The organism is Nocardia sp. 852002-20019_SCH5090214 (assembly GCF_001665865.1).
GTDB classification, from domain to species: Bacteria; Actinomycetota; Actinomycetes; order Mycobacteriales; family Mycobacteriaceae; genus Nocardia; species Nocardia nova.
Map to the genome: position 1 here is coordinate 1 of NZ_LZMK01000409.1, position 57,671 is coordinate 57,671.

General features: G+C 67.1%; 49 protein-coding genes and 1 pseudogene (1 of these 50 running past the window's edge). 35 read left to right on the forward strand and 15 right to left on the reverse strand.

Features of this window, described 5'->3' with window-relative positions:
* On the forward strand, positions 1-771 hold a 771-nt coding region (locus tag A5780_RS34225), incomplete at its 5' end, for a TetR/AcrR family transcriptional regulator (RefSeq protein WP_231983184.1).
* A gap of 55 nt (positions 772-826) precedes the next feature.
* Here A5780_RS34225 and A5780_RS34230 read toward each other — a convergent pair.
* Positions 827-1,486, reverse strand: a complete 660-nt coding sequence (locus A5780_RS34230) for a TetR/AcrR family transcriptional regulator (protein ID WP_181064120.1) — start codon at positions 1,484-1,486, stop codon at positions 827-829.
* A gap of 80 nt (positions 1,487-1,566) precedes the next feature.
* On the opposite strand from A5780_RS34230, the gene A5780_RS34235 reads away from it, so the two are divergent.
* The 10 genes from A5780_RS34235 to A5780_RS34280 all read left to right on the forward strand — a co-directional run bounded on the left by A5780_RS34235 (position 1,567) and on the right by A5780_RS34280 (position 14,581).
* Entirely contained in the window at positions 1,567-2,367 is an 801-nt protein-coding gene (locus A5780_RS34235; protein ID WP_064911110.1) for a TIGR03084 family metal-binding protein, read from the forward strand.
* 85 nt (positions 2,368-2,452) lie between these two features.
* Positions 2,453-4,054, forward strand: a complete 1,602-nt coding sequence (locus A5780_RS34240; protein WP_064911111.1) for an acyl-CoA carboxylase subunit beta — start codon at positions 2,453-2,455, stop codon at positions 4,052-4,054.
* Positions 4,055-4,064: 10 nt separating this feature from the next.
* On the forward strand, positions 4,065-6,032 hold the full coding sequence (locus tag A5780_RS34245; protein WP_064911112.1) for a biotin carboxylase N-terminal domain-containing protein: 1,968 nt from the start codon (positions 4,065-4,067) through the stop codon (positions 6,030-6,032).
* On the forward strand, positions 6,029-6,793 hold the full coding sequence (locus A5780_RS34250) for an enoyl-CoA hydratase-related protein (protein ID WP_064911113.1): 765 nt from the start codon (positions 6,029-6,031) through the stop codon (positions 6,791-6,793). The genes A5780_RS34245 and A5780_RS34250 overlap by 4 nt, the downstream gene beginning before the upstream one ends.
* 22 nt (positions 6,794-6,815) lie before the next feature.
* Positions 6,816-7,829, forward strand: coding sequence for an LLM class F420-dependent oxidoreductase (locus A5780_RS34255; RefSeq protein ID WP_064911114.1), 1,014 nt, complete (start codon positions 6,816-6,818; stop codon positions 7,827-7,829).
* A gap of 73 nt (positions 7,830-7,902) precedes the next feature.
* A complete protein-coding gene (locus A5780_RS34260) occupies positions 7,903-9,744 on the forward strand; it encodes an acyclic terpene utilization AtuA family protein (protein ID WP_064911115.1) in 1,842 nt (613 codons plus the stop codon).
* Between the two features lie 44 nt (positions 9,745-9,788).
* Positions 9,789-10,931, forward strand: a complete 1,143-nt coding sequence (locus A5780_RS34265; RefSeq protein ID WP_064911146.1) for an acyl-CoA dehydrogenase family protein — start codon at positions 9,789-9,791, stop codon at positions 10,929-10,931.
* 47 nt (positions 10,932-10,978) lie between these two features.
* Positions 10,979-11,161 (forward strand): rubredoxin, encoded by a 183-nt coding sequence (locus A5780_RS34270; protein ID WP_064911116.1) that lies wholly within the window; start codon positions 10,979-10,981, stop codon positions 11,159-11,161.
* Between the two features lie 37 nt (positions 11,162-11,198).
* Positions 11,199-13,685: a 2Fe-2S iron-sulfur cluster-binding protein gene (locus tag A5780_RS34275; RefSeq protein ID WP_082976885.1), complete on the forward strand. Its 2,487-nt coding sequence runs from the start codon at positions 11,199-11,201 to the stop codon at positions 13,683-13,685.
* A gap of 140 nt (positions 13,686-13,825) precedes the next feature.
* Entirely contained in the window at positions 13,826-14,581 is a 756-nt protein-coding gene (locus tag A5780_RS34280) for a nuclear transport factor 2 family protein (protein WP_064911118.1), read from the forward strand.
* Between the two features lie 65 nt (positions 14,582-14,646).
* Here the strand turns inward: A5780_RS34280 and A5780_RS34285 are convergent, their stop codons facing one another.
* Genes A5780_RS34285 through A5780_RS34295 form a run of 3 tightly spaced genes read right to left on the reverse strand, consistent with a single transcriptional unit; the run spans position 14,647 to position 17,154 of the window.
* Positions 14,647-15,549, reverse strand: a complete 903-nt coding sequence (locus A5780_RS34285; protein WP_082976886.1) for a short-chain dehydrogenase/reductase — start codon at positions 15,547-15,549, stop codon at positions 14,647-14,649.
* Positions 15,550-15,590: 41 nt separating this feature from the next.
* Positions 15,591-15,773 carry a rubredoxin gene (locus tag A5780_RS34290; RefSeq protein WP_064911120.1) on the reverse strand — a complete coding sequence of 61 codons (183 nt, stop codon included), beginning with the start codon at positions 15,771-15,773 and terminating at the stop codon, positions 15,591-15,593.
* A 46-nt stretch (positions 15,774-15,819) separates the two neighbouring features.
* Positions 15,820-17,154: an FAD-dependent oxidoreductase gene (locus A5780_RS34295; RefSeq protein WP_064911121.1), complete on the reverse strand. Its 1,335-nt coding sequence runs from the start codon at positions 17,152-17,154 to the stop codon at positions 15,820-15,822.
* Between the two features lie 176 nt (positions 17,155-17,330).
* On the opposite strand from A5780_RS34295, the pseudogene A5780_RS43315 reads away from it, so the two are divergent.
* From A5780_RS43315 to A5780_RS34310, 4 genes and pseudogenes are all read left to right on the forward strand, one after another.
* Positions 17,331-17,810, forward strand: a pseudogene (locus A5780_RS43315) (cytochrome P450); the annotation flags it as partial.
* A 133-nt stretch (positions 17,811-17,943) separates the two neighbouring features.
* The gene (locus A5780_RS39605; RefSeq protein WP_197521946.1) at positions 17,944-18,771 is read left to right on the forward strand and encodes a cytochrome P450; all 828 of its coding nucleotides are present in this window, start codon (positions 17,944-17,946) and stop codon (positions 18,769-18,771) included.
* 71 nt (positions 18,772-18,842) lie between these two features.
* Positions 18,843-19,631, forward strand: a complete 789-nt coding sequence (locus A5780_RS34305) for a nuclear transport factor 2 family protein (RefSeq protein ID WP_064911122.1) — start codon at positions 18,843-18,845, stop codon at positions 19,629-19,631.
* Positions 19,632-19,823: 192 nt separating this feature from the next.
* Positions 19,824-20,630: a hypothetical protein gene (locus A5780_RS34310; protein WP_064911123.1), complete on the forward strand. Its 807-nt coding sequence runs from the start codon at positions 19,824-19,826 to the stop codon at positions 20,628-20,630.
* Positions 20,631-20,780: 150 nt separating this feature from the next.
* Here A5780_RS34310 and A5780_RS34315 read toward each other — a convergent pair whose 3' ends face one another.
* On the reverse strand, positions 20,781-21,425 hold the full coding sequence (locus A5780_RS34315; protein ID WP_064911124.1) for a TetR/AcrR family transcriptional regulator: 645 nt from the start codon (positions 21,423-21,425) through the stop codon (positions 20,781-20,783).
* A gap of 402 nt (positions 21,426-21,827) precedes the next feature.
* Between A5780_RS34315 and A5780_RS34320 the strand changes: the two genes are divergently transcribed.
* From A5780_RS34320 to A5780_RS34345, 6 genes are all read left to right on the forward strand, one after another.
* The gene (locus tag A5780_RS34320; protein ID WP_082976889.1) at positions 21,828-22,727 is read left to right on the forward strand and encodes an alpha/beta hydrolase; all 900 of its coding nucleotides are present in this window, start codon (positions 21,828-21,830) and stop codon (positions 22,725-22,727) included.
* A gap of 76 nt (positions 22,728-22,803) precedes the next feature.
* Positions 22,804-24,333 (forward strand): NAD(P)/FAD-dependent oxidoreductase, encoded by a 1,530-nt coding sequence (locus A5780_RS34325; protein ID WP_064911125.1) that lies wholly within the window; start codon positions 22,804-22,806, stop codon positions 24,331-24,333.
* 31 nt (positions 24,334-24,364) lie between these two features.
* A complete protein-coding gene (locus tag A5780_RS34330; RefSeq protein WP_064911126.1) occupies positions 24,365-25,225 on the forward strand; it encodes a short-chain dehydrogenase/reductase in 861 nt (286 codons plus the stop codon).
* A gap of 72 nt (positions 25,226-25,297) precedes the next feature.
* Complete coding sequence (locus tag A5780_RS34335; protein WP_064911127.1) at positions 25,298-26,944, forward strand: AMP-binding protein; 1,647 nt, start codon at positions 25,298-25,300, stop codon at positions 26,942-26,944.
* A 29-nt stretch (positions 26,945-26,973) separates the two neighbouring features.
* Complete coding sequence (locus tag A5780_RS34340) at positions 26,974-28,485, forward strand: aldehyde dehydrogenase family protein (RefSeq protein ID WP_231983186.1); 1,512 nt, start codon at positions 26,974-26,976, stop codon at positions 28,483-28,485.
* Entirely contained in the window at positions 28,482-31,499 is a 3,018-nt protein-coding gene (locus A5780_RS34345; protein WP_082976896.1) for an MMPL family transporter, read from the forward strand. Before A5780_RS34340 ends, A5780_RS34345 begins: the two co-directional genes overlap by 4 nt.
* A gap of 22 nt (positions 31,500-31,521) precedes the next feature.
* Here A5780_RS34345 and A5780_RS34350 read toward each other — a convergent pair whose 3' ends face one another.
* A complete protein-coding gene (locus A5780_RS34350; RefSeq protein WP_082976890.1) occupies positions 31,522-32,577 on the reverse strand; it encodes a LuxR family transcriptional regulator in 1,056 nt (351 codons plus the stop codon).
* Between A5780_RS34350 and A5780_RS42325 the strand changes: the two genes are divergently transcribed.
* Entirely contained in the window at positions 32,470-32,802 is a 333-nt protein-coding gene (locus tag A5780_RS42325; protein ID WP_231983188.1) for a hypothetical protein, read from the forward strand. The two genes, A5780_RS34350 and A5780_RS42325, sit on opposite strands and share 108 nt — an antisense overlap.
* A 212-nt stretch (positions 32,803-33,014) precedes the next feature.
* Here the strand turns inward: A5780_RS42325 and A5780_RS34360 are convergent, their stop codons facing one another.
* Positions 33,015-34,397, reverse strand: a complete 1,383-nt coding sequence (locus tag A5780_RS34360) for an NAD(P)/FAD-dependent oxidoreductase (RefSeq protein WP_064911131.1) — start codon at positions 34,395-34,397, stop codon at positions 33,015-33,017.
* Between the two features lie 138 nt (positions 34,398-34,535).
* On the opposite strand from A5780_RS34360, the gene A5780_RS34365 reads away from it, so the two are divergent.
* From A5780_RS34365 to A5780_RS34395, 7 genes are all read left to right on the forward strand, one after another.
* Positions 34,536-35,084, forward strand: a complete 549-nt coding sequence (locus A5780_RS34365; protein WP_064911132.1) for a TetR/AcrR family transcriptional regulator — start codon at positions 34,536-34,538, stop codon at positions 35,082-35,084.
* A gap of 244 nt (positions 35,085-35,328) precedes the next feature.
* Complete coding sequence (locus A5780_RS34370) at positions 35,329-35,742, forward strand: spore germination protein GerW family protein (protein WP_064911133.1); 414 nt, start codon at positions 35,329-35,331, stop codon at positions 35,740-35,742.
* Positions 35,743-36,104: 362 nt separating this feature from the next.
* Positions 36,105-37,655: a multicopper oxidase family protein gene (locus tag A5780_RS34375; RefSeq protein WP_064911134.1), complete on the forward strand. Its 1,551-nt coding sequence runs from the start codon at positions 36,105-36,107 to the stop codon at positions 37,653-37,655.
* A 202-nt stretch (positions 37,656-37,857) separates the two neighbouring features.
* A complete protein-coding gene (locus A5780_RS34380) occupies positions 37,858-40,224 on the forward strand; it encodes a heavy metal translocating P-type ATPase (RefSeq protein WP_064911135.1) in 2,367 nt (788 codons plus the stop codon).
* A 110-nt stretch (positions 40,225-40,334) separates the two neighbouring features.
* Positions 40,335-42,083 carry a GAF domain-containing sensor histidine kinase gene (locus A5780_RS34385; protein WP_064903849.1) on the forward strand — a complete coding sequence of 583 codons (1,749 nt, stop codon included), beginning with the start codon at positions 40,335-40,337 and terminating at the stop codon, positions 42,081-42,083.
* 376 nt (positions 42,084-42,459) lie between these two features.
* Positions 42,460-42,879, forward strand: a complete 420-nt coding sequence (locus A5780_RS34390; protein WP_064903845.1) for a CBS domain-containing protein — start codon at positions 42,460-42,462, stop codon at positions 42,877-42,879.
* Between the two features lie 12 nt (positions 42,880-42,891).
* The gene (locus A5780_RS34395) at positions 42,892-44,694 is read left to right on the forward strand and encodes an adenosylcobalamin-dependent ribonucleoside-diphosphate reductase (RefSeq protein ID WP_064911136.1); all 1,803 of its coding nucleotides are present in this window, start codon (positions 42,892-42,894) and stop codon (positions 44,692-44,694) included.
* A gap of 21 nt (positions 44,695-44,715) precedes the next feature.
* On the opposite strand, the gene A5780_RS34400 is transcribed toward A5780_RS34395, so the two are convergent.
* The 5 genes from A5780_RS34400 to A5780_RS34420 all read right to left on the reverse strand — a co-directional run bounded on the left by A5780_RS34400 (position 44,716) and on the right by A5780_RS34420 (position 47,939).
* Positions 44,716-45,615 carry a universal stress protein gene (locus tag A5780_RS34400; RefSeq protein WP_064911137.1) on the reverse strand — a complete coding sequence of 300 codons (900 nt, stop codon included), beginning with the start codon at positions 45,613-45,615 and terminating at the stop codon, positions 44,716-44,718.
* Positions 45,616-45,655: 40 nt separating this feature from the next.
* Positions 45,656-46,078 carry an Hsp20/alpha crystallin family protein gene (locus tag A5780_RS34405; protein ID WP_063018014.1) on the reverse strand — a complete coding sequence of 141 codons (423 nt, stop codon included), beginning with the start codon at positions 46,076-46,078 and terminating at the stop codon, positions 45,656-45,658.
* Between the two features lie 117 nt (positions 46,079-46,195).
* Entirely contained in the window at positions 46,196-47,071 is an 876-nt protein-coding gene (locus A5780_RS34410) for a slipin family protein (protein WP_082976892.1), read from the reverse strand.
* Between the two features lie 9 nt (positions 47,072-47,080).
* The gene (locus tag A5780_RS34415) at positions 47,081-47,320 is read right to left on the reverse strand and encodes an amphi-Trp domain-containing protein (RefSeq protein ID WP_064911138.1); all 240 of its coding nucleotides are present in this window, start codon (positions 47,318-47,320) and stop codon (positions 47,081-47,083) included.
* 103 nt (positions 47,321-47,423) lie between these two features.
* Complete coding sequence (locus A5780_RS34420; protein ID WP_064911139.1) at positions 47,424-47,939, reverse strand: GNAT family N-acetyltransferase; 516 nt, start codon at positions 47,937-47,939, stop codon at positions 47,424-47,426.
* A 619-nt stretch (positions 47,940-48,558) separates the two neighbouring features.
* On the opposite strand from A5780_RS34420, the gene A5780_RS34425 reads away from it, so the two are divergent.
* Together A5780_RS34425 and A5780_RS34430 are read left to right on the forward strand one after the other, a co-directional pair.
* Positions 48,559-48,861, forward strand: a complete 303-nt coding sequence (locus A5780_RS34425; protein ID WP_156769744.1) for a hypothetical protein — start codon at positions 48,559-48,561, stop codon at positions 48,859-48,861.
* A 161-nt stretch (positions 48,862-49,022) separates the two neighbouring features.
* Complete coding sequence (locus A5780_RS34430; protein ID WP_063017982.1) at positions 49,023-49,244, forward strand: hypothetical protein; 222 nt, start codon at positions 49,023-49,025, stop codon at positions 49,242-49,244.
* Positions 49,245-49,326: 82 nt separating this feature from the next.
* On the opposite strand, the gene A5780_RS34435 is transcribed toward A5780_RS34430, so the two are convergent.
* From A5780_RS34435 to A5780_RS34445, 3 genes are all read right to left on the reverse strand, one after another.
* Entirely contained in the window at positions 49,327-51,024 is a 1,698-nt protein-coding gene (locus tag A5780_RS34435; protein WP_082976894.1) for an NRAMP family divalent metal transporter, read from the reverse strand.
* On the reverse strand, positions 51,021-52,343 hold the full coding sequence (locus tag A5780_RS34440) for a magnesium transporter MgtE N-terminal domain-containing protein (protein WP_063017981.1): 1,323 nt from the start codon (positions 52,341-52,343) through the stop codon (positions 51,021-51,023). Before A5780_RS34440 ends, A5780_RS34435 begins: the two co-directional genes overlap by 4 nt.
* A 200-nt stretch (positions 52,344-52,543) precedes the next feature.
* On the reverse strand, positions 52,544-54,508 hold the full coding sequence (locus tag A5780_RS34445) for a potassium transporter Kup (protein ID WP_082976895.1): 1,965 nt from the start codon (positions 54,506-54,508) through the stop codon (positions 52,544-52,546).
* Between the two features lie 376 nt (positions 54,509-54,884).
* Between A5780_RS34445 and A5780_RS34450 the strand changes: the two genes are divergently transcribed.
* The 4 genes from A5780_RS34450 to A5780_RS34465 form a co-directional block, all read left to right on the forward strand.
* Positions 54,885-55,916: a hypothetical protein gene (locus A5780_RS34450; protein WP_063018008.1), complete on the forward strand. Its 1,032-nt coding sequence runs from the start codon at positions 54,885-54,887 to the stop codon at positions 55,914-55,916.
* A gap of 319 nt (positions 55,917-56,235) precedes the next feature.
* A complete protein-coding gene (locus A5780_RS34455) occupies positions 56,236-56,949 on the forward strand; it encodes a VIT1/CCC1 transporter family protein (RefSeq protein WP_063017979.1) in 714 nt (237 codons plus the stop codon).
* 139 nt (positions 56,950-57,088) lie between these two features.
* Positions 57,089-57,475, forward strand: coding sequence for a helix-turn-helix domain-containing protein (locus A5780_RS34460; protein WP_063017977.1), 387 nt, complete (start codon positions 57,089-57,091; stop codon positions 57,473-57,475).
* A gap of 138 nt (positions 57,476-57,613) precedes the next feature.
* Positions 57,614-57,671, forward strand: partial view of a DUF6670 family protein gene (locus tag A5780_RS34465; protein ID WP_156769745.1) — the start only. The gene runs 1,058 nt beyond the window's last position; only the first 58 of its 1,116 coding nucleotides appear in the window; it begins with the start codon at positions 57,614-57,616; its stop codon lies beyond the right edge, outside the window.

Sequence of the window (57,671 nt, forward strand, 5' to 3'; positions counted from 1 at the left end):
CGAACGACAGGGGCAAGAAGTCATACCGGGCCTGGCGACCGTAGCCCTCGATCAAGGGCTGCGAAAAAGATAACGGGGAGCACTCGCTCAGGCGCCCCCCTTTCGTGGAAAGCTGGGACCATGGTCGAATCACGGAACTTTCTCGGCGAAACGCCTGACGAGCGGCGCGAGCGCCGAAAGAAGGCGCTGATCGATGCCGCGCTGACCCTGATCTATTCCGGCGGCCTGCCTGCTGTCGGCGTTCGTAGCGTCACCGCCCAGGCGAAACTGTCCAGCCGCTACTTCTACGAGAACTTCACCAGCATCGATGAGCTGCTGATCGAGTCGTTTCGCGAGGTGGCGACCGGGCTTCTCGAAATCGGTATGACCGCGCTGCACGCGAGGCAACTGCCCGATCCCAAAGCGGCGTCGGCGGACGAGATACTCGACACCTTCCGCCAGGGGCTCGATGCGGTGTTGGGTGATCTCGTCGCCGACCCCAGGAAGGCGGCACTCATATCCGCGGTCACCGCCAGCGGTCCGCGCGTGCGTCAAGAATTGCAGCAGTTCGTCTTCATCGTCGCCACCGCGATCTCCAGCGACGTGAGTGCCGCGGAAATCGGTGTCGACCGCGCCAGTGCGCTCTACATCGCCGGAGGAGTCGTCCAGCTCGCTGTCGCTTATATCTTGGGCGACATCGAGATCGACAGGCCCGAGCTCGTCGAACGGCTGGCGCGCTTGACCTACGGCGCGGTCGCGGGTGCCGCAGCGGACACCGCATCAGCCGACTGATGAAACGAGCGCCCTGCCGGATGGCGTGCCGACGGGCGCCTGGCCTTCTCGGCCGTCAGATCCCGGGGGATTCGCCGGTCCGCGCTCTGATGAAATTCCGCATTACGTCGACCATGCGTTCGTAGTCGGCGGCGTTGGGGGTCATGACGGCAGCGCTGGTCAGGCCGCTGCACATGGTGACCAGGGCGTGGGAGAGATCTCGGCGCGAGCGCGCGTCGGGCGCGACCTCGGGTGGGGCGAGTGCGGCGATGCCGTCGAAGAACGCGCGAAAGGTACGCAGCGTCGGTTGGAGCTCGTTCGCGATCGCCTCGTCTCGACTCACCTCGACGAGCACGGTCAGCACCATCGCGGTGAGTTCGCGGTCCATCCGGTACAGGTCGGCGAACCCTTGCAGCACCAGGTCGAGCGCTTCGTCGAAGCGTTCGACCCCGGTCATCATCGACCCCAGATACGCGAGTCCGCGCGCGTACACATCCTCGGCGACCGCCACGAACAGCCCGGCCTTACTGCCGAAGCGCTGATAGATCACCGGCGCGGAAACTCCTGCGGCTTCGGCGATTTCGCTGACCGAGACGCCGGCGAAACCTTTCGTCGCGAACAGCTGTAGTCCGACCCGCAGCAGGACCTCACGAGTGTCGAGCCCCTCTGCCGCCTTGGGACGTCCAGGGGCGCGCAGGGGCGAATCCGGACGTAATCGCGCGTGCGTGGCTGCCATGGTTCTCCTGATCATGCGGGTATTGCCGAGCATATCACCCGTATGTATATTAGCGATCATTAATTTTGATCGGAGGCGGAATGGCCAATCTGACATCTGTGTTGCGCGACGTGGCGGCGGAGAGCGCCGACCTCGATCGCTTGGTCGCCGAGCTGGATGAGTCCGGGTGGCGGATGCCGACACCGGCCGAGGGCTGGACGATCGCGCACCAGATCGCACACCTGGCTTGGGCGGACGACTTCGCGGCGCTGTCCGCGACCGATCCCGACGGGTTCCGGTCGGAGCTGAGCGGCGGGTTGGCCGGTGCGGCGAGTGTCGACGAGTTCGTCGGCGCGGCCGCCGAACTCGGAGCGCAGCAGGCCCCAGCGGTGCTGCTGGACCGCTGGCGGGCCGGTCGTGAGCGTGTGGCTGCGGGGTTGGCCGGGGTAGCGCCGGAGGCGAAGCTGCCGTGGTTGGGGCCCTCGATGAGCCCCGCCTCGATGGCGACGGCCCGGTTGATGGAGACCTGGGCGCACGGCCAGGACGTCGCCGACGCGCTGGGGGTGGCGCGCACACCGACCGCGCGCCTGCGCCACGTCGCTCACATCGGCGTGCGCGCAAGGGCTTTCGCGTACGTCACCAACGACAAACAACCACCCGAAGGTGACGTGCGGGTCGAACTGAAAGGCCCCGACGGTGACATCTGGAGCTGGGGCGAGCCGGCCGCACCCGGCCGGGTGACCGGTCCGGCGCTCGATTTCTGCCTGTTGGTCACCCAGCGCCGCCACCGTGCCGACCTCGCGTTGGTCGCGGAGGGGCCGATCGCCGACGAGTGGCTGGACATCGCCCAAGCCTTCGCCGGTCCGCCCGGAGCAGGTCGCACACCGGGACAGTTCGCATGACGCCGAGACAGCACCCGGGTTTCCGGCCTCGCCGGCGAAACCACGAAATCACGACCGGCCCGCCGGCCGAACGATGGGGAATCCGATGACGGTACTGCGCAGCACCCTTGATACCAATTCCGACGACTACGCGTCCCTGCGTGCGGCGATGCTGGAGAAGATCGCCGAGATCGATGCCGAACAGGCCGAAACCATCGACGGTGGCGGCCCGAAATACGTTCAGCGCCACCGTGAGCGGGGCAAGTTGCTGCCCCGAGAGCGGATCCAGTTGCTACTGGATCCGGACACCCCGTTCCTCGAGCTCTCGCCCCTGGCCGCGTGGGGCACACGCTTCCACGTCGGCGCGAGCATGGTCACCGGCATCGGCATCGTCGAGGGCGTCGAATGCGCGATCATGTCACACGAGCCGAGTATCAAGGGCGGCACCCAGAATCCTTACACCCTGAAGAAGGGGCTCCGGCTACAACAGATCGCGGCCGAGAACGGGCTGCCGACGATCAATCTCGTCGAGTCCGGCGGCGCTGACCTTCCCACCCAGGCCGATGCTTTCACCCCGGCCGGCGCCACGTTCCGCAATATGGCGCGGGCGTCGGTCGAGCGGCGGCCGGTGATCTCACTCGTGTTCGGCAACGCCACCGCCGGCGGTGCCTATGTGCCGGGTATGAGCGACTACGTGGTGATGGTCAAGGAACGCGCGAAGGTGTTCCTGGCCGGTCCGCCGCTGGTGAAGATGGCCACGGGGGAGGAGTCCGACGACGAAACCCTGGGCGGTGCCGAACTGCACGCCCGGTATTCCGGTTTGGCCGACTACATGGCCGACGACGAAATCGATGCCATCCGGCTCGGCCGGCAGATCGTCTCGAATCTCAACTGGCACAAGGCCGGTCCGGGACCGTCACGACCGTCGGAGGAGCCGCTCTACGATGCCGACGAGTTGCTCGGACTGATCCCGACCGATCTCAAACGGCCGTTCGACCCCAAAGAGGTGATCGCGCGCATCGTCGACGGATCCCGGTTCGACGAGTTCAAACCGCTGTACGGCAGCAGTCTGGTCACCGGGTGGGCATACGTCCACGGCTATCCGGTCGGAATCCTGGCCAACGCCCGCGGCATCCTGTTCAGCGAGGAATCGCACAAGGGCACGCAGTTCATCCAGCTGTGCAACCAGACCGACACACCGCTGCTGTTCTTGCAGAACACCACCGGATTCATGGTCGGCGCCGAATACGAGCGTGGCGGCATCATCAAGCACGGCGCGATGATGATCACGGCCGTGTCCAACAGCCGGGTCCCGCACATCACCATCAATATGGGATCGTCCTACGGCGCCGGCAATTACGGCATGTGCGGGCGGGCCTACGATCCGCGCTTCCTGTTCAACTGGCCCAACGCCAAATCCGCGGTGATGGGCGGTGAACAACTCGCCGGCGTGCTGTCCATCGTGGCGCGTCAGGCCGCCGCCGCCCAAGGCCGTGAGTTCGACGAGGCCGCGGATGCGGAAATGCGCAAGAAGATCGAGGAACAGATCGAGCGCGAATCGCTCGCCCCGTTCCTGTCGTCGCGCTTGTACGACGACGGCATCATCGACCCCCGCGACACCCGCACCGTCCTCGGGCTGTGCCTGTCGGTAGCCCACAACGCCCCCGTCGCCGGCGTCAAAGACGGCTTCGGCGTGTTCCGAATGTGAGGTATTCACTATGATTCGCCGACTTCTGGTCGCCAACCGAGGCGAGATCGCCTGCCGGATCTTCCGGACCTGCCGCGACCTCGGCATCTCGACCGTCGCGGTGTTCTCCGACGCCGACGCCGGCGCGGCACATGTCGCTCGGGCCGATGCTGCCGTGCGGCTGCCCGGCAACACACCCGCCGAGACCTACCTGCGCATCGACCTTCTCATCGAAGCCGCCCGGCGCACCGGCGCCGACGCCGTCCATCCCGGATACGGATTCCTTTCCGAGAACGCCGAATTCGCCGGCGCCGTGATCGATGCCGGGCTGACCTGGGTGGGTCCGCCGCCGTCGGCGATCGAGACGATGGGCTCGAAGATCCGCTCCAAGAAACTGATGGACGACGCCGGCGTTCCGGTGCTGACCGAACTCGAGCCCGCCGCGGTCACCGATGATCAACTGCCCGTACTGGTCAAGGCTTCGGCGGGCGGCGGCGGCCGCGGTATGCGCATTGCACGTTCGCTGGCCGAACTGCCCGCCACGGTAAGCGCGGCCAGTTCCGAGGCCGCCTCCGCGTTCGGCGACCCCACGGTGTTCTGCGAGCCCTTCCTCGAGCGCGGCCGCCACATCGAGGTGCAGGTCCTCGCCGACCAGCACGGCACCACCTGGGCGCTGGGCGAACGGGAATGCTCCATCCAACGCCGCCACCAGAAAATCCTCGAGGAGACGCCGTCGCCGATGGTGGACGCCGCCATGCGCGAAAGGCTCTGCGACGCAGCGGTGTCCGCGGCCGAAGCGGTCGGCTATGTCGGGGCCGGCACGGTGGAGTTCCTGGCCACCGAAGAGGGCCGGTTCTACTTCCTCGAGATGAACACCCGCCTGCAGGTCGAGCACCCGGTCACCGAATGCGTCACCGGACTGGACCTGGTGGCCTGGCAGCTGCGAATAGCTGCCGGCGCCCCACTCCCCGAGGGCGGGCCGCCGCCGTTCGACGGCCACTCGATCGAGGCTCGACTGTACGCCGAAGACCCCGCCAATGATTGGCAGCCCACCGCGGGTCATCTGTACCGCTTCGAATTCCCGGGCCCCGACGCTCATTTCGACCTTCCGCGGCGCTACGGGCTGCGTCTGGACGCGGGGTACCGCAGCGGCGACACCGTCAGCACTCATTACGACGCCATGCTGGCCAAGGTGATCACCTGGGCACCCGGACGCGCCGAAGCCCTCGCACGACTAGCGGGCACCTTGGAAGAAGCTCACCTGCACGGTGTCACGACCAACCGGGACCTGCTGGTGCGTGTGCTGCGCCACGATGAATTCTCCTCGGGCGATTTCGACACCTCGTTCTTCGACCGCAACGGCTTGGACACACTGGCGCGTCCGCTGGCTACGCCCGAGGTGCAGCGCCACTGCGCGCTGGCCGCCGCGCTCGCCGACGCCGCGGTCAACCGCGCCAAGGTGCGCGATCTGACCGGGTTACCGCCGGCGTGGCGCAACGTGCCGGCGGTGCCGCAACGCAAGGAATACGCCGTCGGTGCGAGCACCATCGCGATCGACTATCGCTGGACGCGCGACGGACTGCGGCCCGAAGGCTTCGACAACCTACGGGTCGTCGATTTCGGCCCGGAGCTGGTCGTTCTCGAAGTAGACGGTGTGCGAACCACTTTCGCGGTGGCGACCTACCCCGATCGGGTCTGCGTCGACAGCTCGGTCGGTTCGGTGACCCTCGAGCCCGTCAACCGGTTCCCCGACCCGGCAGAACAACTCGCCGCGGGCACACTGCTCGCGCCGATGCCCGGCACGGTCACCGCCATCCACGCCGCAGACGGTGACGCCGTCGACAACGGTGCTCCGCTCATCACGCTGGAAGCGATGAAGATGCACCACACCATCGCCGCCCCCGGCGACGGAATCGCCGAGATCACAGTGCTGGTGGGTCAGCAGGTCGACGCCGGAACCATCCTTGCCATCGTCACCGATACGGAAGACCGATCATGACCGAGCTCGTCCATCTGAGTATCGAAAACGGCGTTGCCACAATAACTCTGGACTCGCCGCGCAACCGCAATGCGCTGAGCCGGCAGCTCACCGCGGAGCTGACGGCCCATCTGGCAACCGCCACCGGTAATGATGCGGTGCGGTTCGTGGTGCTCACCCATACCGGCACCGTGTTCTGCTCGGGCGCCGACCTCTCGGAATCGGCCTCCGGTGACGGCGCGGTCTCAGGACCTGATACGGCGCTGAATCTGTTTCGGCACATCGTCGAGGCGCCGCTACCGGTCATCGCTGTGCTGCGCGGACCTGTGCGTGCGGGCGGAACCGGACTGGTCGCCGCCGCCGATATCGCCCTGGTCGCCGATCACGTGGATTTCGCCTTCGCCGAGGTGGCGATCGGAGCGGCGCCGGCGATCATCTCGATTCCGTTGCTGGCCAAGCTCGATGCCCGCGCGGTCAGCCGTTATTTCCTGTCCGCCGAACGCTTCGATGCCGCCGAAGCCGCCCGCATCGGCCTCGTCACCGAGGCCGTTCCGGAAGCCGACCTCGACGCGCGGCTCGCGAAGCTGCTGGCGACCTTCCACCGCACCGCACCGGGCGCGGTAGCGGCGACCAAACGCGTGCTGACCCGCTCCCTGCGCGCCGACCTCGACGAATACGGCCCGCAGATGGTGGCGTTGTCGGCGGAGCTGTTCGCCGGTGATGAAGCACGCGCCGGCATGCACGCCTTCCTGAACAAGGTCGCACCGCCGTGGGCCTCGTGACGGAAGTGAGGACCCAGCCGTGATGAAAATCGGTTACACAATCCAGTTTCCGCTCGGTGTCACCCCGGCGGTGATCGGCGAGATCGAAGCCATGGGCGTCGATTCCGTCTGGGTGCCGGAAGCCTATGGTTTCGACTGTCTGACTCCATTGGCATGGATGGGAGCCACCTCCAGCCGGCTTCGTCTGGGCACCTCCGTCATGCAGATGGCAGCGCGCACTCCACCTGCCGCCGCCATGGCGGCGCTGACGATGGACCACCTGTCCGGCGGCCGGTTCGTGCTGGGCCTGGGCGTCTCCGGGCCGCAGGTGGTGGAGGGATGGTACGGGCAACCGTACGAGCGGCCGCTCGCGCGCACCCGCGAGTACGTCGACATCGTGCGCACGGTGATCGCACGCGAGGAGCCTCTGCAGTACCGGGGCCGGTTCTACAACCACCCGTTGCCCGGCGGCACCGGGCTGGGCAAACCGCTCAAAAGCATCGTGCACCCGTTGCGCCGCGATCTGCCGGTGCTGCTGGCGGCCGAGGGACCCAAAAACGTCGCGCTGGCCGCGGAAATTGCGGACGGGTGGATCGCCATGCTGCTCGGGCCCCGCAACGACGCCTTCTATCGAGCCGCCCTCGCCGAGGGCTTCGCCCGGCGCGCAGCTCGGCGACCCGCCGAGGACTTCGAAGTCGTCACCACCGTCCCGGTGGTGGTGGACGACGACGTCGAAGCGGCGGCGGACTCGGTGCGCGACTATCTGGCGCTCTACGTGGGAGGAATGGGCGCCGAGGACAAGAACTTCCATTTCGATGTGATGGCCCGGATGGGCTATGAAGACATCGCGCGCAAGGTCCGGTCGCTGTACCTGGACGGCCACAAGACGGAGGCCGCGGCCGTGATTCCCACGGCGATGGTCGAAGAGATCGCCCTTGTCGGCCCGCCCGCCAAGATCCGCGACGACCTGCAAGCCCGCGAGCACACCCTCACCACCACTCTCGTCGTACTCGGCGACATGCACGCCCTGCGCACCGTCGTCGGATGTGCCGCATGACTGTAGACACCGCCGCGACCGCGGTGGCGATTCGCCGATGCGACCCAGTGGGTCGGACCGAGAAGGAGCCGATATGCGCGAGCGCACAGTGACCATCGGTGGCGCGGCCGGTATGTGGGGGGATTCGTATCTGGCCACGCCGCAGTTGCTGGCCGACGGCCGTTGCGATTACCTGATTTACGAGGGGTTGGCCGAGATCACGATGGCCATCCTCACCAAGGCGCGGATGAAGGATCCCGCTCAGGGGTATACGCACGATCTGATCGCGACCATCGGCAGCAATCTGCGCCGGATGCGGGACTCCGGCGTCAAGGTCGTCACGAACGCGGGTGGCGTCAACCCGCAGGCGGCAGCCGAGCGTCTGCGCGCTCTTGCCGCCGAGGCCGGTGTCGAGGTGTGCGTCGCCGCCGTCGACGGGGATGATCTGCTTCCTCGCCTCGATCGGTTGCGTGAACTCGATATCCGCGAGATGAGCGGTGGCACGCCGATCCCGGATCGTCCGATCAGCATGAACGCGTACCTCGGGGCCCGACCGATCGCGGCGGCTCTGGGCGCCGGCGCGGATGTGGTGATCACCGGCAGGTGTGCCGACAGTGCGCTGGCGCTCGGCCCGCTGATCCACGAATTCGGCTGGGAACCAGAGGAATTCGACAAACTCTCGGCTGGGAGTCTGGCCGGGCATCTGATCGAATGCGGGCCGCAATCGACCGGTGGGCTGCTGACCGACTGGGAGGACACTCCCAGTTGGGCCAACAGCGGATTCCCGATCGTGATGGTGCGGGCCGACGGTAGTTTCGAGATCACCGCGCCCGAGGGGACCGACGCGCTCGTCGATCGACGCACCGTGACCGAGCAGATGCTCTACGAGATCGGCGATCCCGCGGCCTATCTGCTGCCCGATGTGACGTGCGATTGGACGCAGGTGGTGATCAGCGAGGTCGGGCCCAACCGGGTCGAGGTACGGGGTGCGCGCGGTGCCGCGCCGACTCCGACCTTGAAGGCGTGCGCTCAGGTGTCGGACGGCCACCGTACTCAGGTGCAGTTCTTCGTCGGTGGTCGCGACGCGGCGCGGAGGGGACGTCGTGCGGCACAGGATCTGCTTACTCGTGGCCGTAAGATGTTCGCCGACAAGGGCTTCGACGATTTCCGCGACACGCTGATCGAGATCGTCGGCGCCGAGGACACCTACGGTGCGAACGCCGGTGGCGTCGCTCCTCGCGAGGTGTGGGTGCGCCTGGCGGTGCGTCATGGCGATCCGGCCGCGCTGACCGCGTTCGTGCGTGAGTTCCCGTCGATCGGGCTGGGCGGGCCCTGCGGGATGGGGGGCGTCGGAGCAGGGCTGCCCACACCGTCGCCGGTGTTGCGGCTGGAGTCGTTCCTGGTCCCGCGTGAGCTGCTCACTGCCCGGATCGACCTCGATGGCCGACCCCTGGAGCCCTCGGCGTGGAGTGAGGTTCCGCAATCGCTGACCCGGGCCCTGCACGGCCCGCGCGGCACCGATGTCGATGTCGCGGACGAGGTTTCCGGGCCGAGCGTCGAGTTGCCGTTGATCGCGGTCGCGTTCGGCCGCAGCGGCGACAAGGGCGACAGTGTGAATATCGGGATCGCGGCGCGGCATCCCGACTTCGAGCCGATCATCCAGGCCCAGGTGACTGCCGATCGAGCCGGCGCATACCTGGCCCACCTCGGTGCCTCCCGCGTGGATCGGTTCGTCCTGCCCGGCACCCACGCGGTCAACTTCCTGCTGCACCACGCGCTGGGTGGCGGGGGTACGGCCTCGTTGCGCATCGACCCGCAGGGCAAGGCCGCCGCTCAGCAGTTGCTTGACTTGCCGGTCCGCATCCCGGCCGCGCTGCTGGCCCACCCGGCGCTGGCGGCGATTCCCGAAGTCGACGCGGCGCGGGGCCGGCAATGACCGGCACGGCCGCAGTGTATTCGCTTTCACAGCAAGGAATCCCGATGAAATTCACCGCTGAGCACGAAGCGTTTCGTGCCACCGTCCGCCGGTTCATCGACGAGCGGGTCGACCCGTACGCCGATGAGTGGGAGCGCGCGGGGATGATGCCGTTGCACGACCTGTTCCGGGAGGCGGCCGGTCTGGGCATGCTGGGTTTGGAATACGACCCGGCCTACGGCGGCCAGGGCGCCGACCACTCGTACACCGTCGTGCTCGCCGAGGAGATGGGGCGATGCTCGATCGGAGCCTTCGGCCTGGCGTTGGGCGTGCAGATCTCGATGGCCACCCCGTCGTTGCACGCGCACGGTAGCGATGAGCTGAAGGCGGCCTATCTGGCGCCGGCGATGAGCGGCGAGATGGTCGCCGCGATCGGGGTCACCGAGCCCGATGCCGGCTCCGATGTGGCCGGTATCCGCACCCGTGCGCGCCGCGATGGCGACGACTGGGTGATCGACGGCACCAAGATGTACATCACCAACGGGGTTCAGGCCGACTGGATCTGCGTGCTGGCGCGCACCTCCGACGAGGGCGGCTACCGCGGCATGAGCCAGATCATCGTGCCCACCGACACCCCCGGATTCAGCGTCGAGAAGCTCGACAAACTGGGTATGCGGGCATCCGACACCGGACTGTTGACCTTCGACAACGTGCGGGTCCCGGTCGGTAACACGATCGGCGAGATCGGCCGCGGATTTCAACAGCAGATGGTGCAGTTCGTGGTCGAGCGCACCTGGGGGGTGTACAACGTCCACGTAGCCTGTACCCAGGCCTTGGAACGCACGAAAGCCTATGCGCTGCAACGCAAGGTGTTCGGGGCGCCGCTGGCGGCGAACCAGTACCTGCAGTACACCTACGCCGAGCTCGCCGCCGAGGTCGACCTGCTGCGCGAGTACGGCTACGCGATGGTCGACGCGCACATGGCCGGGGAGAACATCACCCGCAGGGCCACCATCGCCAAACTCAGAGCGTGCCGCCTGATTCGCCAGGTCGGTGACTGGTGCCTGCAGGTGCACGGCGGCATCGGCTATATGGAGGAGACCTGGACCTCGCGGTTCGTCCGCGACCAGCGGCTGCCCAGCATCGGCGGCGGTGCCGACGAGGTGATGCTTCGGGTGCTGTCCCAAATTGACGGGTTCACCGCGTGAGCCGCGCGGCCTGACCGGTATCGAAACGATTCGGAAGGAAGACCAGGATGAACGACTACCGAGTGTACGTCTGCGTGCAGTGCGGGTTCGAGTACGACGAGGCCGAGGGCTGGCCCGACGAGGGCATCGCGCCGGGTACCCGGTGGGACGATATTCCCGACGACTGGTGCTGCCCCGACTGCGGCGCCGCCAAAGCCGACTTCGACATGGTCGAAATCGAGCGCGTCTGAGCCGTTTTCCCTCTTTCCCGCACACCTGTAGGACATCATGAGCCGGTACGGGCAACCACCTTCCGCTCGCCCCACACCACGCAACCACGCCGTCGTACTGGGGGCGAGCATGGCGGGGCTGCTCGCCGCACGGGTGCTCAGCGAGACGTTCGCCACAGTGACGATCGTCGAGCGTGACGACCTGTCTGTGCCCGGGGACAGACCGGGCGTGCCGCAGGGCCGCCACGTCCACGCCCTGCTGGCGCGCGGGCAGCAGGTGTTCGAGGAGTTGTTCCCCGGTATCACCGCTGAGTTGCTGGCCGACGGTGCGATCGAGTGCCGGTCCATGTCCGAGTTGCGGATGACCATATACGGGCACACATTGCACCGTTCCGATGCCGGTTACTCCCTGTTGCAGGCCAGCAGGCCATTGCTGGAGTGGCGTGTCCGCTCGCGCGTCCGGTCGCTGCCGAATGTCGAGCTGATCGACCGCTGCCAGGCGAGGTCGCTGCTGACCGACCGGATGGGTAACCGTGTGACGGGCGTACGCGTCGAGTCCGATTCCACTGGCGCAAGAGATATTCCGGCCGATCTGACAATCAGCTGTATGGGCCGGCACGGTCCGATCGGCGAATGGCTGGATGAGCTGGGTTACGAGCCACCTCCCGAGGAGGGGGTGCGGATCGATATGAAGTACGCCAGCCGCTACGTGCGGCTGGGCGATGGGGCGGTCCGTGGCGACAAGGAAATCGTGATCGCGAACCGGAACCCCGCACGCGGTCTGGCGTTGTTCGCGGTCGAAGACGGCCGGCATATCCTGACCTTGATCGGATATGGCGTCGACCATCCGCCGCACGACGAGGAAGGGTTCTGGCGCTTCGCGGCGTCGGTGGCGCCGCGGGATGTCTGGGCGGCGCTGGTGGACGCCGAGCCGCTGACCGAGATCGCCACATATCGTTACCTCGCCAATCAGCGCCGCCGGTACGAAAATCTGGCTCTGTTTCCGCAGGGGCTGTTGGTTTTCGGGGATGCGGTGTGCAGTTTCAGCCCGGCGTTCGGGCAGGGCATGACGATGTCGGCGCTACAAGCTGTGGAACTGCGGCGGGCACTGGCGGGCGGCGACCGGGAGCTGGCTCGGCGCTATTTCCGGGCGGCCGCGACGGCGATCGACGACGCCTGGGTCATGACCAAGGTGTTCGACCTTGCCATGCCGCACGTGCGGACCCAAGGCGGGCAGCGTATCCACGGGTTGGGCGCGCTCGCGGCAATCGCGATGGCGGTGGGCGAGCGGGACAAGGCGGTGGGACAGCAGATGTCACGTATCGCCGGACTGCTCGACCGGCCGTCCGCCGCGCTGCGTCCCGCCGTGCTCGTGCGGGCGACCTCGGCGGTGGGTCGCCTCGGGCTGCAGCGAGCGAGGGCCGCACTCGGTGAATGGCGTTCGGCCCCTGAAGATTCCATCACCGCCTTCGACCCGGTGCCGGGTACCCGGGCCCGAGACGTGCATCGCCTGCGAGTGCGTTCGGTCGAGCCGGACGCCCCGGGCAGCGTGGTGATCGAGTTCGACGTGCCCACCGCACTATTGGGCCGATATCGCTTCTCGGCGGGCCAGCACGTCATCATCCACGGGACGTGTGACGGCCAGCCGATTCGACGCAGTTACTCGCTGTGTGATGCTGCCGGGGCCGGGCGTGTGCGGATCGGCGTCGTACGCCGAGAGGGCGGGGCGTTCTCCCGCTACGCTGTCGAAGAGCTTGCGCCCGGTTCGCACCTCTACGTTTCCGAACCGGCAGGCGTGTTCACCCCGCCGGTCACCCGGACGAAGCGCAGCTATTGCGCCGTCGCCGCCGGCAGCGGCATCACACCGATCGCATCGATCATCGCGACCACGCTCGAGTCCGAACCCGCGAGCACCTTCGTGCTGCACTATGGAAGCCGCGACGACGACCACATCATGCTCGCGACCGAACTCGCCTCGCTCGCAGACCGATTCGGGGATCGGCTCCGTATCGTTCACCATCTGTCGCGGCAGTCACCCGGTCGCCGGCCGCACGGGGATGCGGTCACCGAGTATCGTCGCGGGCGGATCGTGGCGGCCGACATCGCCGAGGACGGCGCCAACCTATGGTTGCTGTGCGGTCCACGGGGGCTCGTCGCCGAGGTGTGTGAATCTCTCGTCGCACGCGGTGTCGATCGGTCTCGCATCCTGATCGAACTGTTCGAAACGCGGGAGATCAGTAGCCCACCTACCGAAACGACGGCCCGATGCCGTGTTGTGCTGACCGGGCACGGAGACCGGCTCACCTTCGAAATGCCGCAAGGCGCAGCGATTCTCGATGCCGCTCTGGAGCGACGCGAGGACCTCCCGTACTCGTGCCTCGGCGGTTCTTGCGGAACATGCCTCGCCAGGGTCGAACACGGACGCGTGGATATGGACCCGCATCCGCTCCTGGCGATCACCCCTGACGACATCGATGCCGGATATGTTCTGACGTGCCGGGCGAGGCCCGCCTCGGACGAGGTATCACTGCGGTTCGGCCGCTGATTTCGCCCAACCACTCCGCACGCAACGAACCCTCTCCGCATATTGACTACGACTGTATCCTTCATCATTATTGTGGGACACGATTGTTGTCAACATGGCGTGGGGGATCGCCTCCCGTCTGATCAAGGAGACGCGAAACAATGTCGACCACTACGCGGGATCAGTTCGAAGCCAAGTTTCAACGCGCGCTCGACCGCAAATGCCTGAAGAAGCCGATACCGCAGTTCGTGCAGGGCAACAGGTCATACGTTCAGCGCGCGATCGGCGAGGACGAATTGAACCGCTTGACGCGACAGTGGTTCGTCGAATTGGAGGATCAGACCCGCTTCTACTCGGAGACGCTCGGCCAGGACGTGATGTGGCTCAACGAGTGGTTCAAGAAGTATTGGATGGCGTGGGACCAGGGCGTCGACGAGAAAGCGCTCCCCGAGCTCTTGGCGCCGGACGTGGAGTACAAGGACCCGGTGTCGTTCGGTCGGCCGATGGTCGGGATCCAGTCGTTCATCGACTACAACCAGGCGTTCTTCGACGCGATCCCCGACTGGCGCTATGACCTGCTGCCGGGTCAGTTCTTCATCAACGTCACCCGCGAGGGTGAGGTGCGGTTGATGGGTCGCTACATCGGGACCGGCTTCTGGGAGAAGCCGCTGCGGATGTATCCATTCGACAAGTCCGCGCCGGCGATGCCCGCGACCGGCGCGTTCATGCAGGCCCCGGCCGTCGATCGCTACCACTTCAACGCCGACCGTCAGCTGGCCCGTGGCGAGACGATGTGGGACGCGTTCGAAGCGATGCAGATGTCGAATCTGCTGCCGAGCGATACGAGTCCCGTATTCCGGGCGTTGATCGCGGCAGGTAGTGCCGGGGCGGCCATGCAACGGCTGATCCGCCGGTGAGCGCTGCGACGTGACGGCCCCCGGGCGCTGCCCCGCCCGACGGGTTGCTCGATATTACGGGCGATCTACCGCGTCGCCCGGCTGCGCTGCTCGAGCGACCGCACGATGTCCTGTACGCGGGGATCGACTCGAAAGAGGCTGACGAGTGGCCGGTTCACGAGCTCACGGAACAACGAGTACGGCTCCCAGACGAGCGGCGCGATAGTGCGGGCAGACCGCTCGACGACGCCGTTCACGAGCGCTTCGGCGGCCTGCGAGGACGTGATCCGACGCCGAATCGGGGCAGGCATCAGCATGTCCACCCGGTGCCCGAGCGGGTCGTCGTCGAAGGCGTGTTTCACCAGCGCTGTGTCGACCGAGCCGAAGTACGCCACGCCTGCCGTCGCCCCTGTGCTACCGAGTTCGATCCGCAGGGCTCGGCCCAGCTGCTCCACACCGGCCTTGCTGGCCACGTAGGACGCGCCTGCGAAGACCGGGGCGAAGGCGGCCACCGACGCGACCATGACGATGTGTCCCTGATGTTCGATGACCTGCTCCAGGGCCGGCTTCACCGTGTTGACCACGCCGGTCAGGTTGATCGCGATCACCCGGTCGAAGTCGTCGAGGTCGGTGTCTCGCAGGGTGGCCGGTGGCGGCGTGATGCCGGCGTTGGCGACGACCACGTCGATCCGGCCGAATCGTCGAACGGCTTCGGCCGCCGCCTCCGCCATCGCGTCGCGGTCACGCACGTCGGCGGTCACGCCGTGCGCGACGTGTGGACCGAGAGCGGCGACGGCCTGCTCGAGTCCGTCGGTGTCGACATCCACCAGGACGACGCGAGCGCCGTGGGCCACCAAGGACTCGGCGGTGGCTCTTCCGATGCCTTGCGCTGCCCCGGTGACGAGCGCGACCCTGCCCGTCGGATCGATACGCCCACAACCGCGTCTCCAGGGCAGAAGCGGTGGAGAAAGCATGCTCAGGGGCCTCATGAGGTGGCTCGATTCGTCGTTTCGATCATCGGGAGCCTGGTTCAGGCGCGTTCGATATCGACCATGTCGAAGTCGGTTTTGGCGGCGCCGCAGTCGGGGCAGGACCAGTCGTCGGGGATGTCCTCCCAGCGGGTGCCCGGGGCGATGCCGTCCTCGGGCCAGCCCTTGGCCTCGTCGTACTCGAACCCGCACTGGGTGCATACATACACTGCGTAGTCGTTCATCGGTGATTTCCCTTGCCGGATAGTGGTTTTCGGTCGTTGGTACGGGTCAGGGGAGGGCTCGGGAGGCGGCGAGCATGTCGGCGCGTTCGACGACCTTGGTGCGCTCGCGTCCACGCTGGGCGCCGAGACTACGTTCGTGGGCGTCCAGGCGCTGCCAGCCGTCCCAGGTGGTGTAGGGGTGAGCGGCGCGGTCGAGAGTCTCGACGAGGTCGCCGCCGGGCCGGTGTGGCAGTAGCCCGGCCCGGTGGTCGGCGATCAGCGCGGCGACCACCTCGGCGGAGTCGCTGCGGGTGTGACCGATGAGCCCGACCGGCCCGCGCCGAACCCACCCGGTGACATACACCCCCGTCATCTGCTCGACCCGGCCCGCCTCGTTGGGGACTACGCCACGCCGGTGGTCGAACGGCAGCCCGGGCAGTTCATCGGACAGATAGCCGATGGCCCGGTAGACCGCCTGCACGGGCCACTCGGTGAATCGGCCCGTGCCCTTGGCGTTTCCGGTTCCGTCCAACTCGGTGCGTTCGGTACGCAACCCCACCACGGCCCCGTCCTCGCTCAGGATTTCGACCGGCTCCTCGAAGAAGTGCAGCACGAGTTTGCGGGCCCGGCCCCGGCTGCCGCGAGCGGCATACTCCTCGATGAGCCCGGCCACCTGATCGGTGATCTTCGACGCCGCGCGCGCGGCCACAGACGCCTCGTCATAAACCATGTCGCCCGGATCGACGACCACATCGATGGTCGGCGACTCGTCGAGCTCACGCAGCTCCAACGGGCTGAACTTCGCCTGGGCGGGACCACGCCGGCCGAAGACATGGATCTCGCTCGCCGCGTTGGCGGCCAACCCGTCGTAGACATGATCGGGAATCTCGGTGTGCGCCAGCTCATCAGCGGACTTGGCCAACATCCGCGCGGCATCCAACGCCACGTTACCCATCCCGATTACGGCCACCTTGTCCGCGTGCAATGGCCACGACCGCGGGCCATCAGGATGCCCGTCATACCAGGACACGAACTCCGCGCTGCTGTACGAACCCGGAAGATCACCCCCGCGCACCCGCAGCGGGCGATCCCGCACGGCCCCCGTGGCGAAGACCACCGCGTCATAGTGACGCCGCAGCATCTCCAGATCGACATCGACCCCGTACTCCACATTGCCGACCAATCGCACCTGCGGCTGCGCGAGCACTCGATGCAAAGCACCCACGATGCCCTTGATCCGCGGGTGATCCGGAGCCACCCCGTACCGAATCAACCCGAACGGGGCCGGCAGACGCTCCAGCAGATCAACCCGGACACCCGGCACATCCTTCACAAGCCGGTCGGCGGCATAAATACCGGCCGGGCCGGCCCCCACCACCGCTACACGCAGCCCCTCACCCATCACGACGCCTCGCAACCATCGGGACTCTCCTACATCTTGACTACGACTGTCTCTTACATCAATATCGGTTGTAGACACAGTCGTTGTCAACACACGTGCTACTGCGGCTCGCGCATCAATGTCGATGAAGGAGATCGGAAGTCATGGCATCACCCAATACGGCCAGTAGGCCGGACATGCCCCCGAAGGCGGCGTGTCCGGTCACGCACCAAGGCGCCCATGACGGCGGCGCGACGCCTGCCACGCACTCGCCGTCCAAGCGCTTCCCGACGCTGCGGTCGACGGCATCCGCGCTGTACAAGGGCTGGGGCTTCGAGGACGGGATCTACGCTCGCCTCGCCGGCCACGACTTCTCCCGTTTCCGGGTGGGATTGCGCCGCTACGCCGCAATCACCCGGCCCGAGTACGTCGAGCACGTCTTGTTCGAGCACCATGAGCGCTACTACAAGTCGATCGACTTCACCGCCGTGGACGGTGCGCTCGGCGTCGGCATCTTCAGCGACAACGGTGACTCGTGGAAGTACCATCGCAAGCTCCTCAACCCGATGTTCACCCGCAAGCACCTCGACAACGTGTTCGATCTCATGGCCGAACCGGTCGAGGACGCCGCGGCCGCACTGCCGCAGCGGCCTGTGGAGATCGAGTTGCACGACATAATGGTCGAGCTGACCCTCGACGTCATCGGCAACGCGGTCTTCTACCAAAACTTCAAAGAAGTACTTCCCCGACGACCTCGGATGGTGGATCACCGAGGGCCTCGCCGAGACGATGCAGCTCGCACGCTTGCTCATGGTCGCCGAACCGCCCGCCTGGCTGAACAAACTGATCTGGGGCGTGATTCACAGCAGCGTACCGGTGCCCCCGCCGCTGTCGAACCTGCAGAAGGCTACGAAGATCGTCATGGGAGGCACCGAGGCCATCCTCGCCGACCGCGCCGCCAACCGCACGGACACGCAGGACCTGCTCAACCTCATGCTGAAAGCCGTGGACGACGGCGCCATGACCCCGGAGCGGGTCCGGTCGGAGGCGGCCGTGCTCATGCTCGCCGGCCACGAGACCACGGCCACCACCATGAGCTTCCTGTGGCACCTGCTCTCGCAGAACCACTGGGCCCGCGACCGGATGCTCGAGGAGGTCGACACCGTCCTGGAGGGCCGGACGCCCACCGCGGCGGACCTGCGCAACCTGCCGTGGACCGCTGCCTGTGTCGACGAGACCATGCGGCTCTACCCGCCGGTCTGGTTCAGCCCGCGCACGGCGATCGTCGACGACGTGATCGGCGGGCACCACGTCAAGGCGGGCACGACCGTGGTCATGCCGAACTTCCTGATCGGGCGCGACCCGCGTTGGTGGCCCAACCCCGAAGTCTTCGACCCGTCGCGCTTCATGCCCGGTGCCGACGCGGGCCGCAACCGCGGCGCCTTCGTCCCGTTCAGTGGCGGCCCGCGAACCTGCATCGGCCGGAACCTCGCCCTCATGGAGACGGTGCTCATCGCCGCGAAGTTCAGCCAGACGCACACGTTCGAGACGGTGCCGGGGCACCGTATGGAACCGCAGGCAACGCCCAGCCTCCGCCCGCGGTACGGGCTGCGGGTGATCGCCAGCCCACGCCGCTGACGGTGGCTACCAAGAGCGAGGTCGTGCTCGTCCTCGCCGCCCATCGATGTCGATGAAGGAGATTCAGACCCATGGCAATCAGCAAGACGGCCGGTAAGAAGGACCAGACCGAGGCCAAGTTTCAGGCGGCCCTGACCCGCCGAACCCTCCGCAAGCCGGCGCCCACCTATATTCAGGGCAATCGGTCCGAACCCGTGCGGGTATACAACGAGGACGAACTCCAGAGCATGGGGTTGCAGTTCTTCGCTGAGGTGGAGGCGCACCTGCGGTTCTATACCGACAAACTCGGCCACGACGTCATGTGGTTCGACGACTGGCTGAAGAAGTACTGGGCGGCGTGGAGCGGCGGCATCGACGAGGCCGCCGTCCATGAACTCCTCTCGCCCGAGGTGACGTACAAGGACCCCCTGTCGTTCGGTCGTCAGATGGTGGGAATCCAAGCCTTCATCGACTACAACCAGGCGTTCTTCGACGCGGCGCCCGACCTGCGCTACGACGCGATCCCTGGTCAGGCCAGTATCTCGGTCTCGCCCAGCGGCGAATTGCTGTTCATGGCTCGTTACAGCGGGTGCGGTCACTGGGACAACCCGCTGCGGATGTACCCGTTCACACCGGGCTCGCCGGCAATCCCCGGCAATGGCAAGTTCACCCAGCTCTACCCCGTCGATCGGTACCACTTCAACGCCGAGGGCAAGATGATCCAGGGCGAGACCCTGTGGGATCCGATCGATGCGCTGCAGTTGTTGCGCGTCGTGCCGAGCGACACCAGCGCCACGTTCAAGGCGATGGCAAAGGTGGGTGGTGTCGCTTCGACCGCGGTGCGACTGAAGAACCGGTTGTCGTTCGTCGGCGAGAACTGATCGCCCGTCCGACGCCGCTGATCCTGCGCGATTGCGCTGGAAACCGCCTCTATAAGACTCAACTACGCTCAGTTCTTGACTACGAGCGTGTCTTACATCGCGATCAGTGGACCACTTGCTCTCTACACGACGTGGGCGCGCAACGTGGGCTGAACCGCGCACATCAATGTGGATGAAGGAGATCTGGGACTCATGGCAACCAGTAAGACAGCCGGCAAGCAGAACGAGGCCGAACCGGCCGACTACGAAGCAAGGTTTCAGCAGGCGCTGCGCCGATTGAGTATCGCCAAGCCGATGCCGCCCTTCGTTCAGGGCAACCGGTCGGCGCCCGTGCAGACTGTCGGCGAGCAGGAATTGCAGCGGATGACGCATCAGCTTTTCGACGACGTCGAAGCGCAGTGCGCGTTCTACACCGAGCGTCTCGGCATGGATGTGATGTGGGTGCTCGAATGGCTGAAGAAGTACTGGTCGGCGTGGAGCGGGGGCGTCAACGAGGATCTGGTGCGCGCGACCGTCGCCGAGAATTGCGAGTACAAGGACCCGCTGTCGTTCGGCCGGACGATGTATGGCGTGCAGGCGTTCATCGACTACAACCAGGCGTTCTACGACGCGGCTCCGGATCTGGCGTACTACTTGATCCCGGGCGAGGTGTCCCTGCAGGTCTCGCCCAAGGGGGAGGTCATCTTCATGGGCCGTTACGTCGGGTGCGGGCACTGGGACTATCCGTTGCGGATGTATCCGTTCACCCCGGGCTCGCCCGCGATCCCCGGGACCGGCGCATACATTCAGGGGTACCCCGTCGACCGGTACCACTTGGACCCCGTGAGCCACAAGGTGGTTCGGGGCGAAACGCTGTGGGACCCGTTCGAACTGCTGCAGATCCAGAAGCTGATGCCGAGCGACACCAGTCTGGCGTTCAAGGCGATGGTCAAGGCGGGCCGGCTCGTGACGCCCGCGATCAAGGCGGCCCGCCGGCTGCCGCTGCGCGGCGGCAACTGACCGCGGCGCCACGCGCTGTCGCTGCTGATCACACATTTCGGGAACGTTGACGACGAACCGCGAGCCGATCCGTTCCGGACCGCCTCGCGGTTCGGTTCTCTGTGCGGCCGGCGAGGCGCGGTAGGTCGCACCCGCCGAATTCCCGATCGGTCAGCCGATGCGGTCGGCCGCGGAAGCTGTCAGCGCGCCGTAGGTCAGGCGCGCCAGCCGCTCGACGAGCTCGGGCCGGCCGATCCGGAGGTCGCCGGAGATGTGGGCGATGGCCAGCTGGACGAGTCCGCCGGCGATGTACAGAGCGCTGGCGTCGTCGAATCCGATGTTCGCGGCGTTGACATCGTCGGTGATCACGGTGGCAACCAGGCGGACGAGTTGTTGCAGCTCCTGGCGGATGGGGGGCCTGCTCGCGGTGACGGCGGCTATGAGTGCTGCCCTTCGGGGGTCCTCTTCGAGGGCGCCCAATACGGCATCGAGACCTTGGCGGAAGCGCTCGAGTATCTCTTCCCCGGACGCTGCTCCCGGGTCGGGCAGCTGTGTTGCGTACAGGCCGGCCATACCGGTTTCGAGGAGTTCGGTCGCGACGTGGTGGAAGGTCTCGACCAGCAGATCATCTGTGTCGGTGAAGTTTTCGTAGAAGTAGCGACTGGACAGTTTCGACTCAGCGATCACGTTGCGGACGCCGAGGGCGGACAATCCGCCGGTATGGATGAGGGTCAACGCGGCGTCGATCAGCGCTTCCTTGCGGCGCCGGCGACGCTCGTCGGGCGTTTCGCGCAGATAATTCCGGGATTCGGCCATATCGGTGCCAACCTTCTGTGCGCGGGGTGCGGCGCTCGGATGCGTTCCCGTCGGCAGGCGCCGGGACCGGGCCGTCTTCCGATGCGCGCCGCGGAATCGGGGGTATCGCCCGCTCGGCCACCGCCGTTGCGGCTCATCCGTGTCGGCAGCGAGCCTGCGAGTGCCGGCGCCGGGTCGGTCTTCGCTGCGGGTCTCTCGACCCGAGATGTTGACAACGATCATATCCTACTATGTAGGATACCATCGTATCCAACATGGCAGGAGTGCAATGAGGCACGCAGGTGAGATCAGGAAAGCGCCGTCGCTGACCGACCGCGGCCGCTCTGGTGACCTGTCCGCAGCGCGGAACGGCACGCAACTGTGAGGGCCCGTGGTTCACGACGGTCCCGCGCGCTGCGAGCAGTGGCGTCCGCGACCATCCAGCCGGTCGCGGCTGTGGCGCCGGTGGACGATCGAACCCTGCCGGTAGCTCGCAGAATCGTCGACCAGGTGATGCGCAGGGTCGCTCCGGCACTGGACGGTACGACGGTCGATCATGTGCGCGCCGAGGTGGACGGAGTATCGGTACACGCGGACTGGGTGCGCGCGACGAGTGCGACGGACCGCCCGGGGGCGATTCTGTACGTCCACGGGGGTGGGTTCGTGGCCGGATCGGCGCGAGGGTATCGCGGTGTGGCGTCACGACTCTCGATGGCCACCCGGTTGCCGGTATTCGTCGTCGATTACCGGCTGGCCCCGGAACATCCGAGCCCCGCGGCGCAGAACGACGTGGCCGCAGCGTACCGGTGGCTGTTACACCAGGGGTACGAACCGGACCGGATCATCGTGTCGGGCGATTCGGCCGGCGGGTTCCTCGCGGCCGACTTCGTCGTCGCCAACGCGCGAGGCGGCGCACCCGCTCCCGCGGGGATGGTGCTGTTCTCCCCGATGGCAGATCTGGGACTCGGCCTCGCGGGCGCCGCGGTCGGGCGCAGCCGCGACGCATTCCTGTCTCATGCCTTGTCGGTGAAAGCGGTGCGCCACTTCACCGTCGATCCCGTCGAATTGTGCATCGAACCCGGCTGCGCCCTGCCGCCGACCTTGATCCAATACGGCGGCGCCGAGTTCTTCGCGGCGGACGCGGTGGAATTGGCGGACCGATTGCGCGCCGCCGGCGCGCACTGCGACCTGCAGGTGTGGCCGGATCAAACACATGTCTTCCAGATGATGCCGGCGCTGGTCCCCGAAGCGCATATCGCCTTGCGTGCGGTAGGTCGCTACACCGACGCGATATTGGCCGCTGCCGAGGCGGCGGCGAGCTGACGTTCGAGTCCGGTATCGCAGGGACACAAAGGTTTTCGGGTTCGGCCGACGATCTCACGAAAGATGGAGTAAGAGGATGACCGGTGCGAATGCAGATATTCGCGAGCAGCCCGCAGGCATACCCGAACGGGTGCGGGTGCTGGTGATCGGCGCGGGCTTCGGCGGACTCGGCGCGGCGATCAAGTTGCTGGACAACGGGATCACCGATTTCGTCGTCCTGGCACGCGAATCGGATGTCGGTGGCACCTGGCAGGTGAACACCTATCCCGGGGCCCAGGTCGATGTCCCGTCGCTGTTGTATTCGTATTCGTTCGCGCCGAATCCGGAATGGACCCGGTTGTATCCGCTGCAGGCCGAAATCCAGGCGTATCTGCGCCGGACGGCCGAGCGGTACGGGGTGCTGCCCTATATCCGTTTCGGCCGAGAGGTCGAGCAGTGCGTCTGGGACGAGAACGCCCAGCACTGGGTCGTGCACACCGACGCCGGGGTGATCCACGCGCAGTTCGTGATCGCGGGCTTCGGCCCGTTCAGCGCTCCATCGATTCCGGAATTTCCCGGTATCGAGACATTCGCCGGCACCACATTCCACTCCGCGCACTGGGAGCACGGCCACGATCTGACCGGCCGCCGGGTGGCGGTGATCGGAACCGGCGCCTCGGCCGTCCAATTCGTCCCGCGAATCCAACCGCAGGTCGACCATCTCTCGGTCTTCCAGCGGACTCCGATCTGGGTGATGCCGCATCCCGATCGCCCGACGAGCCCGCTGACGCGTGGGCTGTGGCGGAAAGTGCCGGGCGCGCAGCGCAGTTCCCGGCAAGCGCTGGCGGTGTTGTTCGAATCGCTGGTGCCGCCGTTCGCCAAATATCCCGATCTTCTTGTGGGGCTGGAGAAGTCGGCGCGGTGGAATATCCACCGCAGCATCGCCGACCCCGGGCTGCGGGAAGCCTTGACCCCGGACTACCGGCTCGGCTGCAAGCGGCCGACCTTTTCCAACACCTACTATCCGGCACTGGCCGCCTCGAATGCGGACGTGATCACCTCGGGCATCGAGCGGATCGACGCCACCGGCATCATCACCCGCGACGGTGTGCACCATGACGTCGACACCATCATCTACGGCACCGGATTCCGGATCAACGATCACCCGATAGGGGAGCGGATCATCGGCCGCGACGGCGTGAGTCTGGCACAGCTGTGGGCCGAGGATCCGAAGGCGTATCTGGGGACCACGGTGAGCGGACTGCCGAATATGTTCATCGTCCTCGGTCCCAACTCCGCCCCGTACACCTCGGCGGTGGTGACGATCGAGGCGCAGCTCAACTACATCGTGGACGCGCTGCGCAAGGCCGATCGGGCCGGCATCGCCAGCATCGACGTCAAGCCCGGGGTGCAGCGGGAATTCATCGCCCGCATCGACCGGCAGTTGAGCAGGTCGGTCTGGGCCACCGGCGGCTGTCGGAGTTACTACATCGGGAGCACCGGCCGCATCGTCGCGTTCTGGCCCGGTTACGCGGCGCAGTTCGCCCACCGTACGCGGAAGCTGAATCTCGATGACTACCACGTCGTTCGAGCCCCGGCATCGACCGTCAGCGCAGCATCGCGGTGATCGTTTCCACATCCGATTCCGAGGAGTTCGCATGACCCCGTTGTTGCACCGGCCGAAGACCTTCGCGTTGAGCGGGAAAACGGCGCTGGTCACCGGCGCCGCGCAGGGCATCGGCCTGGAAGCGGCCCGCCTGCTGCACCAGCGCGGCGCGTCGATCGTATTGGTGGACGTCGACGCCGACCGCGCGCGGGCCGCCGCCGAATCCGTCGGCAGCCGCGCGCTGGGAGTCGCTGCCGATGTGCGCGACCGTGCGGCATTGCGATCGGCCGCCGAACGTGGGCAGGAGCGGTTCGGCGGGTTGGACGTGGTGGTCGCGAATGCCGGTGTCGCCCCCACGCCGGCGACCATCCGGATGATGGACGATTCCGATTTCGACCGGGTGATCGGCATCAACCTGACCGGCGTCTACAACACCGTCCGTGCCACGATCGATCCGATCGTCGCCGCCAGGGGGCATATGGTCGTGGTGTCGTCGGCCGCGGCGTTCTCGCCGGGCGCGGGGGGCTCGCCGTACATGATCAGCAAGGCCGGGGTCGAGCAACTCGGTCGCGCGTTGCGCATCGAGTTGGCGTTGCACGGCGCCACGGCGCAGATCGCGTACTTCGGCGTCGTGCAGACCGCCATGACGCACGACACTCTCGATGCCGACGAACTGGGGCGTGGATTGGACGCCAAACTTCCCTGGCCGCTCAACCGCCGGATCACCCCGCAGCAGGCGGCGCGCTCGCTCGTCGACGGCATCGAATCCCGGGCCGCGTCCACCATCGCGCCGGCCGGCTGGCAGCAGTACGGGTGGCTGCGTGGAGCCGTCAATCCGGTGCTGGATTCCCAGTTGCTGCGCGACCGGAGCCTGCAGCGACTGCTGCGTCAGCTCGAACAGCGCAAGGCATAGCCGATGGTCGTCGCCGTGCTGGGCCCGGGGCGCCCGCCGATCCGTGACGAAAAACTACTCGAGTAGGGTGTCATGACAATTCCGAAGGTTCCGGTGCCGACCTCGCGCCTCGCCGATGGCGTGGAGACGTTGCGGGCGGTGGTCCGGTTGCAGCAGACCGGCGTCGTGGATCTGCGCCGGCCTGATCGGCTGCTCGCGACCGTGCGTGGCAACAAGTCCTACGGCTCGGCGGCAACCATGATCATGAAGGGCGCCGAGGAGCATCCGGACGCGCCCGCGCTGACGGATGAACGTGGGATGCTCACCTACCGCGAACTCGACGAGCAGTCGAATGCGCTGGCCAATGCGCTGCTCGCGCAAGGCATTCCGTCCGGCTCCGTGGTCGGTGTACTGGCCCGGGACCACCGTGGTCTGGTGCTGGCGATCAGCGCGGCCGGGCGGGCCGGTTTTCGCCTCGCGCTGATGAACACCGGCTTCGCCGAACCCCAGTTCGCGGAGGTGGCGCGGCGGGAGAACGTGCGAGCGATGTTGTACGACAGCGAATTCAGCGAATTGCTCGCCGCGCTGCCGAAACACATATCGCGCATCGTCACCTGGGTCGATACCGGAGATCAGGTACCGCCGGGAACGCGCACTCTGGACCAATTGATCGCCACCGGCCACCGGCGACGTCCCGCGCCACCGGAGCGACCCGGCGGGTTCATCGTGCTGACCAGCGGCACCACCGGGTTGCCGAAGGGTGCGCCGCGCACCAAGGTGACGCCGCTGCTGAGTGCTCTGCTGGTCGACCGTATCCCGTTCCCGCGACGCGGCTCGGTGGTCATCGTGTCGCCGCTGTTTCATTCGACGGGGTTCGCGACCTGGACCGTGGCCACCGCCTTGGCCAACCGGACGGTGGTGATGCGCCGGTTCGACGCCGAGGCGACGCTGCGCGCGCTCGCCGAACATCGCGCACAACTGCTGGTCGCGGTGCCGACCATGCTGCACCGGTTGCTGGCGTTGCCGCCGGAGGTCCGCGCGCGCTACGACCTGTCGGCATTGAAGGCCATCCTGGTCGCCGGATCCCCGCTGTCGCCCGAACTCGCCACCCGCGTTCAGGACACCTTCGGTGAGGTGCTGTACAACCTGTACGGATCGACCGAGGTCGGGATCGCCACCATCGCCCAGCCACATGAATTGCGCTCGGCGCCGGGCACTGTCGGGCGGCCACCGGTGACCTCGAAGATCGCGTTGTTCGACGCGGATGGCGGCCGGGTTACCCGACCGCACGTCTCGGCGCGCGTCTTCGTACGGACCAGCGCACCGTTCGAGGGATACACCGACGGCCGCCACAAGGACTGCATCGACGGCTACCTGTCCAGCGGCGATATGGGTCATTTCGACGAGTCCGGGCTGCTGCACATCGATGGCCGCGACGACGACATGATCGTTTCCGGCGGCGAGAACGTCTATCCACTCGAGATCGAGAACCTGCTCGCGGCGCGTGCGGACGTCGACGATGTGGCGGTGGTCGGAGTCGACGATCCGGAATACGGTCAACGGTTGCGCGCCTTCATCGTTCCCGCATCCGGCTCGGTTGTCGACGAGCAGGAGATCAAGGCCTACGTCAAGGCGAACCTGGCGCGATACAAGGTGCCGCGCGAGATCGTGGTCGTCGACGAGCTACCACGCAATCCCACCGGCAAGGTCGTGCGGGCGAAGCTGAAGGACATGCCGTGAATGACCTCGACCATTCCCAGGAGAGCGATGTGACGTCTTCCGACGGCCCGATCCCGCTGTCGAGCCCGATCGGCGCGAACGAGCTACGGCAGTTTCGAGAGCAGGCCGACGCTGTGCCCGACACCGTCGCACGGCTGCGAGCCGCGCAGCCCGCATGGGCGAGGCTGGAGGTCGAACAGCGCGCGAAATGGGTTTCACGTCTGCGGGATCGGGTCCTGGACAATGCCGGGCATCTCGCGCGCACGATCGCGGACGAGTCCGGCAAACCTCTCGCCGAGGCCAGGCTCGAGGTGGCCATCGCCGTCGAGAACATGAGCTACTACGCCGCCCGGGCACAACGATTTCTGGCCCCGGCGGCCCCGGCGCCGCACGGACCGCTCACCGCATTGAAGCGGCTGCGGATCGACCATCGCCCCTACGAGGTCGTCGGCGTCATCACGCCGTGGAATTTCCCGCTGGCCCAAGCGGTGCTCGACGTGATCCCGGCTCTGCTGGCCGGTGCATCGGTCGTGGTGAAGCCCTCGGAAAACACGCCTATGACGGTGCTCGAACTGGTCCGAGGGTGGAGCGACATCGGCGCCCCGCCGGTGCTCGACGCCGTCACGGGAAGCGGAAGTGCCGGGGAAGCGGTCGTGGCGGCCGTCGATTACGTCCAGTTCACCGGATCGACGCGAACGGGCCGAGCGGTGGCTGCGCAAGCCGCGGCGCGCCTTGTTCCCTTCGGGCTCGAACTGGGCGGAAAGGATCCGGCGATCGTGCTGCCCGACGCCGCTCTCTCCTACGCCGCCAAGGGGATTGCGTGGGGCGGGCTGGCCAACGCCGGGCAGATGTGCACCTCGATCGAGCGGGTGTACGTCCATTCCGCGGTCTACGACGACTTCGTCCGGCTGCTGGTCGACGAGGTAGCGAGGCTGCGCATGGGCCGTGACTACGGTCCGCTGACGACGCCTGAGCAACTGACGATCGTGCAGCGCCACGTCGGCGAGGCGGTCGCCGCCGGGGCGCGGGTGCTGATCGGCGGCGCGCCGGAGGGAGAGACGACCGGATACGCGCCGACCGTGCTCGTCGACGTGAACCACGACATGGCGGTGATGCGCGAGGAGACCTTCGGACCGGTACTGCCGGTGATGGCCTTCGACACCGAAGACGAGGCCGTCGCCTTGGCCAACGACAGCACCTACGGGTTGTCGGCGTCGGTGTGGACCCGCGATCGGCGTCGTGGCGAGCGCATCGCGTCGCGGCTGCGCGCGGGTGCCGTGGACGTCAATGATGTTCAGGCGCATCTGTTGTGCTTCCCGCTGCCCATGCACGGCTGGGGGGAGTCCGGTATCGGCGGACGCAACGGTGGCGCCGAGGGGATCGTCAAATATTGCCGCCCGCAGGCGGTGACCTCACCGCGCATGACGGTGAAACCGCTGAACCAACTGCTGTGGTTTCCCTACACGCCCTTCAAGAGCGACCTCATCGAACTCGCGATCCGGCTGATCGACGGCGGCGGGTGGAGGCGGCGATTGGGCCTGAACGGGAAATCGGCCCGATGAAGCGCGTGCCGGTCGTGCGCACCGGCGAATTCAGCCCCCGTCTCGCGGCGATCGGCCGGTTCGCCATGGGGCACAAAGTTCTGGTGATCGGGGCGTGGCTGGGCGTCGCCGTCGTTCTCGCGATCGCGTTCCCGCAACTGGAGACCGTCGTGCGTCACCAGTCGGTCCAGCTGGTGCCCCCGGATGTGGCGTCCTTCCAGGCTGCTGATCGGATGGCGGCGGCATTCGACGAGCAGGGCGCGAAGACCTCGATAGTTGTCGCGATGGAGGACCCGTCCGGGCTGACCCCTGCGGCGCGGCAACGCTACGACACACTGGTCGCCGCGCTACGCGCCGACACGACACACGTTCTGCTCGTGCAGGATCTGCTGGCCGATCCGACGACCAGAACCCAGTCGGTGAGCAAGGACGGGAAAGCCTGGTTTCTGCCCGTAGGGATCGCCGGCACGTTCGGCGAACCCAAGGCGACCCAATCGGTCGATGCCGTCAGCGCGACCGTGGCGTCGGTGTTCGCGCAATCGCCGACCACCGCCCGGGTCACCGGTCCGCCCGCGACCTACGCCGATGGGGTCGCCGCCGGTGAGCACGACCTGATCTTCATCACCGTGGCTACTTCCGTACTCATCGGGCTCATCCTGCTGCTGGTCTACCGGTCGGTGTTCACTGCCGTGCTGCCGGTGCTGGTCATCGGTATCAGCGTCGCCGTCGCCCGTGGAGTCCTGTCGGGGCTGGGTGAACTCGGCCTGCCGGTCTCGCAATTCACCATCGACTTCATGACCGTCATCCTGTTGGGCGCCGGCACCGACTACACCGTCTTCCTGGTCAGCCGCTATCACGAACAGCGACGACGAGGCATCGCCCCGGAACCGGCCATCAGCCACGCGACCGGCAGCATCGGCCGCGTCATCCTCGCCTCGGCGGCCACGGTCGCGCTGGCGTTCGCCGCACTGGTTTTCGCTCACCTCGGCGCTTTCGCCGCGATCGGGCCGGCCTGCACCGTTTCCGTTCTGATCGGATTCCTGGCCTCCGTCACCGTGCTGCCGGCGATTCTGTCGCTGGCCGCCGGCCGTGGTCTCGCCGAGCCCCGCGCCGACCTGTCTCGCCGATATTGGAACCGGGTAGCCGTAGCGGTCGTCCGGCGGCCGGTGCCGTTGCTGGCCGTCAGCCTGGTGGCGCTGCTGGCCCTCGCCGGTGTCGCGGCCACCATGACCATCAGCTACGACGATCGGGCCAGCCAGCCTGCCGACACGCCGAGTAACGAGGGCTATCGCCTGCTGGATCGGCACTTTCCCGAAGACAGCGTCATCGGCGAGTACCTGCTGGTGCACTCCGGTGGCGATATGCGCACCGCCAAAGGTCTGGCCGATCTCGACGAAATGGCCTCCCGGGTGGCCCAGCTCCCCGGAGTTACGCGCGTATCCGGTGTCACCCGTCCTGCCGGCAAACGGCTCGACCAAGCCCAATTGTCTTGGCAGAACGCCCAAATCGGCAACAATATGGCCGCCGCCGCCGCTCGCGGGCAGGGCCACGAGCAGGATCTCGCCGCGCTCACCGACGGCGCCGACCAACTCTCCACCGGCCTCGGTCAACTCGACACCGCACTGCGCGCCACGCTGACACCGCTGGCCGGGATGGTGAGTGAGGCTCGCGACGCGGGCCGGCAGCTGCAGGACTATCAAGACGTGCTGAAACAACTCCAAGTCACCGCACCCGCCCTCGACAACGCCGTGCGAGCCGGCGCGGGGCTGGAGCCCCTGGCCCGCCAGGCGGCTACCGCGATTCCGGTGATCGCCGGCTTTGCGGCGACCCTCGACAATGCACCATGGTGCGCCGCCGCACCGCAGTGCGCGCACGTGCGCGACGAGGTCCGAATGCTGGTGTCGCTCAACGACTCCGGTTTCTTCGACCGGATAGCCGGTCTGGGGGATCAGCTCGGCTCCGGTGCTGCTGTCACCAGCACGCTCGCCACAGTCCAGAATGCTGCCGAGTCCATGCGGGAGGCCCTCGGCGCGGTCGGTGACCCCGCCGATCTCGCCGGTGAGATCAACCGCCTCCAAGACGGTGTCGGCCGACTCGCCTCCGGTGCCCGAGCGCTGGCGGTCGGCGTGCACACGCTCGCGGACAGCAACGTCGAATTGCTCGACGGCATGGGCCGGATCGCTGCGCAACTGCGGGATTCGGCGCATGCGACCGAGGGTTCGGATGCGGCCGCCGGTTTCTATCTCCCGCCCAGCACGCTCGACGATCGCCAATTCAGCGATATGGCACGCCATTTCATTTCCTCCGACGGCCGCACCGCACGATTCGCCGTCGAAACCCCCTACAATCCGTATTCCGCTGACGCGGTGGCCCTCGATCGCGCGATCATCCGGACGGCCGAGGCCGCCAGGCCCAATACCTCGCTGGCCGACGCCACCGTCTCCGTCGCCGGCTTCTCCGCAGTGGTCTCCGACCTGCAACAGCTGATGTCGGCCGACTTCACCCACCTGGCCATTGCGACCTTGGCGATCGTCGGCATCATTCTGGTGCTGATGCTGCGCGCCGTCGTCGCCCCGCTCTATCTTCTGGGCACCGTCGTACTGAACTATTTCGCCGCGCTCGGCCTCGGCGTCCTGGTGTTCCAGTACGGATTCGGCGACGACATCGCATGGGGTGTACCGCTGATCGCGCTGATCATCCTCGTCGCGGTCGGCGCGGACTACAACATGCTCCTTGTGTCCCGGCTCCGCGAGGAGTCGACCCGCAACGTGCGTGTCGGGGTCCTGCGCACCGTCGCCGGCACCGGCTCCGTCATCACCTCGGCGGGAATCATCTTCACTGCCAGCATGTTCGGGATGATGTTCGGGTCGATCGACTTCATGATTCAATGCGGATTCATCGTCGGCTGCGGACTGCTGCTCGACACCTTCGTCGTTCGAACCCTGACAGTTCCGGCGATCGCGACCCTGCTGCGTGGAAAAAGCTGGTGGCCGATGAAACCACCGAGCGCGTCCCGAACGGGGGACACCGGATAGTGCGTGGTTATGGTCGCGCCGGTCACTCGGCATCCTCGGTGATCCAGGCGGCGATCTGTGCGCGTGAACCGAATCCGAGCTTGGTGAGAATATGTTCGACGTGGCCTTCGGCTGTCCGCAACGAGATCACCAACTTCGCTGCGATCTGTTTGTTGGTGAGGCCTTGGGCGACGAGTTTCGCGACCTCGCGCTCACGTCTGGTCAATGCCGGGCTCGAGCCCGAGTGTGGCCCCGTGTCGGGAAGTTGCTCGCGCAGCGCATAGGCGACAGCTTCGTCCATCCTCATCGCTCGACCGCGCCGGAACGCGGCATCGAAGCCGCGCGCTCCGAGGTCGGCTCGGGTTCGGCGCACGCATTCCTCGTGGCGTCGTCCCAGGTCCGGGGCAATGCCGGCGAGTGTGCCCACCCGGCGCCCGAGTTCGTCCGCGGCTCCCATCAGGGTGGCCGCGCGCTCGGCATCACCGTCCGCGCCCACAACCCAGGCCAGCGCCTCGGTACTCACCGCGGCCACGGCCGCGTTGCGTATACGCCGGTTGACTCGTAGTGCCTCCTCGAGGACCTCGATCGCCTGGGACCGCTGCCCCAGTTGCCAGTGGGCGACGCCCACGCCCCACAGCGCGTTCGTCCGGTGGAACGATTCGCCGCAGCCCTCGGTGACGGCGAGAAGCCGGCCGTAGCGCTCGATGGCCTCTTCGGTCCGGCCGGCCACGATATCCACCCACCCGAGCGCGCTCAACGCCGAAACATGAGGGTAGCGACGCGGATTCGATTCCGAGGCGTCGACGGCGTGCCGGAGATCGCGGGAGGCCGAATCGAGATCGCCGCGGTCCATCGCCAGTAGTCCGTCCGCGAAACAGATGAGGGCTCGGTCGGCGGGTGAGGAGTGCTGTGCGGCGAGTCCGCGTGCTTGCTCGGCGAGAGCGGTCGCAGCGTCCAAGTCACCTTGCAGCGCCGCGAGGATGCTCCCGGCGTGCAGCGCTCTGAGCCGGTCGTGCGCGAGTTGTGCGGCGGGGTGGTGGACGGCCCGATCGATCCAGTGCCGGCCTTCGCCGTACAACCCGCGAAAGATCCAGAACATCAGGAGCCCAGCGGTGATCTGCAGGCCGGCCGCGGCTGCATGTTCGGTGTTCTCGGTCAGGGTGAACTCGAGTGTCTCGCGCAGGTTGGGTTGCTCGCGCTCGATCCGGTTGATCCAGTACGGCTGTCGGTTCGGACCGAGGTCAGCAGATTCTTCACCTCCGCCAGCTCCGTGCGCCGGTCGACGAAACTGGTCATTTCCAGCGGCAGCCTTCCGGTGCGATGACCGCGCACCGACGGCGATGCGGGAGACGTCGGGAATGGATCGTCCTCGCTCATGCGCCGCACACCATCCGCTAGCTCGCCTCTGGCAATCAGACAAAACGAGTGAGCTTCTCGTTGGTGGCTAGCGTATCCCACAATGTGGCGACGATTGAGCAAACAAAAGTCGGCAGTCGAAGCAGTGGGACCCCGTGCTCCTGTCGCGATAGGGCAGGACTAGCCGGTGATCTCCTCGGCCGCCCGTAGCCCGGAGTTGTAGGCGCCGTGGACTGTGCCGAAGGAGCCGCGGTCGGTGGCTTCGCCGGCGAAGTACACGCGGTCGTCGACAGGCGCGGCGAGCTGGTCGCGCATCTCGGGGGTGGAGCCGAGTCTGTTGAACGAGTAGGACCCGTGAGCGAAAGGATCGGCCGACCAGCGGGTGATCTGGTGGTCGATGGGTGCGGGGATGCCGGGGCCGTAGATGGTACGCAGGGTGTCCATCGCGGTGGCGACGAGATCGGTGTCGGACCAGGTTTCGCTGGTGCGGCCGAAGTCGGCGGCGTTGAATCCCAACAGGATCGGCTGATTCGCGGCACGCGAGTAGTTGATCCACTGTCCCCATCGGCCGGCCTTGTCCAGACCCGGTATGTAGGTGAGCCAATCGGTGTCGGGCCAGAACTGGGCAGGGAAACGCAGATAGCACTTGTCCAGAACGCCCATGCCGAGCTTCGTGATCGCGGCCGTCTTGTCGGCGGGCAACTCGTGCCCGAATTCGACTGCACCGCTGCGCAGTACGCCCAGCGGCAGGGTGACCACCACCCGGTCGCCGGTGAACGTGCCGGTCGCGGTGGTGACGGTGGCACCGGTGTCGTTCCAGTCGATGCGGGTGACACCGTCACCGGTGCGCACCGCAAGCCCAGTGGCGAGGTAGTCGGTGATCGTGCCGTATCCGCCGGGAAAGAGGACGTCTGTGCCCGTGATCCTTTTGTCGTCGTCGAAGTAGAGGCTCGACAGGTCGTCGACGCTGCCGGAGTACTCGTGCTCGTAGTCGTTGAGCACCGCCGCCACCAGTTCCCGATCCGGCGGCGCCAGTGCGGGCCAGTCCACGGCACGCTCGGCCACCGACCGCAGCGCCGCATCCGGCGCCTCGTCGTTGTCGCCGGCCTCGTCCTGGGCATCGGTGAGGGCCTCGGCGATCACGCCGCGCCAATGCTTCAGCTGCTCGGACCGGTCCTCGTCGAGCCGGCGGCCGTCGGCGGCGTAGTCGGTGCCATTGTCGTAGCTGGTCGCGACGGTGCCGGCACCGGCCTTGCGAGCCAGCTCGGTGATGGGGTTGGCGTCGACGCCGTGGATCCACGACGCGCCGAGATCGACCGGCACATCCGGCCATTGCCGGCTGGTGTGGATCCGGCCTCCGACGCGGTCGCGCGCTTCGAGGACCACGACGTCGTAGCCGCGGTCGGCCAGGGTGCGGGCCGCGGCCAGTCCCGCGATGCCGGCGCCGACGACGATCACCCGCTGCCGTGCTCCCGTTGGGTGGGAATTGTCGTCGCAGGCGGCCGGCGCCAGCATGCCCAGCGCCGCCAGGCCGGTCGTCTGCAGGAAGCGGCGACGGTCCATGGTCAGGTCCCCGAGCCAATCTGTCGCGGACTTCGCCCGGGGTCCCGGTCGTCACGACGTCGTAGTGAAATACTGATACGCAAAAGAATATACTGAGACACTGATGTGTCAAAAGAGACTTACGGAGTTCGCTTAACGATGCGTACCGATGCTGCGGAGGTGCTGAACTCGGCGATCCCGGTCCTGGCCAAGAACCGCGGAGCGTCCATGCAGGTCATCGCCGCCGGAGCGGGGATCAGCCGCGCCACCCTGACCCGCATGTTCCCCACCCGGCAGATACTCGTGCGGGCCATGACCGCCAAGATCCTCGACGACTGCGATCGAACACTTGCCGGCGTCGAGGCGCCGGACGGTTTCGCCGACGAGGCCCTCGCCGCGCTCGTCGCTGGATTTGTACCTTTCGCGCAGCTGTGGAACCTGGTGTATGTCGAACCCGACGTGCTGGGCGCACCGGATGCCACCGCCCGCGCCGAGACGATCTTCGCCCGCACCGTCGCGGTGATGGCCGCCGGCCAGCAGGCCGGCCGGTTGCGTGCCGATATGCCCGCGACCTGGCTGGCCTCCACATTTTGCGGGCTGGCCGAGACCGCCTGGGAACTCACCCTCGAAGGCCACATGGGCGCACGCCAAGCCCCCGGCTTCGTCGCCGCCATCCTGCACAACGGCCTGACCGCACCCGCCCGCTGAGTGTGCCCCACCCGGCCTGCATCGGGCCTCGCCGGAAGCCGATGGAGTTCTCGGCCGAAGTCGCCGTGTACTGCGTCCGGATCCGGGAAGTTCCGCGACGCGGGACGGATCGACCGCAGAAGTCGTCGTCTGGAAGTCGTGCCTATCCGGGACCATCGGCCCCTCCATTCGAATATGCGCTTGCCGAGACTGGAGGGCAGGGCCGCGAGTGCGGTTCGGAGTCGAGATCCGGATAGGACATGCGATGAAGGTCGACGACATTGTCAACGCCGCGAAGGAATCCATGACGGTGCGGCGGGTGTTTTCCGAGCCCGTGGAGCGAGACGGGATCACGTTGATCGAAGCGGCGGCGGTCTCCGGCGGTGGCGGCGCCGGGGGCGGCACCGATAAAGAGGGCTCGGAAGGGTCGGGCGGCGGGTTCGGAGTCGGGGCCAAACCCGTCGGCATGTACGTGCTGCGCGACGGCCGGCTCACCTGGCAACCGGCTGTCGATGTGAACAGGTTGATGACCGTGGTCGGTCTTGTCGCCATCACTGCGTTGCTGGTGGGCGCCCGTATCGCCGGTCGCCGCGCCCCTGCCTCGACACACCGGCGCGCTCCTTCGGCCCGCGGTGTCAGCCGCAGGCTCACCTCTCGGCGGGGCAGGAAACGACACTGACCGCGCCTCGTATGGTGGGACGCAGCCGGCCGAGACATTCCCTGCTGTCGAGCACACGGCCGGGCGAGGGTCGCACAGCCTTGGCCTGGGAGAACTACTGCCACAACACTTTTGGACGCGGTATTCCTATCGAGTTCTCAGTCCTGTGGCGTCGGGTGTTCTGATCGTGGCTATACCCCCGGGGTGTAGGTTCGGGGTACCGGGGTGGCGGCGCATCCGCCGGGCGTGGCCGGCACCTGGCCTGGCAGAACCGTCGGTCCTACGGGTCTGACAAGTCGCAGTCGTGCCCGAACCCGCGAGGGGCCGGGCCTCGACTGCGTCGACCCGTGTCATCGGCAGTTCTCACTCTTACAGGAGCGCTCATGTCGCCCAGTCACTCTTCGTCTCCGGCACCGCTGAACCGGCGCCGCTTTCTCGCACTCACCGCGAGCACAGCGGCGGCGGCCGCGGTGGCAGCTTGCTCGAACAATCCCGAACCCCGCCGTGACCTCGTCCTTCCCGATTCGGCCGAGGTGACGGCCGCCGAGGCCGCGCGCCGCACCCCGAACGCCCCGGTCCGGCAGGTGAACCTGCGCGCCCAACCCACCACTGTCGATCTCGGCGGGGTTCAGGTCGATACCTGGACCTACGGTGGCCGGCTGCCCGGCCAGGAGATCCGCGTGGCTCGCGGCGAGGTCCTGCGCGCCGAGGTCACCAACCCGTTGCCCGCGCCGACCACGATCCATTGGCACGGCATCGCGCTGCGCAACGATATGGACGGCAGTCCCGACATCACTCAGCCCGCGATCGCCCCGGGCAGCGGTTTTCGCTACGAGTTCACCACCCCCGACTCCGGGACGTACTGGTTCCATCCGCACGTCGGATTGCAACTCGACCGCGGGCTGTACGCGCCGCTGATCGTCGAAGACCCCGCCGACGGCCGCGACTACGACACCGAGGCCGTCATCGTCCTCGACGACTGGCTCGACGGTATCGGCGGCCGCACACCCGACAAACAACTGCAGCAACTACAGGCCGGCGGCATGAGTGGCATGGGTGGCATGAATATGGGCGGAATGAGCGGGATGAACATGGGCGGCATGTCGATGCCCACCGACCCGAACAATCCGCTCGGCAGCGACGCCGGCGACGTCAAGGACTACCCGTACTTTCTCATCAACGGCCGCACCGGCACCGACCCGGTCACCCTTTCCGGCAAGCCCGGTCAGCGGATGCGGTTGCGAATCATCAACGCCGCCGCCGATACCGCCTTCCGCGTCGCTGTCGGAGGCCACCGGTTACGGGTCACCCACACCGACGGCTACCCCGTTGTGCCGACCACCACCGACAGCCTGCTCATCAGCATGGGCGAACGTTACGATGCGATCGTCGATCTCGCCGATGGCGTCCTTCCTCTCGTCGCCGCGGCCGAGGGTAAAGCGGGGCAGGGGTTCGCGCTCATCCGCACCGGCGGCGGCGCCGCACCCGCATCGGATGTGCGTCCGGCCGAGCTCGCCGCTGCTCCGCTGACCGCGGACCGGCTCACCGCCATCGACAGCGCCCGGCTACGGCAGAAAAATCCCGACCACACTCTCGACGTCGCCCTCGGCGCCGACAATCGCGGATACATCTGGACCCTCAACGGCCGAACCTATGACCACCGCGCACCCCTCGACGTGACCGCGGGGCAGCGGATCCGGCTGCGATTCACCAATCGGACCACGATGTTTCATCCGATGCACTTACACGGCCATACATTCCAACTCCGCACCGCGGCGGGATACGGGCCACGCAAGGACACCGTCATCGTCGGCTCCATGCAAACGATAGAAGCCGATCTCGACACCACCAACCCTGGCCAATGGATGCTGCACTGCCACAACGCCTACCACCAGGAAGCCGGAATGATGACCGTCATGTCCTATCTGCGCTGACCGCCCGTGCCCGGCAACGGCTGTCCGTTCTGTGACGTTGTACCCGTTGCCGGGATTCCTCGTCCTCTGCTCCGTGCCCGCGTCGATGCTCGATCGTTGAGATGCGGCGAGCCTGCGCGAAGAAGCGCGTGCGCAGGTGCCGGCCGAGCAGTGTGCGCGCAGGGAGGTCGACGAGGACGACCACCCGGGAGAGGAGACGCCGATGGTTGCCCAGGACTCCGCGACAGCCAGCTGGGCAGGTCGGGTTCGGCGGTGGGTCGAGCCGGCACTGCTGGTGGTGGTGGCTGTCGCACTGTTCGGTGGGCTGATCGCTTGGGCCGCAGGGTCTTCCGGGGTGGCGGACGGGTTCTGGATCGCGGCGACCGTGGTGGCGATCGTGCCGGCGGTGTGGTGGATGGTGGCCACCGTGGTGAAGGGACGCGCGGGGGTCGATCTGATCGCGGTGCTCTCGCTGGTCGGCACGCTCGTGGTGGGCGAGTATCTGGCGGGTGCGTTGATCGCGGTGATGCTGGCCACCGGCCGCACCCTGGATGCCGCCGCGGAACGGCGGGCCTCCCACGATTTGCGGGCGCTGCTCGAGCACGCACCACGGTCTGCACGTCGCCGCGTCGGGGGTGAGGTCACCACGGTCGCGCTCGACGACATAGCCGTCGACGACGTCGTGGTCGTCGCGGCCGGTGAGGTGGTCCCGGTCGACGGGCGGATCATCGGTCCCGCCGCTGTCCTCGACGAGTCGGTGCTGACCGGGGAGCCGCTGCAGGTCGAACGCGAGATCGGGGAGCCGGTGCGCTCCGGGGTGGTCAACGCGGGCGCGACCTTCGAACTGCGTGCCACCGCCACTGCCGAGGCCAGTACCTACGCCGGGATCGTGCGACTGGCCCAGGAAGCCGGTGCGGAGAACGCGCCGGTCGTCCGGCTGGCCGACCGCTATGCGGCGTGGTTCCTTCCGCTGACGCTGCTCGTGGCGGCGGGCGCCTGGGTGTTCAGTGGCTCGCTGGTACGGGCGGTAGCGGTGCTGGTGGTGGCGACGCCGTGTCCGTTGCTGTTGGCCGCGCCGGTGGCGATCGTGTCGGGGTTGTCGCGTGCCTCGCGGCACGGGGTGATCATCCGCAGCGGCGGCGCGTTGGAAAACCTCGGGCACGCAACAACTTTGGTGATGGACAAGACCGGCACCCTGACCGCCGGCAGGCCGGTGGTCACCGCGGTGGTCGCGGCCCCGGGCGCCGACTCCGCCGAGGCGATGCGGCTCGCCGCCTCCCTCGACCAACTGTCACCGCATGTGCTGGCCGAAGCGATCGTCACCGAGGCGCTGGCCCGTAATCTGGTGCTGTCGTTGCCCTCGGATGTCACCGAGCAGGCCGGGCGCGGAGTGCGCGGTGTCGTCGACGGTCACCGCATCGAGGTCGGGAAACTACCCGATACCGCCACTACCGCCGACTGGGCGCGCGCGGTGGTCAACCAGGCGAGTCTGGACTCGGCGGCGATCGCGTGGATCACCGTCGACGACCGGCTCACCGCCGCGATACTGCTGCGCGACCCGCTACGCCGCCACGCGCCGCGCACGGTGCGACGCCTGCGGCAGGCCGGGTTGAACCGGCTGGTGATGCTGACCGGTGATCGGCCCGAGCCCGCCCGTGAGGTGGGTACCGTCCTGGGACTCGACGAGGTCTACGCCGGTCAGAGCCCCGCCGACAAAGTGCATGCGGTACAACGTGAACGCGAGGCCGCGCCCACCGTGATGGTCGGCGATGGCGTCAACGACGCCCCGGCGCTGGCCGCGGCCACCGTCGGAGTCGCCATGGGAGCGCGCGGCTCGACCGCCTCGTCGGAAGCCGCCGATATCGTGCTGGCCACCGACCGCCTCGACCGGCTCGCCGACGCGATGGACACCGCGCGCTGGTCACGCCGCATCGCGGTGCAAAGCGCTGTGGCCGGCATGGGCATGTCGCTGGTGGCCATGGTCATCGCGGCGCTGGGGTGGCTCCCGCCGGCGGCCGGCGCGCTGCTTCAGGAAGCCATCGATGTCGCGGTCATCGTCAACGCGCTGCGCGCGCTTCGCGGTAGTCCCGCCGCGCGCGCCCAGCTGCCTGCCGACACCGGCCGGCTGCTGCATCGCTTCGCCGGTGAGCACGACGAACTGCGCGACACGCTCAGCCTGCTGCGGACCTCCGCCGACCGGCTCGCCCAGCACTCCGATCCCACGGCGCTGGCCGCGGTCGAGGAGGCCTACACATTTCTGGTCGACCGGCTGCTTCCGCACGAAACCGCCGAGGAGACCCAGCTGTATCCGAAGCTGGCCGGGCCGCTGGGCAGCAGCGAAGCCACGGCCACGATGAGCCGCACCCACGCCGAGATCCAGCGACTGACCACGCGCATCGGCACTCATCTACAACTGGCCCGTTCCACCGGTCACATCGCCGCGGACCAGGTCGACGATCTGCTCGCCTGCCTCTACGGCCTGCACGCTCTGCTGCACCTGCACTTCCTGCAGGAAGAGGAAAACTACTTCACCCTCACCGACGATGAACCGGACACTCCACATGCCGTAGCGCCCTCATTACAACAGTGATCGCCCGGCGCCTCGAGAGCCCTCGGATCGGTTTACGCTACAGGTAGCGCACCGGTATGGAACATAGGCGTTTCGACTTCGGGTACAGGGTCACGAGGGAGGTGGCCGCCATGGGCGGCGGGCCGTCTGACAACAACGGGAGCGAGCGCGCGATCGTGGGCAGTGTCGCGGCGCGTGACGCGCTGTCGCAGCTGCAACTGCACACGGTTCTGTCCGAGCTGCGCGACCGGGTCGAGGACGTCATCAGTGCCCGCGACCAGACCGACAACCTGGTCGAGGCCATGCTGGCCGTCACCGCCGACCTGAATCTCGACGACACCCTGCGTGCGATCGTGCACGCCGCCAAGGGGCTGGTCGGCGCCCGCTACGGCGCGGTCGGTGTGCTGGGCGCCGACGGCACACTGGCCCGATTCGTGCACGAAGGCATCGACGCCGAGACCGTCGCCCGGATCGGGCACCTGCCACGCGGGCGCGGAGTGCTGGGAGTCACGCTCACCGACCCGAAAGCGCTGCGTCTCGACGACCTCGCCCGGCATCCGGAATCGGTGGGATTTCCCGAGCATCATCCACCGATGCACAGCTTCCTCGGTGTGCCGCTCCGCATCCGCGGCGAGAATTTCGGCAGCCTCTATTTGGCCGAGAAGACCAACGGCCAGCCGTTCACCGCCGACGACGAGGTCGTCCTCAGCGCTCTCGGGTCCGCCGCCGGCATCGCCGTCGACAATGCGCGGCTGTTCGGATCCGCGCAGCTTCGCCATCGGTGGATCGCCGCGACCTCGGAGTTGACCACCGAATTCCTCGCCGCCGCCCATCCCGACACCGTGCTGGGCCACGTTGTCGAGCGAGCGCGGGAATTGACCTGCTCCGAGCGGGCCTGGATCGCTATCAGCGTCGACCCGGACGTTCCCGCCGAGGAAGTCACCGAACTGCACATCACCCACTGGGCCGGACCGGACACTCGACTCGACCGGCGAATCCCGGTCACCGACAGCATCTCCGAGGTCTTCCGCGACGGCAAAACGACCAGCAGTCCCCGCATCGACCGCAGCGACAGCGCGTTGTTCGGAGACGGACCGGTCCTGCTGCTACCCCTGCACACCGGCGCCACCGCACTCGGCGTGCTGGTCTGCGCCCGCTCCGCAGAGCAGCCGGCCTATTCCGTTGAGGTCGCCGAACTGTGTAAAGGATTCACCGGGCAGGCGGCATTGGCGTTGGATGCGGCTCGGATGCAGCAGCGCGTCCGGGAGCTCGACGTATTAGCCGACCGCGACCGCATCGCGCGCGACCTGCACGATCATGTCATCCAACGGGTCTTCGCGATCGGACTCTCCCTCCAAGGCGCCGTCGGCTACAGCCACCGTCCCGACGTCCAGCAGCGCCTGTCCGACGCCGTCGACGAACTGCAGCAGGTCATCACCGACATCCGTGGCAGCATCTACGAACTCCACGCCGACACCGGCCCCACCCGGCTACGCCAGCGCATCACCGACATCGTCCGCGGCCACGCCCAGCCCGCGGGGCTGCACGTCACCACCGGATTCACCGGTCCGCTCGACGCGGTACCGCCCGAGTTGGCCGATCACGCCGAAGCCGTTGTCGCCGAAGCCGTCAGCAACACCGTCCGCCACGCCGACGCTGACACCCTAGCCCTCGACGTCACCGTCGACGACGCACTCACCATCACCGTCGAGGACAACGGCATCGGCATTCCGGCCGATACCGACCTCACCGCCAGCGGTCTGGCCAACCTCGCCGACCGCGCCCGCGACGCCGGCGGCAGTTTCGACTACGGGCCCGCCACCCGGCCAGGTCCCCGCGGGCCGGGCACCCGCATCACCTGGACCGCTCCGTTGCCCTGAACCGGCCGGCCGCCAGGGACGGTGCACGCCGGCAGAGAGAGGTTCGTGGGACTTTCGGCACTTCCCGCCCGGTGCTCTCGATGGAATCCTTGACGGTGCCGGGCACGCTCGGTGTTTGCTCGAGACGGTGGTTCGGTCAGCAGATTCGGGCCGAGCCACCACGAGACGTGAAACGTCGGATTCTCGGTGGTGCATGATCGACGCAGGCCCGTCCTCGAACAGGCATAACCAAATAACCGCAATGCCCGTCGTGTCGTGACACCGGCGGGCATTGTCGTCGATCCCACCTCGCGTGCTCATCGGGACTTTGTTCTCTTCCGGCCTTCCGTGCATCGGTGGAGGGTGGAGAACTGCCCATACTCGAAAGGAGAAAACGATGACCACAGCCAAGCAGATCATGCACGAGGGTGCCGCGTGGGTGTCACGGACCGATACCGTCGAGCACGCTGCCCGGCTCATGCGCCGGCTCGACGTCGGAGTTCTACCGGTCAGCGATGAGAACGAGCGGCTGTGCGGAATCATCACCGACCGCGACATCGTGGTGAAATGCCTTGCGACCGGCGGTGATCCGGCGACGGCGACCTGCGCCTCGCTGTGTGAAGGGACGCCACGGTGGGTGGACGCCGATACGGATGTTCACGACGTTCTGCACGAATTGGAAGAGCGCCGGATCAAGCGCCTACCGGTCATCGAGAACAAGCGGCTGGTCGGCATGATCAGCGAGGCGGATATCGCACGCCACCTCAGCGACGACGAGATCGCGAAATTCGTCGAAGGCGTCTACGCGGGCACCTGACAGCAGTGCGCCATGCCTGAAGATACCGGCGTCGTCGACGATCTCGGATTGTCACCGGCGGCCCTGGCGACGGTCGCCGAACGGTACCTGCGGCGCGATGCCGAGGGCAGGATCTGCGAGTCGCCGGGCCGGATGATGGATCGGGTCGCCCGGTTCGTCGCCGGTGCGGAGGACGCCTACCGGGCCGGCAGCAGCGAATACTGGGCGCGGCGGTTCGCGGCGCTGTTGCGCAGCCGCGAGTTTCTTCCGAATTCGCCGACCTTGATGAATGCCGGCACCGGTGACGGTGTGCTCTCCGGCTGCTTCGTTCTGCCACTGGACGATTCGCTCGATTCCATCTTCACCACGCTGCGCACCGCCGCACTCCTGCATCGCGAGGGCGCCGGAACGGGATTCGCGTTCTCGCATCTGCGCCCCCGCGGCTCGCGCATATCGACCGGAGGGTCGGCGAGCGGTCCGGTCTCGTTCATCGAGCTGTTCGATGCGGCGGCCCGGGTGATCCGTCTGGGCGGGCGGCGCCGGGCCGCCAATATGGCGGTGCTGCACGTCCGGCACCCGGATATCCGGGAGTTCGTGCACGCGAAGACCGACACGACCGTGCTCTCGACCTTCAACCTGTCGGTGGCGGTGACCGACGAGTTCATGCGCGCGGCCGCCGAGGACCGCGGTCACCGCCTGATCGACCCCCACACCGGCGCGACCGTCCAGGAGGTGTCCGCGCGGGGTCTGCTGGCCGACATCGCCGAACAGGCCTGGCGCACCGGAGAGCCGGGTGTCCTGTTCCTGGATGCCGTCGCCCGGGCCGATCCGCTCCCCGACCTGGGGCCGCTGGAGGCCACCAACCCGTGCGGCGAGGTCCCGCTCCTACCGTACGAATCCTGCAATCTCGGATCGATCTGCCTGCCCCGGCTCCTCGACGGCGACCACATCGACGAGCAACGCCTCGCACGCGTCGTGCGCGAGGGTGTGCGCTTTCTCGACGATGTCATCGACGTCGCGGAGTATCCCGTGCCCGAACTCGGGGCCGCCGCACGCGCCACCCGAAAAATCGGCCTCGGCATCATGGGGCTGGCGGAAACCCTTGCCGCACTGGGCCTTCCGTACGACAGTGTGGAAGCGGTGGGTTTCACCGATCGCTTGATGTCGCGGATCGCGCGGTGGGCGCGGACCGCGTCCCGGGAACTCGCCGCCGAGCGTAGGGCGTTCCCGCTGTTCGCACGGAGCATCCCGGCCCGGCAGAACGCGCCGCCGGTGCGCAACGCTCAGGTCACGTCCATCGCGCCGACCGGAACCATATCCCTCATCGCCGGGGTGAGCGCGGGGATCGAGCCGCTGTTCGCCCTGGCATACACACGCCATCTCATCGGCCGGCAATTCGATTGTGTGGAACCGCTTTTCGAGCAGGCCGCCATCGAACGCGGAGTGTGGTCGGAGGCGGTGGCGGCCGAGGTCGCCGCGACGGGTATCGCGGGCGCGAACCTTCCCGCCGATCTCCGTCGCCTGTTCCGTACGGCGCAGCAGATCGCGCCGATCTGGCATGTGCGGATGCAGACCGCGGTGCAGCGCCACACCGACGCGGCGGTCGCCAAGACCGTCAACATGGCGCCCGACTCGTCCGTCGCCGATGTCGAAGCAGTCTTCACGCGCGCCTGGCGGGCGGGAAACAAGGGTGTCACGGTGTATCGCTCGGGCAGCAGACCGGATCAGGTGCTGCGGTATCCGGACGCGAGCACCGACACGACGAGCAACGACGCGGCCGTCGTCGTGCGCGGTGCGTACGGCGGAGGCACCGCGGTTCCGGAGCGCAGCGCGTGATGCCCGGAGGAGTTCGACCGTCTAGGCCCTCGGGCGCGCGACGATGACCGGGCATTCGGCCGACTGCACCACCGCCCGGCTGGTGGAGCCGAGCAGCATTCCGGCGAATCCGCCGCGACCGTGACTGCCGACGACCACCAGCTGTGCGTGCTCGGCCTCGGCGAGCAGGGCGCGGGCGGGCTTTTCGGGGACGGCGATGCTGTGCACCGCGACCTCGGGATGGCGATCCCGATGTGCGGCAAGGCTTTCCGTCAACAGAGCGAATTCCTTCTCCCGTGCCTGTTCCCACGCACCGGTGGACAGTTCGCCACCGGTCGAGTCGTTCCAGCACCGCAGCGCGGTGACCCCGACACCGCGCAGCTCGGCCTCTTCGAACGCGATCGCCACCGCCGGCACGCTGTTGTCACTGCCGTCCGTACCGACCAGAACGGGCCGGCGGGCGGAGATCGGGTCGAGGCTCGCCGACGTCCGCACCACAGCCACGGGACAGTGGGCGTAGTGAACCATCGCCGAACTCACCGAACCGAGGAAAGCCCGGTGAAAGGCACCGCGCCCCCGGCTGCCCACCACGAGAGTCCGCGCGGTCCGCGATCGCATGATCAGGCAGGGGATGATCGGATCGAAGGTCACCTCCCGGCCGATCGTCAGCGCATCGGGTGCGACCGCCGCTCGGGCGATGCGCACCGCCTCGTCGGCGACGCGCTCACCGTCGTCCTGCATCTGCTCGACGGCCTCCGCCGTCACATACGGCACCGGCCCGTACGCCCCTTGAAACGCCACGGAGGCGAGCACGTGCAGCGGACATCCGTGCAGTGACGCGTCGGCTGCGGCCCACGCGACGGCCTGCTGCGACACGGCGGACCCATCGGTCGCCACTACGATCGGAGCAGGTGATCGCGCCCCGCGCGTTTCCTCGGTCATGAGTCGATGTCCCTTCCGGGAGTCGGTGGCCGGTGTCCGGTCAGTCGCCGGACTTCACGTCGACCTTCGTGACCTTCTCCTTCGGCTCGCCCATCGGAACGGTGACCGTGAGGATGCCCTTGGCATATGTCGCGTCGATGCCCTCGTCCTGTGCTCCCTCGGGAAGCGAGACGGTGCGTTCGAAGGAGCCGTAGCTGAACTCCGAGCGTCCCTTCTCCTCGTGGGATTCGCTGCGCTCGGCCTTGATGGTGAGCAACCCGCCATGCACGGACACTTCGACGTCCTTCGCCGGGTCGATGCCGGGAATCTCGGTACGCACCACATAGTGGCCGTCGTCGACGGACTCCTCCACCCGCAGGAGATGACTGCCGAACATCGGCGCCAAGCCGGGAGTGAACGCATTCCACCAATCGGTGAAGTCGGGTAGCAGCGATCCGGGGCGGTGGGCGGGAAGCAGGTTCATGATCACTCCTCGGCTGTGTGGTGGGTACCTGTTCCTATCCCTCGATCTCAGCGTGGCAGGCCGCGCACTCCTAGGGCAGCGAGTCTTCACCCCCGAGTGACGGAAGTCCTCGCCGCGTTATCGGTCCTGTTCGGCGCCCGTGGTGCCGGCGCGTGTGCGCTCGCTCGTCGCGCCGTTGAGCCGGCCGTGGTGGGTGAGTGGGTGAAGTGCTTCGGCCGCACCGGCTTCGCGGGCGAAGAAGCTGCTGATGTCGCCGATCGCACTCATCAGCGGTGCCGGGAACACGACGGTGGTGTTCTTGTCGACGCCCAGTTCGATCAGGGTTTGCAAGTTGCGCAGCTGCAGTGCCAGCGGGTGCGCGACCATGGTGTCGGAAGCCTCGCCCAGTGAGGCGGCGGCCAGCGATTCGCCCTCGGCGGCAATGATTTTCGCGCGCTTTTCGCGCTCGGCTTCGGCCTGGCGGGCCATCGCCCGCTGCATGCCGTCGGGAAGTTGGATGTCTTTCAGTTCGACCAGGGTGACCTCGACGCCCCACTCCACCGTCGTCGCGTCGAGGATCTGGCGGATGTCGGCATTGATCACGTCGGTCTCGGCGAGCGCTTGGTCGAGGGTGTGCTGACCCACCACCTTGCGCAGGGTGGTCTGTGCGATCTGATCGATCGCCGCGGCGACGTTCTCGATGACGATCACCGATTTCGCGGCGTCGATCACCCGGAAGTAGGCGACAGCCGAGATGTCGACACTGACGTTGTCGCGGGTGATGATGCCCTGCGACTGGATCGGCAGTGTCACGATGCGCATGGAGACCAGGCGCAGCCGGTCGACCACCGGAATGATGAACCGCAGACCCGGTTCGCGCACGGCGATGAGCCGGCCGAGCCGGAACAGCACGCCGCGCTGATACTGGTTCACCACCCGGATCGACAGCGCCGCGACGATCGCGACGAGTACGACGACGGCGACGATGATCACGGTGATCGTGGCAGTACTCATGGGCCGGCCTCACTTCCTGCGTGTCGGCGCCCAGTGGAAGGCGAAATCGAGGGTGAGATCGCCGTCGACGGCGCTGTCGATCTCCAGCTCGCGATGCACCTGTCGCGGGACCGGGACGGTGATTTCCGAGTTGCCGAGCCCGTAGGTCAGATCGGTTCCGGCGTCGAGCCGATCGGCGATGTGGCGCAATTCGGCGGCCAGCTCGCCGCGGGTCAGAGTGCAGTGATTCTCGTACAGCGTGTGTGCCATGGTGATCAGTGCACGCCCGCGGTCGGTTCATCGCCAGGGGAGCACTACCCCGAATGGTCATGGCCTTGGTCACTCGGCCGCACGGGCGATGCGGTGTCGCACCTCAGAGTTGAAGAACGACGTGCACGATTTCGTTGTCATAGTCTGCCGACATCGGGATGTCGATGTCCTTCAGCAGCTGCATCATGGTGGAATTCGTCGCCATGACGTCGGCGACGAATCTGTCGATACCGCAGCGGCGGCCGTCGTCGGCGAGGCGCGTGAGCAGGGCGGTGCCGATGCCCGATTGCTGATCTTCATGCGCAACGACCATGGCCACCTCGGCGCAGTGTGTGCCGGGGGAGACGATGTAGTTGGCGACACCGATGAGCCGAGGTCCGAGAAACGCGCCCACCGCGCCGTGACCCGGATCGTTGCTCGCTGTCGCCGCGGCCAGATGGTCCAGATGTTTCGGCCGCGGCCCGAAGAATCGGTAGTAGCTGTCGTGTTCGTCGAGCGCCGCGTGGAGGTCGCGAACAGCGCTCGCATCGCCGGGGCCGAGCCGGCGAAAGGTGACATCGTCGAGATCCAGGGTCGTCTCCGCGGTCGGGGTGAATTCCGGATCGTGGGAGTGCGACATATCTGCCAGCATCGGCCACGGCCCCGGACTCCCGACAGGGCCGGAGGTCCCGCCGTCCGCCGACCGCGGCAGCGAGTGCTACCGGGCCCTCCGTCGGTTGCCGTGTCTATGGCCCGCTCGAGGAAATCGCTCCAGCGAGGCATCTCGATGCCTTTCCGTTCACCATCGAAGTGACCTGCTGATTTTCATCCGCGATGGCGTCGTTCCCGTAGGGGCGCGGGTCGACGGAACGCCAGGAACCTTCTTCTTCTCTCCGGCACACTTCTCTCCGGCACACCGATGGCTACCGCATTCGGGTCCGTCTGCTCCGGTGCGTCCGCGGAGTATTCATGGAGTATCGGCTGAGAGAGGTTTCCGTCTTCCGAGATGGTCGCGTCCGCCGCACGGCCGATCCCGTGAACCAGCTATCGCCGGTCGGAGGTGATGACCATGAAACCAGCGGGACACACGTCTTCGATGCGCGAGGCCGAGATCGGACTCGCAGGCGTGGGCAGCCACGTGCGAGCGCTGTCTGGTCGAGACGGTCGACGCACTGGTGGACTGCTTCGTGGTCGGGCCGAGGCCTTGCCCGTCCGAAGTGATCGAGTGGACGCATATGTGTCACGACCCGGAGAGCCTCTTGGGATATCTGTTGGAATGGGTGATTTATCACCGGCGCGTATTCGCCCGCATCCCAGTCGTCACGAGCGTCGAGAAGGCGAGTGGATGGGATATCCGGCTGGAGACCGCCGATGTGAGCGGCCGGATGGACGATGCCCCGGAGTGCGTGCATGTCCAGGCGGTCGACCTGCGCCCCGAGTTCGGCGGCTGGCGCTGCACCGTGACGTTGGATGCGAGCACGGAGTCGGATGAACTGTCGTGCACACCGGCCCCCGAGAACACCCCACGCATCCAGCACGTGATTTCGGCTCGGCTGGCGTAGGTCGTGCCGGTCCGTTGACGGAAAGCCCCGGGTGGGGGCGGAGACCTTTGCGCGTTCCTTACGGCTGTCGATGACGATGATTGCTTGGATGGTGGTGAAGGTGGCCGCGCGAGCGGCGGTCGCGGATCGGTTGGCGTGTGCTGTCGAAGCGCGGAAGGCCGGTGATCAGGGTGGCTCGGTATCTCGCGGGTGGGTTCGAGACGGGGTGGGGTGTGGTCGCGTCGGCGCCGGAGCATGTTCCGGTGTACAGCACGATGCAGGTGTGGATCGGGACCGGGGTGGTCATGGTGATCGTGGTCGCGATGCTCGCGGCGATCGGCTGGACGATTCAGCGCGGACGAGTCGCCCGGCGTCCCCGGCATGGTGTCCACAGGCGCTCGTGATTCCAGGTCCGGGCACCCCGTGGGCCGATGGTGGCCGCGTCGATGCACATCGAACCTCCGGGTGGCATCTCGTGCGGCGATGTCAGCCGCGGCCGAGTTGGATGGCTTTGATCACCAGCAGGATCGCGCCGACGATCAGGTAGGCGCGCAGTGCGAGCATGCCGAGTTTCGTACCCGCGGACCAGGTGACGGGTTCGAGCAGGGTCAGTGGTGGCATCCGCCAGTGATCTCGGTCGGCGCGGTCGGCGACCGCTGCCGGGACGGGCGCCGGCGTGCGGCGCTGCATCCACCTGAGCCCCGCTGTGGCGAGGATCGCGAGGACGGCCAGCGCGCCGGTGAGCCATCCGGCGGTGGCCACGACGTCGATGCCGGGGAAGAGGGTGGTGGCCATCAGGATTCCGGAAAGCAGGAGCAGGACCGCGACGATGATTCCGGCGACGACGTTGAGCCAGGTGCGGTTGACCCAGGGGCCGAGGACTTGGGGGTCGTTGCACAGCAGGAGCAGGAAGACGCTGGCGCTGGGAAGCAGCAGACCGGCGAGGGCTTGGACCGCGGTGGTGATCAGTCCGAGGGGAGCTCCCGGGATGAGGACGATCGCCGCGGCGAGGGTGACCATGGCGATATAGGACAGGTAGAACTGCTTGGCGTCGCGGAAGCCCCGGTGCAGGGAGTGTTTGATGCCGAAGACGTCGCCGAAGGCGTAGCTGGTGGCGAGGGTGACGGCGGCGGCGCCGATGATGGAGGCGTCGAGGAGCACGATCGCGAAGATCGCCCCGAGGGCCCGGTCGATGTCGCCGAGTAGGTGGGCGATTTCTCCGGCGTCGGTGAACTGCCCGGTGGTTGCGGTGGTGCGGGCGGCGTAGTCGGCGGTCATCATGAGTGCCGCCGCGCCGATGACGACGACGAAGGCGCCGAGTGTGGTGTCGGCGCGTTCGTAGCCGATGAAGCGTGGGGTGATGCGTTTGTCGACGATGTTGGATTGCTGGAAGAACAACTGCCAGGGCGCGACGGTGGTGCCGACGATGGCGATGATCAGCAGCACCGCATCGGAGGTGACGCCGCCGCGTACGCCCGGGACGACGAAATCGGTTGCCGCGCGACCCCATTCGGGATGTGAGAGCAGCAGCATGGGGATCTGCAGCAAGGTGATGGCGATGAAGACGAACATCGCGCGTTCCCAGCGCCGGAAGCTGCCGCTGGCCATGATCGTCACGAGTGCGACCGCGGCGGTCGGGACGACGATGTATTTGGAGATGCCGATGTAGTCCGCGGCGAGGGTGACACCGATGAATTCGGTGATGATGGTCAGGAAGTTGAGGATGAACAGGTCTCCGACGGAGAACCAGCCCCAGCCGCGGCCGAAGCGTTCGTTGATCAGCCGGGCGTGCCCGACGCCGGTGACCGCGCCGAGGCGGACGACCATTTCCTGATTCACGATCAGTACCGGTATCAGCAGCAACAGCACCCAGAGCAGGCTGTAGCCGTAGTTCTGGCCGGCTTGTGCGTAGGTGGCCACGCCGCCGGCGTCGTTGTCGCCGACCATCACGATCAGCCCGGGGCCGACGATGGCCAGCAGTGTCAGTGCGCGTGTGCGGAGGGTGCGGGGGTGGTCGCTGTCGCTGAGCCGGATGCGACCGAGAGCGCCCTCGATATCGCCGAGGTGCGCCGAGTCCAGGACCGCTGAGCGTGGTTGCGCCCGCGGGGTGCTCGCGGGCGGTGCCGGGCGAGGCGTCGGCGTGGGTTGCGCTGGGGCGGAGTCGGTTTCGTGCGCGTCGGTCATAGCGGTAGGTCGTGGTCGGCGGCGTCGGCGACCGTGCCGGTGTCGCGGATCGGGCGGGGCGCGGGTTCTCGGCGCCGCCAATCGTCGGGGATCGTGGCCTCCAGGACGTCGTCGACGGTGACCACCCCGAGGACGCGGTCGGTGTCGTCGATCACCGGGAGCGCGTAGAGGTTGTAGTCGGCCATCAGCAACGCGATATCGGTCAGGTCGGCGTCCGCGGTGACCCGGACCGGGTCGGCATCCATCACCTCCGACACGGCGCGGCCGGGTTCGCTCTGCAACAGGGTGATCACCGATACCACTCCCACCAGCCGTCCCTCGTCGAGGACATGGATTTTCAACAGCGCCTCGGATTGCAGGCCGTGCGCGGTGGCGATGATCGAGAGTGCTTGTGCCGCAGTCGTATTCGATTCGCAGGTGGCGAAGTCGACGGTCATCAGGCCGCCGGCGCTGTCGGGGTTGAACCCCATCAGGGTGATCACCTTGGTGCGCTGCCCGGCGGGCATCAGGTCCAGGACCCGCCGTCGCCGGGATTGACGTAGGTCGGTGACGGCGTCGGCGGCATCATCGGCGCGCATGCGGCCCAGCAGCGCGGCGACCTCGGAGTCGGGCATGTCCTTCAGCAGCCGGCTGGCTTCGTCGGGATCCAGTTCTTCGAAGACGTCGGCTTCCAGCTCCGGGTTGTCGTGCACGCGGTCGAGAATTTCGCCCTGCTCGTTTTTGGTGGCGTCTTCGAGCAGGTCGGCGATCTGCGCCGGTTTCAACGCGCCTACCCGGCCACTGAGACGGCGCACGGTGATCGAACCGGGATGACCGATCAACGGTTCGAACGCCTTCCAATCCCGGGACGCATGTCCGGCGCCGGTTTTGACCAGCCCGAACAACCGGGCGGGGCGGCGGGTGTCGAGGCGGGCCAGAACCCAGCCGGAGCCGGTGTCGTCGAGTTCGACATCGTAGGCGCGCACCAGTTCCGCCGCCGAGACGTCGATCAGCCGATGACCGAGGATGTCGGCCCGTAACAACACCTCGCCCTCGCGGCGTTCGAAACCACGCAGGTCGACCTTGTTGACCGCCAACAGGATCCGGTCCGCGGTGAAGTCACGGATTCTGCCGGACGAGACGAAGACCTTGCGACCCCCCATCCCGACCACAGCTCCGGTCACCGGAGGGTAGGCGTCGCCACCGGGGAGGCGAACTATCAGGTCTTCGACCCGGCCGATCGTCTCGCCGGATTTCGCGATCACCGGAGCCTTCACCAACTGCGACAGATGCAGCGTGCCGCCCGTCGACGTGGAGCCGGCCGAAAGGTCTTCGTTCATGTCCCACTCCCGCCTGGCAGGCCGACACCGATGATGTGATCCGAATTCTGCACCGACCGCGTCCCGGCCGCGACTACGCGACGCCGACAGCTATCTGAACGCCGGGTACCGCGCACCATGCCGCCGCCTCCGCGCCCGCCGCAAGATCCGGCCGGCAATCCATACGGATCCTTAGCGGGTCCGGTGCCGGATCTCGTGGCTTACACCTCGATCTGTGAGCCCATGATGATGGTGCGGTCGCGTGGCAGGCCGAAGTAGTCGGCGGCGTCGGCGGTGATGTAGGAGGTGGCGATGAACAGGCGCTTGCGCCACGAGGCCATGGTGGCGGCGGTGCCGCGGCGGAGTTCGATGGTGGACAGGAAATAGGAGGCGCGGTCGAGGTCGAGCGGGCCCTCGGTGTCTCGTCGGTCGACGAGTGCGAGCGCGTGCGGAACGTCGGGGGTTTCCATGTAGCCGTAGCGGGCGGTGACGTGGGTGATGCCGTCGTCGGGGGGTCCCAGCGGGTCGGTGGCGATGCGTTCGTTGTCGGGGATGCGGGGGACGGGTTCGGTGTGGATCGACAGGATCACGATGTGGTGGTGGCGCACGTGGTTGTGTTCGACGTTGGCGCGCAAGGCCAGTGGAGCTGTTTCCTTGCCGCGGTTGAGGAAGATCGCGGTGCCGGGGACTCGCGTCGTGGCGGGTGTGCCTTCGGCGAGTTCGTCGACGAATTTCCGCAGCGATCCCTCTCGCCGGATTCGTTCGGCGGTCACGATCTGGCGGCCACGTTGCCAGGTCGTCATGACCGTGAATGCGGTCAGGCCGATCAGCAGCGGCAGCCAGGCGCCGTGCGCGAACTTGGTGAGATTGGCGGCGACGAACAGCAGATCGACGGTCAGCAGCGGGAGTGCCCCCGCGGCGAGGATCCAGCGGGGGATATGCCAACGGCTTCGTGCGACGTAGAAGAACAGCAGGGTGGTGATGGTGATGGTTCCGGTCACGGCCATGCCGAAGGCGAAGGCCAGCGCGGTCGAACTGCGGAAGGCGAAGACCAGGGTGAGTACCGAGACCATCAGCAACCAGTTGATCCACGGGACGTAGATCTGGCCGATCGTGGATTCGGAGGTGTGGGCGATGCGCAGCCGCGGCAGGTAGCCCAGTTGCGCGGCCTGGGAGGCAACGGAATACGCGCCGGTGATCACCGCTTGTGAGGCGATGACCGTGGCGGCGGTGGCCAGCAGCACCAGTGGCAGTCGTGCCCAGCCCGGTGCCAACAGGAAGAAGGGGCTGCTGATGTTGCGGGCGTCGTCGAGGATGAGTGCGCCCTGCCCCAGGTAGCTGAGTGTGCAGGCGGGAAAGACGAGGATCAGCCAAGCGCGGGTGATGGAGCGGCGGCCGAAATGTCCCATGTCCGCGTAGAGCGCCTCGGCGCCGGTCACCGCGAGCACGATCGCGGCGAGCGCGAAGAACGCGGTACCGAAGTGTCCGGCCAGAAAGCCCAGCGCGTACGTGGGCGACAGCGCCTGCAGGATGCGGGGATTGTGCGCGATGCCGCCGATGCCGCAGGTGCCGATGGTGAGGAACCACAGCACCATGATGGGGCCGAACATCCGTCCGACCGTGGCGGTGCCGCGGCGTTGCACCACGAACAGCGCCACGATGATCACGACCGTCACCGGGATGACAAGGTCTTTCAAGGCCGGCTCGACGACCTTGATGCCCTCGACGGACGACAGTACCGAGATCGCCGGCGTGATCATGCTGTCACCGAAAAACAATGAGGCGCCGAAGATTCCGAGCGCGGCCAGGCCGATCGCCGTTTTCCGCCCGCGCGGTGAACTCCACCGGCGAAGCAGCGTGATGAGTGCCATGATGCCACCCTCGCCGTCGTTGTCGGCGCGCATGGCGAGCAGGACGTAGGTGACGGTGACGATGATCATCACCGACCAGAACACCAACGACACCACGCCGAACACGTTGTCGCTGTTCACCGGTACGGGATGGGGGTCGCCCGGGTCGAATACGGTTTGCAGGGTGTAGATCGGGCTCGTCCCGATATCGCCGAACACCACCCCCAGCGCGCCGATCACGACACTCCAGCGCACGGTATCGCGGTGGCTCGGCGGCTGCCCCGGTTCCACCTCGAACGCGGGGCCGCCTCCGATGGTGCCCTTCGCCCCTGTCATGGTGCTCCTCCACGTCGTGGTGTCACGCCAGTCGGACGATACAGCGCACGGCCTTCGAGGCGGGTGAAGGGCGTGGCAGCGGTCTGCCACCGAGTGGGCTCGACCTATCGGGCGTGGATCTGTGCCGACAGCTGCGGGATCGTTCACCGGTTCCCGTCATCGCGGTCTCCCTCGACCACAGCGGCTTGTCATGGCCTTCTACGACCAAGGCACGGTTACTCAGAACCCGCTCGGCAACCGCTGATACGCAGCGCATTTTCGCGTGTGGGAATCGCGGGGACGGCGGCTGGATCTACTCTCGTCGCGTCGATCGAGCCGCCGCTGCGTCCACGAATTCCGCGCCCGGACCCAGCGGCCGGAATACGAGGAGTTCGCGGTGACCCGAGGCGATGTTCATCTGTGTGGAAGTGTGCCGCTGCCGAATGCGGAGGCCGTATTCGATACGGCCGCGCGCCGGCTCGGACCGTGGCTCAGCCGCATACCCGACGGTGAGACCGGCGAGCGGGACAACTTCACGGTCTGGCAGTTGCCGCGCATGGGCGCGCATCCGGATCTGGAGACGGTGCCGCCGCCGAGCCCGGAATACGGGCCCAGTGAGCGGGTGCGGCCCAAACCGGGCGTGGATCCCGCATCGATCGATTTCGGTGAGCTGGGTTACGCGCAGGCAGCGCTCGAGTCGTGGAGCGTGTTCCGCAAGCTGCGCGAACGCGGCGACATCGATGCCGGTGTGCGGTTCCAGGTCTGCCTGCCCACCCCGATCTCGGTGGTGGGCGCCTTCGTCGGCGATCCGCAGGACATTCTCGAACAGCGCTACGAGGCGGCTCTGCTCGCCGAACTCGGCCGCATCGCCGCGGAGATCCCGCACACCGATCTTGCGGTGCAGTGGGATTGCCCGGTCGAGTTCGCCATCTTCGAGGGGGTGTTCCCGTCCTGGTTCGGCGCCGACGACGACACTCGGCTGAGTGAGATCGTCGCCCGGCTCGTGCGCCTCGGCGCGGCCGTGCCCGGAAACGTCGAACTCGGATATCACTTGTGCTACGGCGATTTCGGGCATCGTCACTTCGCCGAGCCCGCCGACACCGGTCGTATGGTGGCGGTGCTGTCCGGTGTGCTGGCGGCGCTGCCGCGCCGGGTCGACTGGGTGCATATGCCGGTTCCGCGCTCGCGCGCCGACCGCGAGTACTTCGCACCGCTGGCCGGGCTGGACCTGCCGCCGCAGACCCGGCTGTACCTCGGACTGGTGCACGCCACCGACGGCCGCGACGGGGCCCTGCGTCGTATCGCCGGCGCCCGGGAAATCGTCGACGGCTTCGGTATCGCCACCGAATGCGGATTCGGCCGCCGGCCCGCAGAGCACATTCCGGATCTGCTGGATCTGCATGCCGAACTGGCGGCCATGCTGTCGTGAGACCGGTGATCCGCCGACGCGAGTCCGAGCACCGGCGCCGGGACATGGTGGTGAGGCCGAGAACGAGGGCATGTTCCCCACGGCGGCGGCCACGGTCACCCGTAGCGAATCTGTTGCCCGGGAACCCGATCTTCGACGTTCGCCGGCCGGCCCGCAGCCGCTGACTCGGTCCGGGGCGAGTGCGCTGCGGGTGTCGCCGGTCACGGTCTCGGGTGATCTCTTCGGTGTCGTTGTGCTCTGTCGGCGGGGCCAGGCGGACAGGAACGATCGCAGCAATGAGGTCGTCCGAATCGACCCGGCAACCCGAAGGACTCGCATCATGACTCCGTTACAGATGGTCGGCCCGCATTCCGAACGGCATCGCGGCGAGCACGCGGGCTGGTTGCGCGCCGCGGTTCTGGGCGCCAACGACGGGCTGGTCTCGAACGCGAGCCTGATGGTCGGCGTGGCGGCCAGCGGCGCTTCCGCGGGCGCGGTTCTCACTGCGGGGCTGGCCGGCTTGGCGGCCGGGTCGATGGCCATGGCTGCGGGCGAATACGTTTCGGTCAGTTCGCAAGTCGACGTCGAACGCGGCGACCGGGCCAAAGAGGAACACGAACTGGCCATCGATCCGGAAGCCGAACTGACCGAGCTGGCGGGCATCTACCGTGACCGCGGACTGCCCGCCGAACTTGCCGCGCAGGTCGCCGCCGCACTGCACGACAACGACCCGCTCACCGCCCACCTGCGAGATGAGCTCGGGCACAACGAAATCACCGCCGCCCGCCCGGCACAAGCCGCGATGGCCTCGGCCGCAAGCTTCTTCCTCGGTGGTTTGCTCCCGCTACTCGGTTTGATCGCCCCGTCCAGCGGCACCCGGCTGGCGCTCATCGTGCTGGTGACCGTGCTGGGACTGGCCGTCGCGGGCGTTCTCGGTGCCCGGGTCGCCGGGACAGGCATTCTGCGCCCCGCGCTGCGCGTCGTCATCGGCGGCAGCCTCGCCATGGCGGTCACGGCCCTGGTCGGTCAACTCGTCCACGTCGCCGGCGTCTGAGGGGACCGCGACCGGACGCGCCTCGATGGGGGCTTGTGAAGACCGGAGGGCGTGCCCCGGGCTGTCCTCCCTCACCGAATGCACCTGGCCGATCAGCCGTCCGATCGGTCGGGATTTCGAACCGCTGTAGGGTGGGTCGGTGAGTGAAGCAACGCCCCCCAGGCCGGGTGTGCCGGTACGGGGATCGAGCTCTGGCCAGCCATTGATGGCGGCCTTCGACCTGCTGGGGCGCCGTTGGGCGATCACGGTGCTGTGGGAGTTGCGCGGAGATCCGGTCGGATTTCGAGAGCTGCGGCGCAGCCTTGCGGGCATCTCCTCCAGTGTGCTGTCGACCCGGTTGCGCGAGCTGGTGTCGGTCGGCGTTGCCGAAACCGTGGCCGATGGGAAGTATCGGCTGACCCCGATCGGGATCGAACTGCTGTATGCGCTCGCCCCGCTCAAGGCGTGGTCGAGCAGCTGGGCCACACACCTGGGCGTGCAGAGTTTTCAGCGCGGCCCCGTCGACGATCTGGATCGTCTGCCCTGATTTTCGAACCGTCCTGAGCGGATAGAAGCTGGAGCTTCGGAAAAATTCACCTGATGCGGTTCGATTTTCAAACCACTTTGATCTAGGGTTCGTCTCAGGGGCGGACGAGAGGCCCGGATCATGGAGGTGAGGTTCGACATGCGATGGTTCCGTGTGCGGCGGCTGCGAGAAGTGGGAACCCGGCTCGTTCTCGCTG

Bases quoted from the DNA above. Each gene is read 5' to 3' on its own strand.
- A5780_RS34230 (WP_181064120.1), bottom strand. From the start codon at position 1,486: ATGGCAGCCACGCACGCGCGATTACGTCCGGATTCGCCCCTGCGCGCC.
- A5780_RS34235 (WP_064911110.1), top strand. From the start codon at position 1,567: ATGGCCAATCTGACATCTGTGTTGCGCGACGTGGCGGCGGAGAGCGCC.
- A5780_RS34240 (WP_064911111.1), top strand. From the start codon at position 2,453: ATGACGGTACTGCGCAGCACCCTTGATACCAATTCCGACGACTACGCG.
- A5780_RS34245 (WP_064911112.1), top strand. From the start codon at position 4,065: ATGATTCGCCGACTTCTGGTCGCCAACCGAGGCGAGATCGCCTGCCGG.
- A5780_RS34250 (WP_064911113.1), top strand. From the start codon at position 6,029: ATGACCGAGCTCGTCCATCTGAGTATCGAAAACGGCGTTGCCACAATA.
- A5780_RS34255 (WP_064911114.1), top strand. From the start codon at position 6,816: ATGAAAATCGGTTACACAATCCAGTTTCCGCTCGGTGTCACCCCGGCG.
- A5780_RS34260 (WP_064911115.1), top strand. From the start codon at position 7,903: ATGCGCGAGCGCACAGTGACCATCGGTGGCGCGGCCGGTATGTGGGGG.
- A5780_RS34265 (WP_064911146.1), top strand. From the start codon at position 9,789: ATGAAATTCACCGCTGAGCACGAAGCGTTTCGTGCCACCGTCCGCCGG.
- A5780_RS34270 (WP_064911116.1), top strand. From the start codon at position 10,979: ATGAACGACTACCGAGTGTACGTCTGCGTGCAGTGCGGGTTCGAGTAC.
- A5780_RS34275 (WP_082976885.1), top strand. From the start codon at position 11,199: ATGAGCCGGTACGGGCAACCACCTTCCGCTCGCCCCACACCACGCAAC.
- A5780_RS34280 (WP_064911118.1), top strand. From the start codon at position 13,826: ATGTCGACCACTACGCGGGATCAGTTCGAAGCCAAGTTTCAACGCGCG.
- A5780_RS34285 (WP_082976886.1), bottom strand. From the start codon at position 15,549: ATGAGGCCCCTGAGCATGCTTTCTCCACCGCTTCTGCCCTGGAGACGC.
- A5780_RS34290 (WP_064911120.1), bottom strand. From the start codon at position 15,773: ATGAACGACTACGCAGTGTATGTATGCACCCAGTGCGGGTTCGAGTAC.
- A5780_RS34295 (WP_064911121.1), bottom strand. From the start codon at position 17,154: ATGGGTGAGGGGCTGCGTGTAGCGGTGGTGGGGGCCGGCCCGGCCGGT.
- A5780_RS39605 (WP_197521946.1), top strand. From the start codon at position 17,944: ATGGTCGCCGAACCGCCCGCCTGGCTGAACAAACTGATCTGGGGCGTG.
- A5780_RS34305 (WP_064911122.1), top strand. From the start codon at position 18,843: ATGGCAATCAGCAAGACGGCCGGTAAGAAGGACCAGACCGAGGCCAAG.
- A5780_RS34310 (WP_064911123.1), top strand. From the start codon at position 19,824: ATGGCAACCAGTAAGACAGCCGGCAAGCAGAACGAGGCCGAACCGGCC.
- A5780_RS34315 (WP_064911124.1), bottom strand. From the start codon at position 21,425: ATGGCCGAATCCCGGAATTATCTGCGCGAAACGCCCGACGAGCGTCGC.
- A5780_RS34325 (WP_064911125.1), top strand. From the start codon at position 22,804: ATGACCGGTGCGAATGCAGATATTCGCGAGCAGCCCGCAGGCATACCC.
- A5780_RS34330 (WP_064911126.1), top strand. From the start codon at position 24,365: ATGACCCCGTTGTTGCACCGGCCGAAGACCTTCGCGTTGAGCGGGAAA.
- A5780_RS34335 (WP_064911127.1), top strand. From the start codon at position 25,298: ATGACAATTCCGAAGGTTCCGGTGCCGACCTCGCGCCTCGCCGATGGC.
- A5780_RS34345 (WP_082976896.1), top strand. From the start codon at position 28,482: ATGAAGCGCGTGCCGGTCGTGCGCACCGGCGAATTCAGCCCCCGTCTC.
- A5780_RS34350 (WP_082976890.1), bottom strand. From the start codon at position 32,577: ATGTTCTGGATCTTTCGCGGGTTGTACGGCGAAGGCCGGCACTGGATC.
- A5780_RS34360 (WP_064911131.1), bottom strand. From the start codon at position 34,397: ATGGACCGTCGCCGCTTCCTGCAGACGACCGGCCTGGCGGCGCTGGGC.
- A5780_RS34365 (WP_064911132.1), top strand. From the start codon at position 34,536: ATGCGTACCGATGCTGCGGAGGTGCTGAACTCGGCGATCCCGGTCCTG.
- A5780_RS34370 (WP_064911133.1), top strand. From the start codon at position 35,329: ATGAAGGTCGACGACATTGTCAACGCCGCGAAGGAATCCATGACGGTG.
- A5780_RS34375 (WP_064911134.1), top strand. From the start codon at position 36,105: ATGTCGCCCAGTCACTCTTCGTCTCCGGCACCGCTGAACCGGCGCCGC.
- A5780_RS34380 (WP_064911135.1), top strand. From the start codon at position 37,858: ATGGTTGCCCAGGACTCCGCGACAGCCAGCTGGGCAGGTCGGGTTCGG.
- A5780_RS34385 (WP_064903849.1), top strand. From the start codon at position 40,335: ATGGGCGGCGGGCCGTCTGACAACAACGGGAGCGAGCGCGCGATCGTG.
- A5780_RS34390 (WP_064903845.1), top strand. From the start codon at position 42,460: ATGACCACAGCCAAGCAGATCATGCACGAGGGTGCCGCGTGGGTGTCA.
- A5780_RS34395 (WP_064911136.1), top strand. From the start codon at position 42,892: ATGCCTGAAGATACCGGCGTCGTCGACGATCTCGGATTGTCACCGGCG.
- A5780_RS34400 (WP_064911137.1), bottom strand. From the start codon at position 45,615: ATGACCGAGGAAACGCGCGGGGCGCGATCACCTGCTCCGATCGTAGTG.
- A5780_RS34405 (WP_063018014.1), bottom strand. From the start codon at position 46,078: ATGAACCTGCTTCCCGCCCACCGCCCCGGATCGCTGCTACCCGACTTC.
- A5780_RS34410 (WP_082976892.1), bottom strand. From the start codon at position 47,071: ATGAGTACTGCCACGATCACCGTGATCATCGTCGCCGTCGTCGTACTC.
- A5780_RS34415 (WP_064911138.1), bottom strand. From the start codon at position 47,320: ATGGCACACACGCTGTACGAGAATCACTGCACTCTGACCCGCGGCGAG.
- A5780_RS34420 (WP_064911139.1), bottom strand. From the start codon at position 47,939: ATGTCGCACTCCCACGATCCGGAATTCACCCCGACCGCGGAGACGACC.
- A5780_RS34435 (WP_082976894.1), bottom strand. From the start codon at position 51,024: ATGACCGACGCGCACGAAACCGACTCCGCCCCAGCGCAACCCACGCCG.
- A5780_RS34440 (WP_063017981.1), bottom strand. From the start codon at position 52,343: ATGAACGAAGACCTTTCGGCCGGCTCCACGTCGACGGGCGGCACGCTG.
- A5780_RS34445 (WP_082976895.1), bottom strand. From the start codon at position 54,508: ATGACAGGGGCGAAGGGCACCATCGGAGGCGGCCCCGCGTTCGAGGTG.
- A5780_RS34455 (WP_063017979.1), top strand. From the start codon at position 56,236: ATGACTCCGTTACAGATGGTCGGCCCGCATTCCGAACGGCATCGCGGC.